Source organism: Phaeobacter sp. JH20_08 (assembly GCF_048056635.1).
In the GTDB taxonomy this organism is placed as follows: domain Bacteria; phylum Pseudomonadota; class Alphaproteobacteria; order Rhodobacterales; family Rhodobacteraceae; genus Phaeobacter; species Phaeobacter bryozoorum.
The window spans coordinates 1-57,671 of the sequence record NZ_JAYMVV010000002.1 but is presented as its reverse complement, the minus strand read 5'-3'; the positions used below and the strand labels follow the sequence as shown (position 1 = coordinate 57,671).

Below are 57,671 nucleotides of genomic sequence, written 5' to 3'. Positions count from 1 at the left end.
GTCGTGCAACGAAAGTGAAGCTTGGAGTTGACGTCATGGAGCCGTGTTGAACGACCGCATTGGCAACATGAGCCGCGTTGCAGAAAACGGCCTGCCGCAAGTGCGAGCGGACGCCGCGTCAGCAAAGGCCCGTAAGGGCAACGGCGGCAAAGTCCCGCATCTTACCAGTTCGTACACGATGCAGCGAACGGCAGGTGTACGGATATGGTGGGACTTCTGAGAATTTCATCGTACCAGCCATCTGGCACACCAATGTCGCCCATTTCACTCGGCTCAAAGGTGACGGGAGATTGTAACGAAGAACCCCCTTATGGACAGCCTTAGTGTAGGTGACCTGCCCCCCTCTGGCATTCGACCCCACTTACCGATCGGGCACCGCTTCAAGGGAAGTTTCGAACCGCTTGTCCGCCGCCGCTGCTTCTTTCAGGAGTGCGTCAAAATTGTCAGGTGGATTGCCATCTTCCAGCATCCCTTTGAAGGTCGCATAGGCATCCGTCTTGCTGCCATAGGCGCGCAGGGTCTTGTCGTCGTTCACCCAGGCCACCACGATGACCTTCGCATCGCTGTTGAACCGGTAGAACAACCGATACTGCTGGAAGAATTTCGCCCGGAACCAGTGCTTGCGGTGATCGCCGAGTGTGCCGCCTTGCCGGAAGGCGGCGGCACTCGGCTCTGCCGGTATGGCCTCGGTGACCAGCTTGAAGATGGCAGCCAGCCGTTTCGTGGAATTTTTCTTGCGCCAGGTCTTGGGATCGCGTGCCTTACGCGCCTCGACCTCCAGGGTCAGCCCTTCGAGCTGGTCCAGAAAGAGCGGATGCGCATAAATCGACCATCCGTTTACGACAAGGGGCGCTTGGGCGGGCACGCTATCGCCGCTCATTCATCCTCGAGCGATAGCGGCGCATCGAGATCGACGTCAACGTCTCCGACCAGTGCTGCAAGACGGTCATGCAAAGCCCCATCGAACGCCCGAATGCGGTCCGGATGCGCCTTGATATCGGCCTCGACAAAATCGAGAAAGGCTCCGAGCACGGGATCTTCCTCGTCGCTGCGCACGGGCTCGATATAGACCCTGCCACTCGGCTCGGTGCAGTAGCGAATCTGGTCGCCCTTGCCCAGCTTGAGCTGTTTGCGCACACCGGCCGGCACGGTCGTCTGATATCGATCCGTGAGTTTCGAGACATCTTGTGCGAGCGCGGTCATGGCAGTCTCCTGAAAGAATAGAGATCTTTGCTACCTGCGACAGGTAATGCATTTGCATTGCCTTGTCAAGATAAGCCGCAGCATCTGCTGTCACTGGGCAGGTCGATAAACCGTCCGGCGCAGCACCTATTCTCGCCCCGCGAGATACTCCGCCAACACAGGACTGGCCGCTCCCTTCGCGGAGCCGATCAGCTCCGAGCCGAAAAGCGAAGCTTTCGACAGGCGTACGAGCCCGCCGGTTTCCTCGATGCGGTAGCAGCGGCGCTTTTGCCGCCCCCGCCTGTAGTGGGTCGCGGTGACAATCTGGCAGGTACTGCCATCGGTGAGCGTCACAGGTGCTGCGAGCTTGATCTTGTCGCCTTCCTCGTAGTCCGGGATCGCAGCCCAGTCCTGGCAGCGCTGGCGCCAGGCATGAGCATAGCTGTCTGGGTCTTTCAGCTCGGACAGCAGGGCCAATAGGCTCAGTGGCGCGCGGGATTCGACCGGTCCCGCGCTTTCCTCCATGTCCTTGTAGCCCCAGCAGCCGTCATCATATCGGGTAAGGAATACGGCGGCGAAAGTGATGGAGCCATCCGCATCGGTGACATAGGTCGTGTCTTCGACAGGGGTGCCGTCGATATTTGTGACCTTTGCCGCCGCGTACCAAGTCGAACCCACCTTGCAGGCTTTGACCAGTTCCGTCTTGCGCCTTTCGCCATGAGAGGTGCAGAGCCGGGCAATCTCCGCTTTCTCATCCGCATAGGTCTGAACGCGGCGATCGGTATAGAAGAGCCAACCCATTACGCCACCCTCCGGTCATCGATTTCCATAAGCGCATCAAGCGGCACGCGGTAGGGCTGCATCGCGTCGAAATCCTCACAATTGCCGCAGTTCTGCACGATCGCGAAGGTGTCGCAGGCATCCTTTAGGATGACCCGGAAGGTGCCGCCGAGGCCCGAGGGCACTTCGTAGGTTCCGCCGATGAGATAATCCGAGGCCCGGCGCACGAAGACGCGGATGCTGTGGCCATCCGTGGCAAGCCGGATCGCCCCCTGCCCCCGGTCGATGAGCACCTGCACATCGTCGAGAATGTCCGTGTAGAACTGACCGGTCAGATCGCGGAACGACATGCGGCGCTGCGCCATCCAGTCGGTGTCCCGGAACGGGTTCATGCCGTCGGCGAAGGCAAAGGAGGGATCGGCCTGCTCGGTGGTGACGATACGGGTGGTCGTGCCATCGATGCCGTTCGAGCGCAGATGCACACCATTGCCGACGATGAGGATCAGGGCCGGCCTGTCCACGGGCCCGTTCCAGTTGGGCAGGAAGGTTTTGCAGGCGCGCGCATGCGCGATTTGCGCCGCAACAGCGGACGCAGAGAACTTGAGAATAGCCATGGGGATGTCTTTCTGTTCGGTTTGGAAGGGTCGACCCGCGCGGGCGGCATGGTCCACGCGCGGGTCGCGTGAGGACTCAGGCCGCTTGCGCGATGTCGCCGTCAGGCTCCGGGGTTTCCGCCGCGGGCTCCGCCTCATCACAGGCGACACCGGCTGTCTGCATCATGGGCGGGCACCAGGCGGCCACGGCAGCGCGCTGCGCGTCCGTGAGCGTGGCGAAGGGCTCGGCGAAGAGCTTGTCACAAAAGGCGACGATCTCCTTCTTGCTCGACGAGGCCAGCGTCACCGCCTCCTGGGCGAGACCCAGATCCTCGCCGAGGATCTTCAGGAGCCAAGCCTTCTTGAAGCGGTTGAAGAGCGCCGCATTCGGCGTCCAGTGGGAGCGGATGTCGGGCATGATCTCGATCTCGAACGCATGCATCAGGCTGTCGCGCTGGCGGTCCCGCGCGAAGCAGGACTGCGTGGTGCTGGCCGTGGCATAGGCGACTAGCTTGGCCTTCTCGCCGGCCTCCAGCGCGCGGAACGCCGCGAACTGATCGGCAGGGGACCGGGTGTCATCGAGCCAGGAGAGGTCCAGCGCATCATGCGCCGCCGCCACCTGCTCAAGCGAGGTCTCGTCGATCTCGTCCATTTTGGCATGGCTGCGGTATTCCTTGCGGGCATCGATCTTGATCGCCTGCGTGACACTCATGCCGCTGGCCAGAACATCACTCACCAGCTTGAAGAGCGTCAGATCGAGCGTGGCCTCGGGATGCATCGCCATGGCTGCCCCGAGCGCCATGGCCCGCTCGGTCTTGAGATCCTCGGCCAGCGAGGCCGGGTAGCTGATCTCGCCAGCGTCGGGGGCCTCCTCTCCGGTGGTGTTGGTCGAGGAACTGGGCGCGCCCTCTTCTTTCACGATGTCCTCCGGGCGGACGAGGCCCACATGGAACGTGATCTGCCCGTTCGACCAAGACGCAATCACGCCTGCACGGGCGAGATCCTCGGCGCTGTAGGCCTCCTGCAGGTCGCGGGCTTCCTCTTCCAAAGCGTCCACGCGGTCGTAGAGCGCATTGTAGGCACCCTCCTCGAGCCCCTCATCCTCCATCTCGAGCTGCAATTTCTCAAGCTCGGCGGTGATCTCGTCGATGCGCTTCTGGGCAGCCTCATCCGGCTCGATCAGGCCGGGATAGACGCGGCCGTAGTCGGCCATGGCAACGTAATCATAGCGGACCAACGCATCGGCCCAGGCAAAGCCCAGTTTCACGCGCGCCTCCTCGGCAGCCGCACCGAGCTTCTCGAGCAGGATGGTCTCGACCAGCGCCGCATCCTCGAGCACGGAATGCTCTTCCAGAAGATCGGCCGCGACAGCGCCGCCGCGGGCCTCGTAGTCTTCACGCACGAAGGCCCCGACATCGTCGCTGACCTGCACGCCGCGCGATTTGAGCGCCTGACGGACGGTGTAGGCCTGCAGATAGCCGCCGTCCTTCGTGAGCGCCTCGAAGACTTCGCGCTGCACCTCCTGGCTCGGATGCTCTGCAAAGGCCTTCATCGTGTCGAGCGTGATCGATTTCGCCCGGGCCGCGGCGCGGATATCGGGGTGGATCAGGCCATAGCGCAACCGGCTTTTCACGGCAGCGACCGTGGTGCCAAAGGTTTTTGCGATGGTCTCAGGCGTCTGGCCATCGATCTCCATCATCCGGGCGAAAGCCTCGAACTCGTCAATCGCGTTCATCGGCGCTTGCGTGATGTTCTCGGCGAGCGACAGGGCCGTGGTGACATCGCAATTGTCCGGCACAAGACGGCAGTCCACCTTGGCCTTTGCCGTGAAGCCTTTCGCGGCCTTGTCCGCGACCAGTTCCTTCAGCGCGGCATGGCGTCGGCCACCGGCCAGCACGCCGTATTTGCCGTCGAGCTTCTGGACCAGGAGCGGCTGGAGCAGGCCCAGCACAGCGATGCTGGCCTTCAGATGCGCGATTTTTTCGGGGTCATAGGTTTCCGGTGAGTTGCTGCGCACATTGGCGGGATGGGCAGTCAGATCGCCGATAGCGAAAGAAACGGGTTTGAAGCTTGCGGTCATGGGATGTCCTTCTCGGTGGGTAAGATGCGGCCCGCGCGCTTGCGCGCGACCAATCCCCGGCTTCGGGGATCAAAAGGACAAAAGGCCCACTCTCCCTTTGAAGGGTCAGCGGGCCTTCACTTCTTGGGGTGTCAGAATGGGGTGTCCCCTCCCCTACCAGTCGCAAGCCAGCATGATGGTCAGCACGCGCATGGTGGTAGCGGGATTGTCCGGGGTCTCAGCACCGTAGCGGAAGTCGGAATCCGCTTCGTACAAATCCAGTTTCCAGAACACGGTCTCGCCGCGGATCTCGACCGCCCCGAAATCATGCCAGCCTTCGGGATCATTCTCCGGCTCGAACGTGGCAAACTCACCGGTGGCCTTGACCGCCTCGGCCATGAAGCCATCACCGGCCTCCATGAGCGAGCGGGTGAAATGCATGCGACCCTGGATGGGCTGCGCGGGCGGCACTCCAAGGCACGCGAGCTTGCGAAACGCGTCGTTCTGCGCGGCAATCACACTCGGATCCGGGCAGTCTGGCTGGGGTTGAACGGTCATGAACATGGGAATCTCCTTTGAGAAGTTGAAACACCCCTCCCAAAGCCAGCTTTTTCTTTTCCGATTGGTGGAATGACCGAAGCAGAAGGTGCCTTACCCGAACAGCCCTCTGGCTCTGTAGTTTGGGTTGGGGATGGTTTCGATCCAGCCGCCCTGTTCTTTGATGCTCTCGAGCGCTGCCGAGAGCGGATACGCGCCCTCAGACGCGCTCCACCAATAGGCACCGCGTTTGAAGGTGATGATCTTGCGGCGGCCATCTTTGAGTTCGCGCCGGTCCGCGAAGCGGCAAACTGTCCGGGGGACAGTTTGAGGCAAGAACGGGCGGAGCCCAGCCACCCGCAGCGTCTTGGGTTCCTTGCGTGACATGGGCGTCTCCGTTCTCCCTGTGGTCAGGCGGCCTCGGCGCGGCGCCCTGCCCTGCTCGCCTCCGATCTGGCGATCAGGTAGTCGCAAGCGCGCTGTGCGTCCGCCGCGTGCCGGAAGATCGCGCCCTTGTCGGAGCGCAGGACGCGCAATTATCGCGAGGACGGCATAATGCGGAGGGGAATTTCGTAGACCGTTTGATTTCAATGTGTTGGGCTGGGGTGCTGTTGCCCTTGCTGCGCATTATTTGAGACAAGAGGTTCCCTTGGTTGACCCAAAAAACCAAGGAGAACCAAATGTCATCATCGCAATCTGAGGAACTTTCCAAGCTTCGCGACACGCTGCGCCGTCAGCGCTATAGCCCGACTGTCATTCACAATTACTGCCTCTACGCGGGTCAATTTCTCGCTTATCTGGAGGAGCGCGCGATTGACCCGCGCGACGTCACGCCGGACCTTGTCGCACAATACCTGCGCCACGCAGTCCGGCAGTTCCAACTGGATCGCGGGCGGGCACCGGGGTCCAGCTGGGCATCAATTCCGCGGTCGGGCATTCACGCTCTGCTACGCTCCGCTTTGTCGGAATGGCCGCCAGCGCCGCCCGCCATGACCGAAGCGGAACGCTTCGCCCACGAGATCTGCGATCAGTATGAGCGATGGCTGCGGACCGAACGCGGTCTGGCAACACCTTCGATCACGGCGCTGATGTGGGAGGCGCGCCACTTTTGCAAATGGTTCATCCAGCGAAACGGAAAAGCCGGTTTTGCCGATCTGAGCGTTCGCCACATCGATGCCTACATGGACATCAGGGCGCCGGGCCTGACCCGCAAATCGCTCAAGGATGTGGCCGAACGGTTGCGCGGCTTCCTGCGGCATCTGCATCGCAGCAAGCTGCATGCAGATGATCTCTCAGGTCATGTGATCGCCCCGCTTCTCTATGCCTATGAGGGCATTCCGTCGATCCTGACCGCCGAACAGATCGCGGCGGTTCTTGAACTTGCGGGGCAGGACAACTCGCCCTTGGGGCTGCGTGATCACGCGATCCTGCAGCTTCTTGCCAGTTACGGTCTTCGGTCCGGCGAAGTCGGCCGCCTGCAGATCGAGGATATCAACTGGCGGGCAGATACCCTGCGAGTTCAACGCTCCAAGTCCAATGCCACGGCCGTGCTGCCCCTGATGGAATCCGTAGGGGAAGCGATCCTGCGTTACCTGCGGGACGGCCGTCCGGACACTGATGTGCGCACCATCTTCGTGCGAAGCCGTGCGCCTTATCAGCCGATGACGGCTAGCGGTCTCTATGGCGTGGTCAAACGGCGTCTGGGAGTTGCCGGGATTGAACTCACAGGCAAGCGAGGGCCACACATCTTCCGTCACGCCCGCGCAGTCAGCATGCTGAGGGCATCCACCCCGCGCAAGATCATTGGCGATGTGCTGGGCCACCGTTCCCTGGAGGCGACGGTTCCCTATCTCAAGCTTGCCACGGAAGACCTGCGGGCGATTGCCATCGACCTTCCGGGCCGGGAGGTGAGACAATGACGCGCTGGCCTGAAGATGGCGATGTGATCATCGAGAACTACATCGCCCAGCTCCCATTGCACTACGCAATAACGCCAATCTACTATCGGCAAGCGCTGAACAGCTTCTGTCAGGTGGTGTTGCGGTTTGGCGCAACCGACCGGCAAGCATTTGAATACTGGTTGCGTGAGCGCGATGAGGTCTGGGCCCATTCAACGGTGCAGAACCGCGCCCGGATTGTCGCCCGTTTCCTTGATGCTCTGGCGGATGATGGAAGAATTGAGAGCAACCCGATCTCCGACCTTCGGCATGACTACAATGCCCGCAGTGACACGGGCATTGTCAGGGCCTTGATGTCCCCCAATCCCGATCAGGCGCTCGAGGCTTTGCGGCAACTCCGACCGTACGAGAGTTCATTGGGCGAGTTGATGCGCGCCCATGTCGAACGGATGCAGCGCAGGGGCTACCGGTATGAGACACAAGATGTCATTTGCCGCAGGTTCGACCGCTTTCTGCAGCAACAGCCCGATCTTGATGGCCAGCCGTTGGAGATCATGCTTGATCACTATCGCAGGATAAAGACGACTGCGAACCATCCTGTCGAATGCGAGAGACTGGCACGTATCCTGCACAAGGCACTGTGCCATGACGATCCGGCACGCCCTATACGGCGACCGAATAATCGGCCTGAGAAACAGGTCGTGCGCAGTTGGCGAAGTCCCTATATCTACAGTCCCGAGGACATCCAGCGCCTCCTTGCGATCGCCCGGTCCTACCCATCGCCGCGCGCGCCATCGCGTCCGATCAACCTCTATACCATGTTGGTTCTGGCCTATTGCGCCGGACTACGGATCGGCGAGATTGCAAGGCTGACGCTTGGCGACGTTGATATGCGGGCAGGGACAATCGCGATCCGGGAAACGAAGTTCTTCAAATCCCGCATCCTGCCGCTGTCGCCAAGTGCGATGGAAGCCATGGGCGAGTTCCTCAACGGCCGCCGAGAGGCAGGCGTCTCTTGCAATCCCGACGCCGGCTTGTTCTGGCACGATCAAAGGAACCGCTACTACTGCCGCGCAACTATCAGCGATCTTCTCGTCGCCATTCTGCGCACGGCAGGCCTCAAACCGGCCAAGGGCAAGGCCGGGCCGCGCATCCATGACCTGCGCCACACCTTCGTCGTTCACCGGATCCTCGAATGGTACCGGCAAGGCTTAAATCCGCAGGAAAGGCTGCCGTATCTTGCAACATATCTCGGCCACCGCGACATCAACTCCACGCTGGTCTATATCACCGTGACCCAGGAACTGTTGCACGAAGCAAGCGAGAGGTTCCGGGCCTTCGCCTCGCCTGGCAACGCTGAACCGGTGGAGGTGGCATCATGAAATCCAATCCGCTTCCCCGATTGTTGCGCATGTTCTTCACCGACTGGATGGTCCAGCAACGCAACGCTTCCGTGAACACCGTCAAATCCTATCGGGATACCTGGCGGCTCTTTCTGCGCTTTGTCGCGGCCCGGCGTGGCAAGCCGGTTGTTCGTCTCACACTGAGCGAATTGACCGCGGCGGAGGTCATCGCCTTCCTGCAACATCTTGAGATCGAACGCGGTGACACCATCGGTACCCGGAACTGCCGTCTCGCGGCCCTGCGCAGCTTCTTCGGCTTCGTGGCGACGCGCGAACCGGAGCTCATGGCGCAATGCGCGGAGGTTCTGAACGTGCCGACAAAAAAAGCACCGATCCGCGCGCCAGACTACCTCGAACCCGAAGAGGTGCAGGCGATCCTGGCTCAACCCGACCGGTCCACGTTGATCGGCCAGCGGGACCATACCTTGCTGTCGTTCCTCTACAACACCGGCGCGCGCATCCAGGAAGCGCTTGATCTTCGCCCGCAAGCGATCAGGTTCGATGCACCCGCCTGCGTGCGGCTGTACGGGAAAGGCCGGAAAGAACGGATCAGCCCGCTCTGGCCGGCGACTGTGGCCTTGCTGAAGTCGCTGCTTGAGCGAACACCAAGGCCGGTCGATGCGCCACTCTTCGTGAACCGCTATGGCAAACCGCTGAGCGCCTCGGGCGTGCGGTTCAAGCTTGCGGAATATGTCCGGGCGGCTGAAAAGATCACGCCGACGTTGGCGGAAAAACAAGTGACACCGCACAGCTTCAGGCACGCGACGGCCGTCCATCTGGTCGCCGCCGGCGTCGACGTCACGGTGATCCGCAGCTGGCTGGGTCATGTCAGTCTTGAGACCACAAACCACTATGCCCAGGCCAATCTGGAAACCAAACGCAAGGCGCTGGAACGAGTTGAAAAACCGAAGACCGATAATCCGCCATCATGGCGGCGCGATCAAAGCGTGCTCGAATGGCTAGACACGCTCTGACGCGCATCAAAGATAATGCGGAGGAAAAATGCCGGAAGCACCAAGAAACAAGGGGCTTACCGGACTTCCTCCGCATTATGCCGTCCTCGCGATAACTCAAATAATGACGAGCTCGTCATTAGCGCAGCCAGTTGTGCAGGTAGGCGGCATTCATCTCGAGCGTATGCGCCGTGAAGCCAAGTTCCTGTCCCAGGAACACCGAGGTCAGTTCCGCGACGATCTCCTCGCGCGCATAGGACGTGTTGCCAAACTTCGAGAACCCGAAATCACGGTTCAGTCGATGCGGGGCTTTCGTGGCATGGGCCAGCTCATGGGCCCAGACCCCGTAGAAATTGCGCGGGTCCTGGAACCGCGTGATGGATGGCATGTAAACCTTGTCCACGGGCGGCATATAGTACGCTTCCGTTCCTGTGAAGACGGTCGTGATGTCGATGGCATCGAAAAACGCCTGCATATGCGGGATGGGCTCGGACGGCGGGTGCTCGGGCGCGGGCTCCGGGTCGGGATAGAAGCTGTCGGGCAGGCCATCGATCTGACAGGCATTGAACACGCGGTAGGATTTCTGGAAGCGGAAGATGCGGGCTTCCTCGGAGCGATCATCGCCATCGCTGCGGTCGTCCTCGCCGCCCGCGTCTTTCCGGCTTTGACCGTAGTAAACGACGACAGAGGACTTCTCGCCCTTGCGGACCTTTGCGTCCAAGGCATTGGCTTGCGGCAACGTCATCCAGAAGGGCGAGCTGTGGCCCACCATCACGGTGCGCATGGTCAGCAGGAAGTTGTTGACCCCCTGGTAGGGCTCACCGCCCACGCGCAGGGGGCGCGAGCTGCCTCCTGCCGTCCAGGGCTTGCGCCAAGGCAGGACGCCGCGCTCGATGATGCGGATGATTTCGTTTGTGATGACCTCGGAGGCATCGAATTTGGGCGTGCGGGATCGGGCCATGGCTGGCCTCCTTTCGAATGTTGGTGTGAGGGAATGGTGATCAGGCTGACTGACGGGGGCGTGGATCGTTGGCGATCCTGGCGCCGAGCCCTTCGACCATGTCGATGTAGCCGGTTAGTGAGACGGACCTGCCAGGGCCCCAGGGTTCAGAGTGGTCCGATCCGTCCCGCGCCACCCGCGGCAAGTTCGCGAAGGTGATGACATCGGTGATGGGTCGGATATCGACGAACGGGGTCCCTCGTGCGACCGCAAGTGCGGCCAAGGGAAAGCGCTCGATCGGCGCGAAGGTCGACACGGTGGTCCAACCGAGATGGAGGAATGTCCCACCCTCCCCGCAGATCACATGCGCGTTTGGCAATGACGCCGCCTGCTTCAGATAGCCGAGATCACGCAGGACGGTCTGGCGTTCGAGCCGCTGTCCCAGCGCGGTCTGGCCAGTTCGGCGCAGCTCTCTATGCCGCCGCCACGAGGCAGCGGTCGCGCGTAACACGCGCAAGACACCTGTTTGCATGGGAATGCCCTTCTCAGGAAAGACAGACCGGAATCCGGCCCGGACCCATCTGAGGGACCCCAAAGGCCCTCATCCGTCAGTCACAAAACCCGAAGAACACTTTCACTTTCTCCGGCCCCTTTGGGCACACAACAAAACCGAAAAGCCCGGCACATCTGCCGAAGCCATTGATTTCATGCAGCAATTCTAGATCGGCAGGTAAGATCGGCAACACATATCGGCAAAACCTTGCCTACGGCTCCGAAATGTGTATGTTTTTCAATTACTTTGCAAACATAGAAGATCGGCAAAAATGCTGGAAACACCCGCCAGAATCGAACCCTGCTTCTTCGAGGAGCGTATTCCTACAGAATTGGCAGACCTTTCGGTCGACATCCAGAGGGAAGCCACCGGGCTGGGACAAGGGCTGCATCCTGACAGCGCAGCCGAGCTTGCCGATCTCGTCCGCGTGATGAACTGCTACTACTCCAACCTGATCGAAGGACACAACACGCGCCCCCGCGACATCGAAAGGGCGCTGGCTGGCGCCGAGCTTGAGGAAGAAACTCGCCCTCTCGCCCTTGAGGCCCGGGCGCACGTCATCGTTCAACGGGCCATCGATGAGATGCATCGCATAGGCACCCTGCCCTGCCCCACATCTGTCGAATTCCTGACTTGGGTCCATAAGAGTTTCTACGACGAGATGCCTGACGAGTTTCGGGTCATCGAACATCCCGACGGCACACAAGAGTCCATCGTTCCGGGACGCATGCGCCAGAACGACGATCGAGAAGTTGCGGTCGGGCGCCACCTACCTCCATCATCGTCGCGCGTCGCGGCGTTCATGGATCACTTTGACAAACGGTTTCAAATTGCGGCGCGGTCTTCGAGCGGACGGATCATCGCGATCGCGTCTGCACATCACCGGCTGAACTACATCCACCCTTTCCCGTATGGTAACGGCCGTGTCAGCAGACTGATGTCTCATGCCATGGCCCTCACAGCGGGGATTGGTGGCCAAGGGCTCTGGTCCGTATCACGTGGGCTGGCCCGCGGGCTAACCGATCGGGGCGAGTACAAACGGATGATGGATCTGGCCGACAGCCCACGCCGCGGAGACCGCGATGGACGTGGGAATCGGTCAGAAGCGGCGCTGAAGACGTTCAGCGAATGGTTCTTAAGGGTGACACTCGACCAGATCACCTTCTCAGCAAAATTGTTCGATCTCGGCGGACTGGACCAACGGTATCGTCGTCTTGTTGCAGATACCATCGATGACAAGCGAGCGCCGGAACTGATCTCGGCGGTTCTTCGGCATGGCGCACTGGAACGAGGCGACGCGCAAATCGTGCTCAAGACGTCCGAGCGCACGGCAAGGAACACGCTGAGTAAACTGACCGCCGCCGGATACCTGACTTCCGCCTCGCCGAAGACGCCCGTTCGGTTGGCGTTTCCGTTGGATTATCGAGAGCGGCTCTTTCCAAACCTCTTTGGAGATGGTGACCTGACTGTGTGATTTTCGTTAGTCAGCGCTCTACGGAGGAAAGCGCGCGCAGTAAGAAAGTGGACGTATTCCCTAAGCAATGAGTTCACAGCTGTGAACCTTTCTTCTGCGCGTCGAAACAAGACGCAGTTCACAGCTGTGAACTTTTCATGCAGCGTCCTTTCTCATAAGGGCCATGATCATGGGACCACAGGAGAATTCACCGAGCGCAGCCTTCGCAGACAGCGACCGCAAATACCCACCTGGTGAACGGATGTCGCCAAGGCGTTCCAACATTGCCAAGATGACCACCGATGCCTCTTCCGGACCCATATGCCGTTTAGCCTCATCCCACGCTGAAGGAGAGACGCCCATCATAGGTCTTATAACATCCGCAACCCTTACCAGATCATGCCAATGGCGCACGGGTCGTTCAGCATATGTTTGGTACTCAGAGCATGCGGCCAGGACGAGACCGAGGGGGATCCTAGGGAGATTGTTATCGATTGGGACAGGCTCATCAGTCCTACCCACTGCAACCAGTGATGTTGCCGGATCGGAGACGCTGCCCTCGCCCTGCGCTTTTTCTAAGCGTGGTTCAAAATCATAAGAGTCTTTATTTGAATTCTGATAGTGCTGCTCATATGTGACTTCATTGGTGCTCATATCTTCTGACTGAACTGGTTCCAACAGGTCCCTAATGGCGTTCAGCGCTTCGGACAACGCAGTTTCGATCTGCTGCAACTCTGCAAAGTCGAGTTTGCGGCGAAGGTCGCGCGCCGTCAGGACACAGAGGTCGGACACTTGGTCCCAGATGGCGCGGTCAGGGCGCAGAGAGCGTCCGTAGTCGACGAGACCCGCTAGATCACGGCGCATGAGGCTTACAGTGGATCTGAGCCGCTTGTAGCGCTCCTCCGCAGCACGGACAGCCTCTGCGGCTTCGCACACTTCGACGAAGCGTTGGGCGAGGGGGGCCAGATCGAAGCCGAAAGCGATCTTTTCGTCGCCATACCGGCGCGCGTAACGCTTGCCATTGGGACTGTCGCGACGCACGACGAAACCGGCTTGCACCAGGTTCGCCAGATGCCGCCGCATGGTCGAGCACGGCATGCCGTTCAGGCGCTCACAAATTGCCTTGTTGGACGGATGCACGACAGTTTCACTATGGTTCCCGCCAACGATCGTGGCCTGATGGAAACTGACCAATGCCTGAAGCACGCTCAAATCGCGGTCGGACAAGCCGAAGGCGATACGAGCAGCGGCGAGTTCGCGAAGTGCTTCCCATTTGTTGACGCCGGAAGGCGGGAGGCCCTGTTGCGCCGCTGCCTGATAGTGCAGAATGGCAGCATTTATGGGTCGCCTGAAAGGCGTTACGGGGGTGTAGTCCATTTTACATTCACGAAGACAAAGAAATTACGGTCCGCGAATCACTTAAGACTTGCGAAAAACGGCGTCCGAGACTAACTTGAGAGTGCTAAGAACAAGTCAGGGTCTCGTAGGGCGGTCGCTTTGCGGGACCTTTTCTTTGGCTTTTTCGTGCCTCCTGTTTTTGGTTTCTGCTCTTCCTCAGTCTTCTGAACGCTGCTTCCAGCGTTCGTGAAGTTCTTCAATCAAATCATCGGCTTCAGACTCTACCCAGTCGGCAAACTTACTATTCTGCAACTCGATCGAGATCCCTTTGGCGGTGCGTTTGAGCGTGCCGCCACGTTTGCCCCCAATCCTGAGCGGTTGGCTGGATGCAGCAGAAGGGGAGGGGGCATTGGCCGGTTTGACTAACCTTGTGACAACCTTCGACACGGCCTCGAACGCCTGCACAGAGGGGTCGTCGGTCGCAGGTGCGGCATCAATCACCATGGCCACATCGGCCTTGCCATGGGTTTCCTCAGCAAGGCGGATCAGGCTGCCCCGATCCAAGCCGTTGTCCGCGATGGCACGGCCCATGGCCTCCCACCGGGGTCGGCCGATGCCGTGTGCGGCACCGATGGCGCGGATGAGGTCTGTACCGACCATGTCGGCGATGGCGATGGCCATGGACACCGAAGATTTGGTCACGGTCAGAATTTCTGCAACCTGTGATTGATTTCCAAAGCCCGACGATACGAGCTCTTGCGCAAAAATCGCCTTTTCAATGAAGGACAAATCGCGGCGCGCCATGTTTTCGGAAATTTGCGCACGCAGGGCACTGTCATCATCCAGGTTGGCGACCAGTGCGCGCACCTTGGCGACCTTGTCGGACTGGCGGATCGCCTCGAGCCGGCGGCGACCATAGACGAGCAGATAGCGGTCCGTCTCTGACGGGTGCCGGCGCACAAGAATTGGTACGGTCTGACCATTCGCCTCAATTGCGGCGCGCAGATCATGTACATCCGCCGGATCAAGCCGGTCGACCATTCGGTCGTCGACGATACTGGCCGGGTCGAGTTCCCAGACATGATGTGAATCGACCGCATCACGGGCCGAGCGCAGGGCGCGATTGGACGTCATCATAGGGGTTACGGCGCCAGCCTGAGGGGCAGGGGCCGGGCCACCGGCTGCCGCGAGATTGTCGAGCATCGACATTCGCTTTTTCTTGCCACTCGTCATGACCGCCCCCACGTTTTCTGAATGAGTTCAGCGACTTCGTCGTTCAGCGCGTTCAGACTTTCAAGGGCGCGATCGTAGGTCGTGCGGGTAAAGGCGCTCCGCTCGACTTCGTATAGGGTTTGCTTTGTCAGACCTGCATCGGAGATCGCTGTGGATTTGAGCATTGGCGAGTTGAGCACCGCATCGCCATACATGGTGCGCAGAAAGGCGACGATCCGGTTTTGTGGTGCATCCTGAGGTTCATAGCGCGTCAGCGCATAGCGCATCCAGTCGTGGGACATGTCCGCACCGCTTTCGGCGATCACGTCCATCAGATCAGCCGTCATGCGCAGAAATTGCGACATCGACATCACGTCGAGCATTTCCGGATGAATTGTGACCAGCACGCCGGTGGCGGCAGAAAGTGCGGACATGGTGAGAAAGCCCAGTTGCGGCGGGCAGTCGATGACCACAACGTCGTAATCGCCGTCAACCTGCGCCAACGCCTCTTTCACGCGGAAAAAGAACAGGCCTGCGTTGCCTTGTGAAAGAGCACGCGGCGTTTCGTGTTCGAACTCCATCAGTTCCAGATTGCCCGGGATCAGGTCGAGGTTCGGGATATAGGTCTTGCGGATGACAGCGCGGATCGGCTCTGGATCATCATAACGGATCGCGTCATAGAGCGTGCCGCCATCTGTCAGATCGAATTCGGGCTGTACGCCATGTAACGCCGTGAATGAGGCCTGCGGATCAAGATCAATGCCCAAGACGCGATAACCGCGCAAGGCTAGCCGTTGTGCAAGGTGTGCCGAAGTCGTCGTTTTGCCCGAGCCACCCTTGAAGTTCATCACACCGATGACTTGCAGGTGATCGCCGTCACGCCGTCCGGGGATATAGTCTCCAGGCTTGCGCGCGGTCTTTTCCAGCAGGACACGCAGGGCCTGAATGTCCTGCGCGGAATACAGGCGACGATTGCCGGCCGTCAGTTCAGGCGAAGGGCCCTTGCCATCAAGGTTGATTTTGCGCAGGTATGAGTCGTTCACACCAAGAAGCGCAGCCGCTTCGCCGGAGGTGAATTTGCGCATTTCCTTTGTGGCGTCAGGGGGAAACAGGCTTTCGCGTTGCGAATGCAACTGGTTGGCCAGCCACTCGGAATGCTGGCGGATGACCGCGTTCAGGTCCTGATGCACGAAAGTCTTGTTCATCTGCCCTCTCGATCCGCGCTACGCATCTTCGGCGTGTTCACGGTTATTGACGTTTTTTGCCTCGTTTCCGTGACTATTGCCGTAAGAGTCGGATTCGCGCAAGGTTTTTCCACATCTTGTGTGAGCTCACCGTCGAAACACAAGCACGTTCGCCGTCGTCGTCGAATGCTGATCTTGGCAATTGCGGCAGGATGATATACATATAGGATCGTATATCCACTTGGAGGAACGACACTATGCAAGTTGCAAAATGGGGGAATTCGCTCGCGGTCCGGCTGCCTGCCGATCTTGTGCGCGAACTTGGCCTCAAAGAGGGTGACCAAATCGATCTGATAAAGGACGACGGTACTTTGCTTGTCCAGCGCCAACCTCGCGCCGATGAAGTCCTGCAAGGGCTAAGGCGGTTTCGCGGAAAGCTATCCAAGGACGCACGCCTGAGCCGCGACGCTGCGCATGAGCGCTGAATTCGCGGATACAAATGTCGTCCTTTACCTTCTTGATGACGGCCCAAAGGCGGATCGGGCGGAAGACATCCTGGGGCAAGGGCCGCGGATCAGTGTGCAGGTCCTGAACGAAGCGATGGTCAATTGCCGGAGGAAAGCCGGTCTCAGTTGGGAGGAGACCGGCGCTTTTCTCGCAGGGGTACAATCCTTGTGTCCAGTCGAGGACCTGACAGTGCAAACCCATCTGGTGGGCCGAGCGTTGGCAGAAAAGTACCAGCTTTCGGTCTATGACGCGATGATTGTGTCAGCCGCTCTTATTGCTGGATGCACGACGTTATGGAGCGAAGATATGCACGACGGATTGCTGGTCGAAGATCAGTTACGCGTCGTGAATCCATTCACCTGACCAGAAAATGGGCTGCAACCTTGAAATTGTTCCATGAGTTGGAAGATTTGCAAGGTTGTGTTTATTGCTCGCACTCCAGCAAGCCCAACTTCTCCGCGCGTTCCAGCAGCATTCTCACGGACGACGGCTGCCAGCTGGTACGACCTCGAGGGGTCCGTTCGCGCATCGATTCCAGCCGGTCGCAGATCGCCTGCAGCGTGATTTCGGGGTCCGCGCCTTTGATCGCTGCGACGATGGCCGGCAGGCGGTCATTGGTTTCGCGGCGTCCGGCGCGCCCAAGCACCTCGGCAGGAAGGAACCCGTCGCGCACATATGCCTTCACAGCGCGGAGCAGTCGGCTTTGTGTCCAATGGCGATCTGGGGACAGGGGGCCATTGATGATCCGCAGCAGGTCTTCCCAGGCCATATCCGGCCGCAAGCGGCGCACATGGGGCACCCAATCCTGCGCGGTCTCGTTGAGGCGCTCCATATAGCCGTCCTGTCGCGCAAGCCGCACCTTGCGCAGCGCGGCGGGATCCTTGGCGCGTAGCCCAGGATTGCCACCAACGCGCCCTTTGGCGCGCGCAGAGGCAAGCCCGGCCTTGGTGCGTTCGCGGATCAGAGCGCGCTCGAACTCGGCCGCGGCACCCAGAACCTGCAGCGTGAACTTGCCTTGCGGGGATGCGGTGTCGATGGGATCCTGCAGGGAGCGGAAGAAGGCGCCCTTGGCCTCCAGACGTTCGATCACCTCCAGCAAGTGCGACAGAGACCGCGCAAGCCGGTCGATCCGCACAACGACCAGCGTATCGCCGCTCTGGACGCGTTCGAGCACGCGTGCCAGCACCGGTCGCGCGCGATTGCCGCCCGAGGCGTGCTCTTCAAAGATCTCGACGCAACCCGCAGTTTGCAGGGCCTCAGACTGGGGCAGGGGGGTCTGATCCTTTGTGGAAACACGGGCGTAGCCTATCAGGGGCATGAAATCGGGCCGTTTGCAATTTAAGGTATCGCTAATAAACGACGGATTGATGATGACCATCTGATCCGGATCAGCCAACTTGCCACGCTTTCGGCGTCTTCTTTTCTCCGCAGCGCATGTCTGAATGTAGAGGATCGCTGTCACGCCCTTGATGCCTTGCAAGTCTTGCTGCACGCTGTTGAGTTGATCGCGTGATCTGACTTCAATCCCCGACGGTAGCCGTGGCATAGGTTCTTTTTCGTCGATGACAGCCACAACTTTCTTGACCCCGAAGGCCAGCAACTCCGCCCCAATTTGATAGGGGGTCATGGCGCCTTCGTGTTGCTGACCACCCGTCATAGCAACGGCATCATTGTAGAGGATCTTGAACGTGATGTTCGTGCCCGCGTAGACCGCAGCCCTGATCGCCTGATTGCCGGAGTGGTTGTAGGTGCCATCGCCCATGTTCTGGAAAACATGTGCACGTTTCGAGAAAAGAGCCTCCCCCACCCAGTTAGCCCCTTCACCGCCCATGTGCGTATGACCGCTGGTCTCTCGGTCCATCCATTGCGCCATGTAGTGGCAGCCAATGCCGGCATATGCACGAGCCCGCTCTGGCAGGCGGGTGGAACTGTTATGGGGACAACCCGCACAGAACCAAGGCTTGCGTTCCACTGCATCGTGGATCGTATCATCAGGTGCCAGATTGCGCAGGACTGCGGCGCGCTCCAGGAGGGGGCCCGTCTTGACGCCGATCTGTTCAAAGACCTGCACGAGAGCTATCGCAATTCTTGACGGGTCAAGGTCGAGGATGGAGCGAAACAGGGGTAGGCCGTTCTTATCTTTGCTGCCCAGCACTGTTGTCCCAACAGGCACGATTTCCCGAACCTGGGGTTCCAGGACTGGACGCTTTTCCTCTACAACGATGACGTGATCTAGGCCGGCACTCCATTCCTTCAAACATTGGGGCTCGAGTGGCCAGACCATACCAACCTTGTAGGTGGTAACCTCGATTTGCTGCAGTGCATCATCGTCCAGATCAAGCAGTTCGAGTGCGTGAATAAGGTCGAGCCAACTCTTGCCCGAGGCGACCAATCCAACTCGAGCGCCGGGCACTCCGTGCACGCGCCGGTCGATCCGGTTTTCCCGGGCATAGGCTTGAACAGCCGGAATCTTGGCTTGGTGCAGTCGGGCTTCTTGGCTCTGCGGCGTGTCACCCAAACGAATGCTGAGGTCGGACCCGTCAAGTGTCTTGGGGAGTTTGATGTCGACGCGGAAAGGGTCGCCATTGACGACGGCGGTCGCGTCAATCGTATCCTTCACCGATTTGAGGCCGACCCAGCACCCACTGAACCGGCTCAGCGCCCAACCGTGCAAACTGAAATCAAGCAACTCCTGCACACCAGCTGGCGACAGAATCGGGATCATGGCGTCAATGAGTGCGAGTTCGGATTGATGGCACGTCGTCGAGCTTTCACAGGTATGGTCGTCGCCCGCTGCGACCAGGATTCCTCCCAGCGGGGACGTGCCCGCCAGGTTCGCGTGGCGGAAAACGTCTCCTGACCTGTCGACGCCGGGGCCTTTACCGTACCAAAGCCCGAATACCCCCTTGTGCAGACCTTCTCCGCGCAATTCAGCCTGTTGGGTACCCCACAAGGCCGTTGCGGCAAGATCTTCGTTCAGCCCAGCTTGGAATCTGATGTGAGCAGGCTCCAGCAGCGGGGCCGCTTTTCTAAACGCCTCGTCAACGGCTCCAAGGGGCGACCCACGGTAGCCTGTCACATAACCCGCCGTATCAAGCCCCGCTGCCGCATCACGGGCGCGTTGCATCAGGGTCGCACGGACCAGGGCCTGCGTTCCGGACAACAGGACGGTTTTCTTGCTCAGGTCGAAACGATCGACAAGCGACACGTTCCGCAATTCCGGGGAACCCGCCATCTTTCTAGCTTTGCCGATCAGGCGCTTTGGACAGTTGCAAGGTCATGCCCTACGCCCGCCCATGGATTCGGGCCGTCCGGGATGGTCGTATTGATGCCACGGACGATTTCACCCTTCGGATCATACATCGGCAGGGTACAGAGTTCGCCGCGGTGGCGCTCCCCATCGGTGCATTCAACCTCAACAATTGTCCCCGGCCCCTGCGCATCCTGGTCGAGATGAACGATACCGATGCCGCAAACCTGATATGGGGACCAGGTGCTCGAAGTCACCCGCCCGATCTGTTGCCCACACTGATACAAGGTTCGCCCGCGCAAGGCGATGCTGCCCTCGACTCGAAGTCCCCAGGTGCGGCAGGTTCGGTCGGCCGCAAGAAGCGCATCGCGCCCGATAAATTCACCACAGTCGAAGTCGATGAACTTGCCGAGGCCGACAGAAAACGGTGTCGTGTGCCGGGTGAAATCCTGGCCCGCCGACAAGAGCCCCGCCTCGATCCGGCGGCCCCGGAACCCGGGCGTCGCGGTCAGTAGCATACCCATCTTTGTGCCTTCGGCGAGGATCAGATCACCCAGCATTTCGATGTTGTTTTCGGGGCGGAAGTAGATTTCCCATCCCAGTTCGTTGGTAAACCCCGTGCGGCTGATGATGACCTTCTGCCCGGCCATGCTCACCTCGGCCCAGTCGAAATAGCGCCAGGGGTCCGGCATCGGACCATCCAGCAGATGTGCCAGCAGCTTCATGGAATGGGGTCCCTGGATCTGGCTGACCCAGACCTCGGGGTCGCTGATCGTGACATCCAGACCGGCGGCATGTGCCATGTACCACGAGAAGAGATCGCCATCGGCCTGCGCGAACCAGAAACGGTCATCTGCCACGCGCAGAAGCAGCCCATCGGTGATCATGCCCCCATCGTGGTAACAGGCAAACTGGTAGGAGCAGCGTCCGGTCTTCACTTTGGACACATCGCGCGGAAAAATCCGTTGCAGGAGTTTCAGCGCATCGGGCCCCGCGATCTCGAACGGGTGTTCGCCGGTGTGCCGCAGAATGATACCCTGCCGAGCCGCCCAGTACATCTCGTCAGGTGTGGCATTGGTCAATTTCTCCGGGGTCAGGCGACCAGCGTAAAGAGAGTATTCCGGCTCAAAGGGCAGTTCCTGGTAGGTCAACGGATGAACGGCCATTGTTCGGGCAAGTTCGACGGGGCGGTTCCCTTCAACCGGGAAGGGTTTCACCGAGAAACGGAGTTTTTTGAGATCGGGATGCATGGATGTCGTCCTTGTTCCGAAGCCGGTCATTCGGCCACATGATTGCGCAACGTGCCAATGGTCGTGACTTCGACCTCGATCACATCGCCAGGTTTCAAGAAGGCAGGTGGTGTTCGGCTACCGCCGGTCCCGTCCGGAGAGCCGGTTGCGATCACGTCGCCGGGGTTGAGCCGGGTGATGCTCGACAAATATGCAATCAGTTTCGGCAGGGGATGAATCATGTCTGCCCCGGTCGCCTGCTGCATGACCGTCCCGTTTACGCGCGTCACGAGAGCCATCTTCTCGATCGGTCCGGCTTCGTCCGCCGTGGTCAGCCATGGCCCCCAGGAACCAGACGCAAAGAAATTCTTGCCGGCATGGACGGAATGTCTTTGCCAGCCTCGAACCGACCCCTCGTTCATGCAGGAAAAGCCGGCGACATATGAAAGCGCGTCGACCTCGGTTACATGGCGGCAGGTCTTGCCGATAACCGCGACAATCTCGCCTTCGAAGTCGAAAGTTGCCGCCGCCTCGCCCCTGGGCATCTCAAGCGGAGCTGCGTGGCTGATCAGCGTATCGTCGTGGCGGCCGAAGATTACGATGTTGTCGGCTTGAACGGTTTGCCCGGCAACCGGGTAGGGCTTGCGATAGTTCAGCCCGACGCAGAGTATTTTGGACGGAGCGGGAACAGGCGGCAGGTAGACAAGGTCTTCCGGATCGAACGCGGTTGACTGGCAATTGTCCGGGATATCAGCCAGCTTGCCCGCCGCCAGCACCGAACGAAGTTCTGGGAATTGCGCCGCAAACATGGACGACACAGGCTTGATGCCTGCGGGAGTGACAAGCCCATAGGTTGGTTGGCCTTCCACCAGGAAGCTGGCGATCCTCATCTTGACGCCCCCTCGAATGCAGCCTCACGCGCGCGCACCTCGGCGCTCAGCCTGTCGTTGACGGGGGTCGCGATCCCATATTGCCGGCCAAGTGGGGGGATCGCCCCGTTGATAAAGTCGATTTCCGAAGCGCGACCAGCAAGATGATCGAGGCGCATGGACGGGCTGGCGTGGCGGACAAGTTCGGCGAAGGCCGTGACATAGGCCTTGGGGTCGTCGAAGGAAAACGCAACGCCGCGTGCCATGCCGCAGGCATAAGCCTCTGACATGGCGGCGAGCGCCTCGGACCAGAATGCGGGGCTGTCCATCAATTCGCCCACGGTGCAGTCGTGCACGGTGCAGGGAGCCGACAGGGTCACATTGCACAGGAGCTTTTCCCAAACCAGTTGATGGATGTCGGCAAAGGCCTGCACTTGGAATCCGGCCCGCGTCCAGATGTCCACAACCCTACCCAGCCGGTCCGTCTCGCCGCCTGTAAGCTCGCCGAGCCGGATCATTTTCATCGCGGTATGGCGCACATGACCCGGCCCTGGAATCGAGGCCCCGAACCCGTCAGCGACGCCCAGAAGGATTGCGCTTTCCGGCAGATGCTCGCGAAGCCTTTCCCCGGCACCAAGCCCGTTCTGGATTGTTAGCACAGTCGCTCCGGGTGCCATTACTCCCCGGACAGCGCGTGCCGCGTCGGCAACACCTGCCGCCTTGGTTGCGATGACAAAAAGCCCGGCGCCCCGCGCATGCGCCACGTCTGTCGAAGCCGTGATGCCCGAAACAACCCGATCACCATCCGGGCCTTCCAGACGCAGCCCGGATTTGGCGATTGCTGCGATGTGATCGGCCCAGAGATCAACGGCAATGACGTCAAGGCCAGCCTCTGCGAACCGCGCAGCGTAGACCGATCCCATCGCTCCGGCGCCGAAGATAGCGATTTTCATGGCACAGCACCCAAGTTGCGCGACCCGGTCCGGACAGGGCCACGTGTTTCCAATAGGTCGAAGGTCTTGCCTTGTATTGTCTTTGACAAACGAGATTTCCGAGCGCTATGGATTGCATAATTTTCATCTATGACGGGGATTATTGTGACTCGATCGTCGAGAAGACTGCCTCTGACGGCGCTTCGAACCTTTGAGTCCGCGGCGCGGCACCTGAGTTTCAAGGCTGCGGCCGAAGAACTGTGTGTCAGCACTACAACGGTCAGCAATCAGATCCGGCAACTGGAGAAGGACTGGGGTTTCAAGCTATTTCATCGCCACACGCGCGCAGTCAGCCTTACCGAGAAGGGAAGCTCGCTCTCGAAGGTGCTTTCTCGCGCTTTCGATGATATCCGGAGTGAAGTCGAACGACACGTGGCGCAACCGCGCCGCACGGTGTCGATAGCAGTCGGCCCGATTTTCGGATCCCGCTGGCTGGGGCCACGGTTGGCCCGGTTTGGCAAGGAGCACCCGAGGATCGAGCTTCTGGTGCATCATGGATCCCGCATAACCGACGCAAAACAACTCCAGACCGATCTTGCCGTTGACTGGGGTTTCGGCGACTGGCGTGGCCTCGTGTCGACCAGACTACTCGACGCGCGCTATTCACCGATCATAAGCCCGGAACTGGCAGAGCAAGTCGGCACCCTGACACATCCTGCACAGTTGGCGGGCCTTACGATAATCCATCAGCACGATCATAGCGAATGGCACAACTGGTTCGCATTGGCCGGCTGTCCGAACGTGGAAATCGAAAGCGAATTCACGGTTGTCGATTCCAACATGGTTCAGCGTGCGGTGAAAGACGGGCAGGGCGTCGCTCTGGGTGTTTTTCCTTTCATGGACGGTGATGTCGCCAAAGGACAATTGATCAAGCCCTTTGACATCGACCTGAACCCGACACGTGCCTTTCACCTTTTGGAGCGCTCGAAGGCGCGGGAGTCCACGGCAATCCGGACGGTTTGTGAATGGTTCGAAGCCGAGATCGGCAGCGCGCGCAGTCTTTAGACGCAATCCGCCGAGAACTCTGGCAATCGGTTGTACGTAAAGAATCCCGCCTGCACGGCAAGGCTATGCGCGGCACGGTCCGATCGCGCCGAGAAATAGCTTCGCGCAATGCCGTTCAGTGTGACCAGGCAGGCGCTGTCATCCACGGCAATCGCTGTGCCGCCTCGACGTTCCAGAAGCGAATGCTCAAACTTGGCCTTGCGGTCAGGTTCCGAACTGAAGTGTGGGCATATACCTCCCTTGGCCAACGATAGCCCGGCAATCGGTTCGTAGCCGCGCCCGCCTGAATCGGACAGGATCCAGTCGAACCAGCAGACACCGCCAGCGCTGACACCAGCGAGGACACAACCCGCATTGTTGGCAGATTGCAGTATAGGAAGGGCTCCGGCGGCCTGGATTGCTGCGATCAAATCCGAGGTGTTTCCACCCCCCAGATATATCAGGTCTTTGCCCTGAACCCATGCACGGACCTGAGCAGGTGACGCCCCCAGAGGCAAGTGGGACAGTGATCCTGCCTGGTGTTCAAATCGCGCGTAGAACCGCAAGAGCCGGGTTTCATCATCTTTGTTTGCCCAACCCAGGTAGCCGATAGCGGGTCGTGAGGGCAGAAATTGCAGACAGAAATCGTCCAGATCCGGGTCAGTTCCATGAGTAAAGCCGCCTCCGCCAATGGAAAGGATGATCTGCCCCTGGCGCATATACCGACCCCTTGAATCTGATTTGGTAGTCAATCAGTAGGTAGGCAAGCGCTTTTCGCAAACCGATTTTGCGACAAGCATGGATCAACTTTGTTTCATCCATACCCTCCCTTTTTTTCGTTTGACCAAGCGGCTGGCCGGGCGGGACTGTTGGGCAGGTTTCTCCGCCTGAGCGCTTTGGACTGGAGGGCCGCCAAAGGGAGGACTACAAATGAAAATTTTTCTAGGAATGGTATCCGGGCTGGCGCTAACGGCTTCAATGGCCTGGGCCGAACCAACCGGAGTTTTCCGGCAGGCGCACGAGGTCGGATCGGGCGCGGCTTCGAGCCTTGACTCGATTTCGAAGGGTCGGGTGTTCCAGATCACCGAAAAGATCATGAGCCGCCTTGTCCGGCCCGACATGGACGGACGCCCTTCGCCGGATCTGGCTGTCAGCTGGTCGGCGAACGAGGATGCAACGGAATGGACGCTGGAACTTCGGAACGGAGTCACGTTCCACGACGGCACGACCTTCGGGTCCGAGGACGTGGTCTATTCCCTGGAACGCGTCCTTGACCCCGAGATGGACAGCCCGGCACGATCGGCCATTGCCATGATCAACAAGGTCGAGGCCGTGGACGGGGACACCGTCAAGCTGACTCTGGACAATTCCTTTGCCGACCTTCCGCTTTTGCTGATGGACTATCGTCTGCGGATGATCCCCGAAGATTCGGGTGACACGATTGCAGCGACAGGTATCGGCACCGGTCCTTTCCGACTGGTCAGCTTTGACGCCGAGGGTGTGACAAAGCTCGAAGCAAACATGGACTATTTCGAAGGCGCCCCGGGTGTCGCCGAAATGGAAATCATCGGCATTCCCGATGCGCAGGCGCGCTTGCAGGCATTGCTCGGCGGGCAGATCGACATGGAACGCGGTATCACGGCGCAGCAAAGCGTTATGCTGTCTGGGTCCGACAAGTTCGAAATCCAGACGATTCCGACCGGCAACTGGCGCGGTCTGGTGTTCCGGACGGACGTCGCACCGTTCGACGATGTCCGTGTGCGCATGGCGCTTCGCCTTGCCGCCGACCGTCAGGGCATGGTGGACTTGGTCATGGGCGGCGGAGCGGTGGTTTCCTGCGACACCCCTGTTGGTCCGCGCGACCATTACCGCGCTGATATCGATTGCGGGCAGGATATCGACCGCGCGAAGGCGCTGCTGGCAGAGGCGGGCTATCCTGATGGGCTGGACATCGATCTGCATGTCGCCACGCTCGAACCGACATGGCCCGTTCTGGCCGAGGTCTATCAGAACCAAGCGGCCGCGGCCGGCATCCGGGTCAATATCGTCCAGGTGCCGTCAGACGGGTTCTGGAGCGATGTCTGGATGCAAAAGGATGCAGTGACCACGCGCTGGAACGAGCGTCCGGCGGATCAGGCGCTGAACGAGATTTACCTCAGCACCGCCAAGTGGAACGAAAGCTACTACAAGGATGCCGATTTCGACGCGCTCCTGTCTCAGGCGCGTCAGGAACTCGACTTTGACGCGCGTCGCGCCCTGTATGTTCAGGCACAGGAGCATCTTTGGGAAACCGCTGGCACTCTGATCCCGTACCACGTGACGCGGCTGGTCGGCACGTCCTCCCGGGTGGAAAACCTTGACGCTGTCGAAAACAACTCGGTGCGCTGGCACCTTGTGACAGTGAACTGAACGATAGGGGCAGGGGCGTGAGTGACGCCCGTGTCATTCCTGCCTGAACGGATTCAGCACATGCTTTCCATGCTCCTGCGACGGCTGGGCCTCGGGGCCATCACCGTCTGGCTTGTCTCGATCATCATTTTCGCCGGCGTCGAAATGCTGCCTGGTGATGCCTGTACCGCCTTTCTCGAACGCGAGGCACAGGGCAAACTGCTTGAGAATTGCCGACAGGATCTGGGCCTCGATCGTCCGGCCATCACCCGCTATTCGGAATGGGCCGGAAATGCCCTGCGTGGTGACTTCGGCGTTTCGGCCAGCGGGCAAAAGCAGATATCCGAGCTGGTCGGTTATCGCTTGCGCAACACGCTTTTGCTGGCTTCCGGCGCAATGCTGGTCGGAATCCCTCTTGCGCTGTTTCTTGGCATCGTTGCCGCGCTGTGGCGCGACAGGCCCGCGGATATCATCGTATCCACGACCGCAATCGCCGCGATGACCATCCCCGAATTCGTTTCCGCAACCTTGATGATCCTAGTGTTCTCTGTCTGGCTTGGCTGGGTGCCAGGCATCGTTTTAACGTCGGCGAACGCGCCTCTGGCCGAGTTCTTCCCCGAAGTGCTGTTGCCCATCGGTGTACTGACACTGGTGATGACAGCTCATATTCTGCGGACTGTTCGGTCGTCGGTGATCGAAACCCTGGCGTCCGACTATTCGCAGATGGCTCTCCTGAAAGGTGTTCCCTATTGGCAGATCGTGTTTCGGCATATCCTGCCGAATGCTCTTTTGCCGACGATCAACGTGGTCGCGCTGACCATCGCCTGGCTTCTTGGCGGCGTGGTGGTGATCGAGACCGTGTTCAACTATCCTGGTCTTGGCAGGATGATGATTGACAGCATCTCGGACCGCGACCTCCCGGTCACCCAGGCCATCGCTCTGATCATCGCTTCGGTCTACGTCGGTGTGAACCTTCTGGCCGATCTTCTGACGATGATCGCCAATCCGCGCCTGCGCACTGCCCATATGCGCGGGAAATAAATCATGGCACACATTTCAACATATCGACGCCCCGGCCCAATCCAGAGGTTTCTGGCCGTCCTCAGGGACATCTCTGCCCGGCCATCGGGTGCGATCGGACTTGCCCTTGTCATCGCACATCTTGTTCTGGCGCTGATCGGCCCGTGGATCGTTCCTTTCGACTACACGGAAATGAACGCGGGCTTGATGCTATCGGGGCCTACATCCGAGCATTGGTTGGGCACAGACCATCTTGGGCGGGATACACTGACAAGAACTCTGCTTGGCGGGCGCGAAGCCATCTTGGTCACAGGCATCGCCACGCCGCTGGCGGTCCTTTGGGGCGGATTGGTCGGGGTCTTCGTTGGTTTGACGGGCGGGCGTCTGGACGAGGTCCTGATGCGCGTCGTCGATGCCTTCCTGTCGTTGCCGTGGATTCTCAAGATGCTGGTCTTGATCGTCACTTTCGGAACCGGCACCGAAGTGCTGATCCCGACGCTGGCGTTCTTCTATGGCATCCCGGTCATTCGAATTGCGCGCGCAGCGACGCATGACGTGGTGGCCCGTGATTTCGTGCAAGCCGCCCGTGCGCGCGGCCATGGTCGTTTCTCGATCATCTGGCGCGAGTTGTTGCCGAACGTGCGCGACGCGCTGCTTGTCGAAGGTGCGATGCGCTGGTCCTGGATGCTCCTGGCTTTTTCGTCGCTGTCCTTCCTGGGCTTCGGCGTATCGCCACCCGCGCCGGACTGGGGGCTCATGATCGCCGACGCACGCGGCTTTATGTCATTCTCTCCTCTCGGGGTTCTCGCGCCAATGGTCGGCCTGTCCTCATTGATCATCGGCATCAACCTGACCGCGGATGCACTGGCCAAGGCACTTGGCATCGACCGCGCACAGAAGGCTCCGGTATGATGCAGCAAGCGGAACTGTCAAAGACCGTGATCTCGGTCGAGAACCTCAGCATCGGATTTCGGGGACGCGCCGGCGGGATGCAGCCAGTGCTGCGCAATATCAGCGTATCGGTGGCTGCCGGGGAAAGCATCGGTCTTGTGGGCGAAAGCGGGTCGGGAAAAAGCACCCTTGCACTGGCCATGATGGGGTATCTCAAGACCGGCCTGAAGGTTCTGGACGGCAGTGCAAGCTTCAATGGGACGGACATGTTCGCCCAGGACCGTCGCGCGTTGGAACGCATCCGCGGGGGGCGGCTTGCGCTGATCCCGCAAAACTCTGGCCAGTCGCTGACACCGAGCCTTCGGGTTGGCGCCCAGATCCGGGAAGCTTTGCGGCTTCACAGCGCCTTGCCCGAAGCCAAACACGAGGCCCGCGTGGTCGAATTGCTGGCACAGGTTCGCCTGCCTGATCCTACCGCGATCGCCAGGCGGTATCCGCATGAGTTGTCCGGTGGACAACAACAGCGGGTCGCCATCGCCATGGCACTGGCAGGTGAACCCGAAGCACTGCTGCTGGACGAACCGACCACTGGTCTCGATGTGACGACGCAGGCACATATACTGGAACTCCTGCGCGATCTTGCCCGCGACACAGGTATGGCGATGGTCTATGTCAGCCATGACCTTGGGGCCATAGCGCGCGTCTGCGACCATGTCGTGGTCATGTACGCAGGCGAGATCGTGCTGGAAGGCACCGCCTGCCAGGTGCTGCGCGATCCGGATCACCCCTATGCGCGCGGGTTGCTGGCCTCCATTCCAAAACTCTCAGACAAGTGCCTGCCGCGGGCGCTTGACGGGCGCCCGCCAGCGCCGGGGCAGGCGGGAAGCGGATGCGCCTTTGCCACACGCTGCGCCATCGCTGCGGACCGATGCAAGGCGGAGCGTCCAGACCTGCGGGAGACCTCTGGCGGGTCGCGCACGCGCTGTCACCTTCCCGAACAGGTCCGCTCTATCCCCCTGACCGGTGAACGCGAGGCTGGCGAGCGGTCGTTGCCGGACGCGCTTTCACTCGACCTTCAAGACATGGCCATTTCTTATGCTGTGCCTGGCCTACTTGAGCGTCTGCTGAGGCGCGAAACACAAGCCGTTGCAACCGTGGACGGGATTAACATTGCGCTGCGCCGCGGAGAAACCCTAGGACTGGTCGGAGAGAGCGGTTCAGGCAAGTCGACCATCCTGAAGTCGATCGCCGGGTTGCTTCCGCCCCTGTCCGGACGGGTCATGCTGAAAGGACAAGACGATCTTCCACCCCGGGTCGAGGACCGCGCTGGCCAGCATCTTCGCCAGGTTCAGCTGATTTTTCAGAACCCCGACGAAAGCCTGAACCCGCGTCAGACGATCGCGCAAATCCTGGCTCAGCCGCTAAAGCTTTATTTTGGCCTGAGCGGGCAGGACCTGCTGGATAGGTCTGCCGCGTTGCTGGAACAGGTGCGCCTCGGCGCGCATTATCTGGATCGGTTGCCTAGCCAGCTTTCAGGCGGTGAGAAACAGCGCGTCGCCGTGGCGCGTGCATTCGCCGCACAGCCCGAACTGGTTCTTTGCGACGAGATCACATCGGCGCTCGACGTATCAGTACAGGCGGCAGTTCTGGAACTGCTTGACGATCTGAGGCGTGACAACAGCACCAGCTACATTTTCGTCAGCCACGACCTTGCGGTGGTCAAGGCCCTGTCCGACAGGGTCGCCGTTCTCTATCAGGGTCGCCTGTGCGAACTTGGCTCGACCAGCGATGTCTACGGGTCCGTCTCGCATCCCTATACCGAGGTCCTGCTGGGAGCGGTTCTGGAACCCGACCCGGACTTTGCCCCCACTCTTTCTGCAGGTGATGTGGTCGAGCTCAGCCCGCCGGCACAGGGATGCCCTTTCCAGCGGCGGTGTCCGAAGCGGCTTGGCCCCATTTGCGAAGAGGCTGCCCCGCCTCGCAGGACGTTTTCCGATGGTCACTCGATCTGGTGCCACCGCGAAGACCTTTCGGGAACTTGAGCTGCTGGCATTGTGATTGATGAGCCCCCCAGTAATTCTGGTTGGCCAAAGGGTAAACACTCGTCGGGTGAATATCGGGAGACGCCGGGCTATCACATCACGACAAACAGGAGTGATGTACGATGCAGGTTGACGGTCTTTCCGCGCTGGTTACCGGCGGGGCTTCAGGGTTGGGACTGGCTGCCGCCGAGGCTTTGACCAAGGCAGGCGCCAGGGTCGCCATTCTGGACCTGAACGAAGAGACGGTGTCACAGGTCGCCGACGAGATCGGCGGGGTGGGTGTCGCTTGTGACGTTACTGACCCAGGCGCGGTGTCCGAAGCATTGGCAAAAGCCGAAGGGCACAACGGCCCGATCCGCATCAATGTGAACTGCGCTGGTATCCCAGGTGGCATGCGGCTTGTCGGCCGCGACGGTCCGGTGGACATGGCCGCCTTTGCGCGGGTCATCGACGTCAACCTCATGGGAACGGTCAGCGTCATGACGAAATGCGCCGCCCGAATGATGGCGCTGGAGCCGCTGAACGAGGATGGCGAGCGCGGGATCATCATCAACACGGGGTCGATCACCGCTGTTGAAGGGCAAATCGGGCAGGGGGCCTATGTGGCGTCCAAGGGGGCAATCGCCAGCCTCACCCTGCAGGCCGCAAGGGAATTCATGCCGCGGGGTGTCCGGGTCATGACGATTGCTCCGGGTCTGTTCAAGACACCAATTGCCGATCACATTCCGCAAGAGGTCATCGACGGGTTGCTGGATGGCCGCATGTTTCCGAACCGGTTCGGGGACCCCTCGGAATTCGGTCGGCTCGCGGTCGATATCATCCGGAACCCGATGCTGAACGGCGAGATCATTCGACTCGATGCGGGTGTTCGGCTTCAGGCGCGGTAAGTCTCGCGGTTTCGTCTGTTTTCCGGGTCGTTTTCAGCCGTTTCGATCAACCAGTCCCGGAATTTCTGGGCATCCGGATGGTCGCGACCTGTTTCTGGCGAAATGAGATGGAAGGCCTCCTGCAAAGGCGCTTCGATACTGAATGGCTCGACGAGTCGACCTCGCTCTGTCTCGATGCCAAGCATCGAGGAGCGGGCCAATGCCACCCCGCCACCGCGTGATGCAAACTCGAATGCCAACAGTGACGTATCGAATTGCAGCCCCTGGCCCGAATTGATGCCACTTGCCTTTGCGTATCTCAGCCAATCGGCCCAGCCTTCCTCGTAGCCAAGCACATGCAGGAGACGGTGGTGGGCAAGGTCCGCCGGCTTCCTGATCGCATGTTTGCCTTCCAGAAGTGATGGTGCGCAAACGGGTTTGATCACTTCCCACGTCAGTCGATCAGCCTTGTAACCCGGCCAGCGTCCCGTTCCATACTGGATGTCGAGGTCAAATCGCTCGTTGTCGAACTGGTCGCCCCAGACACTGGAGACCAGACGGACTTCGGTATCAGGGTGGCGATCAAAGAAACCCTGAAGCCGGGGCGCGATCCAGTTGACGGAATAACCGACCGGCGCGCGCACTGTCAGCACCTCGGAGCGCCTGAGCCCGAAGACCTCTTCGGTGCCCGCAGCCAGACGTTCGAAACCGTCGCGGACCTTGGGCAGATAGGCCGCGCCGACTTTGGTCAGCACCAGGCTGCGAGGTTTGCGCTCGAACAGAGGTTCGCGCAGGTAGTGCTCCAGAAGCTTCACCTGCTTGCTGATCGCGGCCTGGGTCAGATTCAGTTCCTGCGCGGCGTTGGTGAAACTCAGATGTCGCGCCGATGCTTCGAAAGCGCGCAGCCAGGTCAGATGTGGAAGGCGTCGGGTGCTCATGGCCAACTCATGCATAAATATTGTTTGGTTATAGGGTGATTATAGGACGCTTGAAAGCCTTGATCGAACGGGCGCAGGATGGAGCCAGAATCCACCGGAGGTGCCGCCGTGCCCATCGACCAAATCTCGGGTTTTGACCCGCAACGCCTGCGGCGCATATCGCTGTGGATGGAGGCCCATGTCCGCGAGGGGCGGCTGAGCGGTCTGGCCGTCCAGATCGCAAGACGGGGGGAAATCGCGTTTTCCGAATGCGCGGGGTATGCCGACACGGCTACGCGCCGGCCCGTCGCCCCCGATGCGATCTGGCGCATCTATTCGATGACCAAACCGGTTACCTCGCTCGCCCTGATGATGCTGTATGAGGAAGGGGCGTTCCAGTTGGATCAGCCCGTTGCCGATTTCCTGCCGGCCTTCGGTGCGCCCCGAGTATGGAAGGGGCCGGGCCATGCGCTGGACGCGACCGAGCCGGCGCGGCGCCAGATTACCATCCATGACCTGCTGACCCATCAGGCCGGCATCATCTATGGCGACCCGCAGGGGAATGCATTGGAACAGGCCCTTTCGGCAGCCGGGCTCGATTTCGACCGCAGTTTTGTCACCATGGCGGAAGCCGTCGATGCGCTGGCCGGGTTTCCGCTGGCTTTTCATCCGGGCGAGCGCTGGTTCTACGGTCTGTCGACCGATGTTCTGGGCCATCTGATCGAAGTCATCAGCGGGCAAACGCTTGGCGCCTTCCTGAAGGCTCGGATATTCGATCCGCTGGGAATGGAAGATACAGGGTTTTCTGTTCCCGACCAAAAGGTCAGCCAATTGGCCACGCTCTATGACCACAGTGTCGGGGGTTTCCGTCCGTCGGCGAAACAAGATCGCTGCATCGCGCCGGTGACGCTCGAGAGCGGCGGGGGTGGGTTGGTATCGACAATGGCGGATTACCAGCGTTTCGCGACGATGCTGTTACGGCGCGGTGCTTTTGACGGGGGGTCGTTGCTCGGCCGCAAGACCTTTGATCTGATGGTAACGAACCACATGGGCGGTGATCTGGCCAGCCGTGGGCAGGCGCATTTCAGCGAAACTACGTTCGAGGGGATCGGGTTCGGCCTTGGGGTTTCGGTGATGCTGGACCCGGCGCGGGCCAAGATCGTCGGCTCACCCGGAGAGTACGCTTGGGGCGGCATGGCCTCGACGGCGTTCTGGGTGGACCCGGTCGAGGAAATGACCGTGATCCTGATGACCCAGCTCCTTCCCTCGAGCGCCTATACGCTGCGCCGCCAACTGCGTGTGCTGAGCTATCAGGCGCTTGTCGGCTGACCGCTCAAGCCCTCGGAAGTGCTTCAACCTCAAGATGGCAAGCGACTGACAACTCTCCGGGAAGGTCGCGCAGCGGCGGCGTGACGCTGTCACAGGTTCCGGCGATTGCATGGGTGCAGCGATTGGAAAAGGGACAGCCTTTGGCGCCGATGACAACGCTTCCGGCGCTGGCGGCTTTGGCTTCGCCGGTATCGGCCACCCCTTCCAGCCAGCCCTGACGCATCTCGGGGACCGAGGAGAGGAGCAGTTTGGTATAGGGGTGAAAAGGCGGGCTGAAGACAGCCTTCGACGGTCCCTTCTCGACCACCCGTCCGGCATAGAGCACCACGACCTCATCCGCGAAAGAAGCGACCGTAGAAAGGTCGTGGCTGATGAACATATAGGCCACGCCCAATTTGTCCTTGAGCGATTTCAGCAGTTCGATCACGCCCGCCGCGACCACGGTATCCAGCGCCGAGGTGACCTCGTCACACAGGATTACCTTGGGGTCGGCAGCCAATGCGCGGGCAAGGTTGATCCGTTGCTTCTGCCCGCCCGACAATTCGCCGGGGAAACGAGAAGCAAAGGTACGCGGCAAGTCGACCAGTTCTAGAAGTTCTCCCACCTTTTCCGTACGCGCGCGACCCTTGAGGCCCTGATAGAATTCGAGCGGGCGGCCCAGGATATCGCCAATCCGCTGACGCGGGTTCAGCGCGGTATCGGCCATCTGGAACACGATCTGACAATCCTTGAGCGTATCGCGGGGGCGATCCTTCACGCTGGGGGCGGCAACTTTCCCATCGAGCTTGATTTCTCCCTCGCGCAGCGGCGTCAGGCCGGCGACGACCCGCGCCAGCGTGCTTTTCCCGCAGCCGCTTTCCCCGATCACCCCGACAACCGATGCCGCAGGCACATCGACTGAAACATCCGAAAGGATAGTCAGCGCCCCATAGCCCGCGGTGATGTTTCGTGCCGAGACGACCGGCGCCTGCGCCGCGCTGGCGTCAACGTGGTCGACCAGATGCGGCGCGGGCCGGACGGCATCCATCAGCGTGCGGGTATATTCGTGCTGAGGGTCATGCAGGATCTGGGCGGTTGGCCCTTCCTCGACCATCTCGCCGTTCTTGAGCACGAGGATGCGGTCAGCGACCTGAGCCACGACCGCAAGGTCGTGGGTGACGTAGATCGCCGCCGTGCCCTGATCGCGGATGATATCCTTGAAGGCTTTCAGCACCTCGATCTGTGTGGTCACGTCCAGCGCGGTGGTGGGCTCATCAAGTATCAGCAAATCCGGCCCGCAGGACATGGCCATCGCCGCCATCAGGCGCTGCAATTGTCCGCCTGAGACCTGGTGCGGGAACTTTTCACCCACGATGTCGGGGTTCGGCAAATCCAGCTTGCGGTAGAGATCGACGGCGGTCGCGGTCAGGGTCGCGGCATCGCCCGCGCCATGCCAGAGCGGCGCCTCGATCACCTGCTTGCCGATCCGAAGCGCGGGGTTGAAGCTGGCTGCCGCCGATTGCGCAACGTAGGACACTTCGTCACCGCGCAGCGCGTGGCGATCCTGCGGCGACAGTTTCATGATGTCGCGCCCGTTCAGCCAGATTTCTCCTCCCGCGATGCGGCAGCCGGGCCGGGCAAACCCCATCGACGCCAGCGAGATCGTGGATTTACCGGACCCGCTTTCGCCGATCAGGGCCAGAACTTCACCCTTGGCCACTTTGAGCGACACGCCCTTGACGATCGGGACGTAGGCGCCCCCGGGCGGGCGGCCCTCGACGTGCAGGTTCTTGATGGTCAGGATATCGCTCATTGGTCGATCTTCTCCAGAACGGTTTCACCTTGCTGGCGCTGCTGGAACCAGTCCACGAGCAAGTTCATGGCCACGGTCAGCGAGGCGATGCAGGCGGCCGGGATAAGCGCGGCGGAGGAGCCAAGGAACAGGCCGCCCACGTTTTCCTGCACCATCAGGCCCCAGTCGGCGGCGGGTTCCTGAACGCCCAGACCCAGGAAGGACAGGCCCGACAGGAACAGGATGGAAAACGTGAAGCGCAGTCCGAACTCGGCGATCAGCGGGGCCATGGAGTTTGGCAGGATCTCGCGCGTGAGTATCCACCAGGTGCCTTCGCCGCGGGCGCGGGCAGCTTCGACAAAATCCATCACACCGATGTCATAGCCAAGCGCGCGCGATACCCGGAAGACGCTGGTCGACAGGACCAGCCCGACCGTCAAGACCAGAACCGTGATCGAGGTCCCGAATGCACCAATGACAACAAGCGCCAGCAGGGTCGACGGGAAGGCCATGAAAGCTTCGACGATGCGGCTGACAACGATGTCGAACCAGCCCTTGAGGATCGCGGCGGCAAAACCTAGCGTCACACCGAAGGCAAAGGAGATCACTGTCGTTATCAGCGCAAGCAGAAGCGTGGTGCGCACCCCGTAGATCAGGCGCGAGAAGACGTCACGCCCGAGTTTGTCCGTCCCCAACAGTCCGCCTTCGCCAATTGGTGCAAAGGTCGTGCTCGAGATGATCTCGGCCTCGCCATGTGGGGCGATCCATGGCCCGAACAGGGCAAGGATCAGCCAGAACAGCAGGACGGAACCCGCAAGAACGGCGGTCCAGGTCAGGCGCAGGCCGGCAAAGACCGAAGCGCGCGGGGCGGCGTATTCGGTTGCGTCGCTCATTTTGGATACCTCAGGCGCGGATTGGCCATGATGGACAGGACATCGGCCAGCAGGTTCAGAAGGATATAGACGGCGCCGAAGATCATGGCGCAGGCCTGGATCAGCGGGATGTCCCGCAGCGTGACGCCATCGACCAACAGACGGGTCAGGCCCGGGACGCCGAACACGGTTTCAACGATGATCACACCGGACACCATGTAGCTGAGGTTCAGGGCGATCACGGTCAGGATAGGGGACAGCGCATTGGGCAGCGCGTGACGCACCACAAGGCGGCGCTTCGGCAGGCCCTTGAGCGCGGCCATTTCCATGTAGGGAGATGTAAAGATGTTGATTACCGAGGAGCGTGTCATCCGCATCATATGTGCCAGAACCGCAAAGCTGAGCGTGGCAACGGGCAGGGCAAGTGCTCGAAAATTCTGCCAGAAATCGAAATAAGGTCGGGTATTGGCAGAGGCGGACAACCATTTCAGCTCGACTGCGAAGACCTTCATCAGGATAAGGCCGATAAAGAATTCGGGCACCGCGATCAGCGCGAGCGTGGTCATGGCCAGCGTCTTGTCGACCTTGCCTCCGGCGCGCATCGCCGACCAGAGGCCAAGCGCCAGCGACAGCGGAACCGAGATCGCCGCCGCCAGCAGCGCCAGCCGCAGCGTGTTCCACATCCGGCTTTCGATCATGTCGGCCACAGGCCGCTTGGTGGCCAGCGAGGTGCCCAGGTCGCCCTGCACCATCCCGCCGAGCCAGTCAAAGTAGCGCACGATGGCCGGGCGGTTCAGGCCCATCTCCTCGCGCAGGGCGGCCAGCGCCTCTTCCGTGCGGCTTTGTCCCAGAATCGCCTCGGCCACATCGCCGGGAAGGATCTCGGTCGCGCCGAAAATGATGATGGATGCCAGCAGCAAGGTCAGCAAACCCTGCGCCAAGCGCGTCAGTATGATGCGATACACCTCGTTCCTCCCTCAAGGCTGATCGCAGTTTCGGGGCAAGCGTCGTTTTCGACAAACAACCATAGAAGATATGATGGGTGTGTTTTCGTTATGGGTCGGGCATGGGTTGCCTTGGATCAGGGCAAAGCCCGGTTTTTTGTTGTTTGCCCGATGCCGAGTTGAGGCGGCACAAGTTTCGAAACCGGAGAAGCCCATGACCGCCTATGCCTACCCCTTGTTGATCAAACAGATCCTGTCCGCGCCGCTTTCGCATTCCCCCGGACAGGAGATCGTTCATGCCGACACGATGCGGTACGACTACCGCAGCTTCGCAGAGCGGATCGGCCGAGCCGCCGGGGCGTTGCGCGCCCTTGGTGCGGGCGAAGGCAGCACTGTTGCGGTGCTGGACTGGGACAGCCACCGCTATCTGGAATGCTTCTTTGCCGTGCCAATGATCGGGGCCACCCTGCACACGGTGAACATCCGCCTGTCGCCGGAACAAGTCCTCTACACCATCAACCATGCCGAGGACGACCTGATCCTGTGCCATGTCGATTTCCTGCCGATGCTCATGGGGATCGCCGACCGGATCGAACGTCCCTGGCGGCTGGTGGTGATGTGCGATGACGGCCAGGCACCCCCGGATGTGAAAGCCGAAGGCGAATATGAGACCCTTCTGGACGCTGCCGCGCCGGTCAGCGATTTCCCCGATTTTGACGAGAATATTCGCGCGACGTTGTTTTACACCACCGGCACGACGGGCGACCCCAAAGGGGTGAGCTATTCGCAGCGCCAGCTTGTGCTGCACACGCTCGCCGTGGCATCGGGCCTGGGTCCGATCCCCGGCGGCGGGCTGAACCGTGGCGATGTCTACATGCCGATCACGCCGTTGTTCCATGTTCACGGCTGGGGCATTCCTTACGTCGCAACGCTGATGGGGCTCAAGCAGGTTTATCCGGGGCGTTATGAGCCCGCGCGCCTGCTTGCGCTGATCGCCGAGCATGGCGTGACCTTCTCGCATTGCGTGCCGACGGTCCTGGCAATGTTGTTGAATGCACCGGAGGCGGCAAAAACGGATCTGAGCCGCTGGAAGGTCATCATCGGCGGCTCTGCACTGCCCGAGGGGCTGGCGCGGCAGGCACTCGCGCGAGGCGTCGACCTTCACGCGGCTTATGGCATGTCCGAGACCTGTCCCTTCCTGACCGTGGCCGACATGATGGCCACGCGCGACCCCAAGGCCCCGATCGAGGTGCGGACGGCGACTGGCAAACCCGCGCCGATGGTCCAGATCCGGGTCGTCGACCCTGAGATGAACGACGTGCCACGCGACGGCAAGTCCACAGGAGAGATTGTCGCTCGTGCGCCCTGGCTGACCCGAGGCTATCTTAAGAATGACGAGGGTACGCAGGCGCTTTGGCACGGCGGCTGGCTGCATACCGGCGACGTGGGACTGTTCGATCAGGGTGGAACCCTGCGGATCACCGACCGATTGAAGGATGTAATCAAGACCGGCGGGGAATGGGTTTCCTCGCTGGAGCTGGAAAACCTTGCCAGCAGGGTCGCGGGCGTGGCTGAGGCCGCCGCCATCGGCGTGCCGGATCCCAAATGGGGCGAACGCCCGCTCTTGGTGGTCACCTGCACCGATGCCCCGGAGGCAATCGTGTCAGCACTGCGCGCATCGTTTGCCAGTGCCGTCGCGGACGGGACGCTGTCGAAATGGGCCGTTCCAGACCGGATCGAGATTGCCCCCGCGCTGCCCAAGACCTCGGTCGGGAAACTGGACAAGAAAGCCCTGAGAACCCGCTATTGCTAGGAAAGAACCCTCGCCATGAAAGACGTCGTCATCGTTTCCACCGCCCGCACACCCATCGGCTCTGCCTTCCGGGGGGCTTTCAACAACATCAAGTCGCCGACGCTGGCGGGCCACGCGATCCGCGCTGCGGTCGAGAGGTCCGGCGTCGATCCGGCCGAGGTTGAAGACGTGGTGATGGGCTCGGTCCTGACCGCCGGCACCGCCGGGTTGAACGTCGCGCGGCTGGCGGCGCTGGCAGGCGGGTTGCCCGCACCGGCAGCGGCGCAGACCATCGACCGGCAATGCGCCTCTGGGCTGATGGCCATCGCGACGGCGGCAAAGCAGATCTCGGTCGATGGCATGGACGTCGTGGTGGCTGGTGGGCAGGAAAACATCTCGGCGGTTCAGGCGCGGTATTTCGACTGGGTCATGGCCGAGAAAGACCCCGCTGTGACCCGGGCGGCAGAGCACGCCTATATGCCGATGCTCATGACGGCCGAGAACGTGGCGCGGCTGCACGGCATCACGCGCGAGACACAGGACGAATTCGCGGCACTGTCGCAGGCCCGCACCGCCACCGCGCAGGCCGCCGGGGCTTTCGATGACGAGATCGTGCCCGTCACGGCCACCAAGCTGACCAAGAACCGCGAAACCGGCGCGGTGCACGAAGAAACCGTCACCCTGACGCGGGACGAGGGTAACCGTCCGGGCACCACTACGGGCACGCTGGCAAGCCTGAAGCCCGTGGTCGAAGGCGGACTTGTCACCGCGGGCAATGCCAGCCAGCTGTCGGACGGCGCCTCGGCCTGCGTCCTGATGTCGGCAGAAGCGGCCACAAAGCGCGGGCTGTCGCCCCTTGGGGTCTATCGCGGGATGGCCGTCGCCGGCTGCGCGCCCGAGGAAATGGGCATGGGCCCGGTCTATTCCGTGCCGCGCTTGCTTGAGCGGGCCGGGTTGACAGTCGAGGACATCGGGTTGTGGGAATTGAACGAGGCCTTCGCCGCGCAAGCCATTCCCTGCCGTGATCAGCTGGGGATCGACCCGGACAAGCTGAACGTGAACGGGGGCGCGATTTCGGTGGGCCACCCCTACGGGATGACCGGTGCGCGGCTGGTCGGCCACGCGCTGATTGAAGGTAAACGGCGCGGCGTCCGCTACGTCGTTGTCACGATGTGCATCGGCGGCGGCATGGGGGCTGCCGGGTTGTTCGAGGTCGCCTGATGACCAATCCTGAAAAGCTGCTTCTCATCATCCTGGACGGCGTTCCCTACCGGAATTTCCGACGTCTGTTCGGCAATCTCGAAGGTTGGGTCGCCTCGGGCGAGGCCCGCGTGCGTCGGATGCGGTCAGTCCTGCCGTCCACGTCTTCGGCTTGCTATGCCTCGATGCACACCGGCCTGCCGCCACATGTTCACGGTGTCTTTGGCAACAAGCACCGACAGCGGCTGGATGTGCCGGATGTGTTTTCCGAACTGGCCGGGGCTGAACGCAAGACCGGTGCCGTGGCGCTAAGCTGGTGGAGCGAACTGTTCCACCGGATGCCGTTCGACCCGGTGCGGGACATCGAACTCGACAGCCCAGAGGGCCCGATACACCATGGCCGCTTCCACACCATGGCCGATGCGACCGACGCCAACCAGATGAGCCCGTCCGACGCTGATCTGTTCGCGACACTGACCTATCTCTGCGAGGCCAAGGGGATCGACTACGGATTGTTGCATACTTCGACGCTTGACAGCATGGGGCATCGTTTTGGCCACGGAAAGCGGGAGATGAGCGACGCCTGCTACTATCTTGATGCAGCACTTGCGCCCTACGTGACCCGTTGGCGCAACCTTGGCTATGACGTCATTGTCACGGCAGATCATGGTCAGGATGACCTTGGCCATCACGGCGGCGCCGGAGAGGATCAACAGGACGTCGCCTTCTATTACTTCGGTGACAGTGCCCTGCCGCCAGAAGACATGCTGCTGGACCAACTGGCACTTGCGCCGTCGATCCTGGCGCGAATGGGTGTGCCTGTTCCGACGGGCATGACCGCAGAACCATTCCTGGCGCGCAAACGGTGCAAGTAGGACCCATAACCTCAGTTATGGCAAAGTCATGAAATCGGTTGTTTGTGCACATTGCCTGTCCCCCGCAATCTCCACGGAATAGCGGGGCAGCCCGTCATCGGTCATCTGGGAGGAAAGATATGTCCGACATCGACAGCCTGGTACGGCAATACAAGGCCAGCGCACTCAGCCGCCGGAGTTTTTTCAAGCGCGCGGGCGCATTCGGCCTGCTGGTGCCGGCGGCGAGCGGCATTCTTACCTTGGCCGGGCCTGCCCGCGCCGAAGAGCCCAAGCGCGGCGGCTGGCTGCGGGTCGCGCAGGGCAACACCGACAATACACTCGAACCGGTGCGCATGGTCGACACCGATGACGGCATCTATTCGAACTGCGTCTATCAGCGCCTGACCCGTTTCGCGCCGACCCTGGAGGTCGAAGGCGACGCGGCCGAGGAGTGGAGCGTCAACGCCGCCGCCACCGAATGGAGCTTCAAGCTGCGTGGCGGCCTGACCTTCCACAATGGTCAGCCGGTCACCGCTGCCGACGTGGTCGAAAGCCTGTCGCGGCACATCGCTGAAGGCTCGGAATCTCCTGCAAAGGCGCTGCTCTCGACAGTCACCGCGATCGAAGCGCCGGACGCATCGACCGTCAAGATCACCCTGTCCTCGGGCAATGCTGACCTCCCGGTCATCATGTCCGACTACCACCTTGCCATCCACCCGGCCGGTCACAGCGACTTCTCCATGGCCATCGGCTCGGGCCCGTTCAAGGTGATGGAATTCATCCCTGGCGAACGCGTGGTCCTTGAGCGGTTTGAAAACTACTACGAGGACGGCAAGCCCTATCTCGACGGCATCGACTTCATCCCGGTACCCGATGCCAACGCCACGCTCAGCACATTGCTGGCCGGTGACGTAGACGCCATCCGCGACGTGCCCGCCTTCGCGGTTGAGCAGTTGACAAGCAACGACGCCGTGACGCTCCACAACACGCCCACCGGTGCCTTCACCAACATGGTGATGATGGTGGATCGCGCTCCGACCAACGACCCGAACTTCCGCAAGGGCATCAAGCATGCGCTGGACCGCGAGTTGGTGCTTCAGCAGGTGTTCAAGGGCATCGGAACCATCTCGGCCGACACGCCGATCGGGCCGACCTACAAATACTGGTGCGAGGATGTGAAGCCTGCCGAATATGATCTCGACAAGGCGAAGTTCTACTTCGACAAGGCGGGCGTGAACGCAATCGACCTTTACTCCTCTGAAACCGCTGGCAGCTCGGCCAACGATATCGCTCTGACCTTCCAGCAATCCGCGAAGGGCGCAGCCGATATCAACGTCATCAAGACCCCGTCTGATGGCTACTGGTCGAACATCTGGATGCAGAAACCGATGACGATGTCCGGTTGGCAGGCGCGTCCGACCGTCGATGCGTTCCTGACCATCGCGCATATGAACGGCGGCAGTTGGAACGAAACCATGTGGGGCTCCGAGCAGTTCGATGCAATGATCATCAGCGCACGTGCGGAGCTCGACGAAGCCAAGCGAGCGCAGATGTACTGCGACATGCTGCACATGATGAACGACGACGGCGGCTTCGTGAACGCGGTGTTCCAGAACCAGCTTGAGGCTACGGCCAAGAACGTGATGGGATGGACACCGCATTCCGTCGGCGGTCTTGGCGGCTTCGGGCAGACGCTGCGTAACGTCTGGCTCGCCTAAGCCGGGATTCTCCCTGTCAGAGGCGCCTGCCGACTGACTCCTGGCCGCCGGTCCACCCGGATCGGCGGCCTTTCGTTTACCTTCCACTCAAAAGCCGGTGCAAACATGTTCTCGATCTCGCCTTCCACACGTCTGCGTCCTTCCCCCTTCTACGAGGCGACGCTAGCTGACGGCGTCTGCGCCATGACAACATACAATCACATGCTGATGCCGACCTCTTACGGCCACCCCGAAGAGGAGTATTGGCGCATCATCAACGGTGTCTCGATGTGGGACGTGGCGGTCGAGCGCCAGGTGCAACTCAAGGGGCCGGATGCCGGCCGACTCGCGCAGATTCTGGCGCCGCGCGACCTGACGAAATGCAAGATCGGGCAGGGCAAATATGTCCCGCTGTGCAATCACCACGGCGTGTTGATCAATGACCCCATCCTGCTGAAACTGGACGAGGACCGCTATTGGCTGTCCATCGCCGACAGCAACATCTGGTTCTGGGCCGAGGCCATCGCCCGCGAACGCGGTCTGAATGTCGAAGTGAGCGAGCCGGACGTCTCGCCACTTGCCGTGCAGGGGCCGAAAGCGGAAACCGTCGTTGCCTCGATCTTTGGCGACTGGGTCCGCGACCTGAAGTACTTCTGGTTCCGCGAAACAGAGATCGACGGCATTCCCGTGGCGGTGGCCCGATCCGGCTGGTCCAAGCAGGGCGGGTTCGAAATCTACCTGATGGATGGCACCAAAGGCACTGCACTCTGGAACATCGTCAAGGAAGCCGGGCAGCCCCATGGCATCGGGCCGGGCAACCCCAACTGGTGCGAACGTGTCGAAAGCGGGTTGGTGTCCTACGGCGGCGACTCGGATGGGCAGACCAATCCGTTCGAGGTCCGGATGGGCAAGTATGTCGATCTTCATGTGCCTGACGACACGATCGGGATCGAGGCCTTGCGCCGCATCGCGACCGAGGGGCCGAAACGGCATCAGCTGGGTGTCGTCCTGGACAATTCGGAACCGGTCAAGGCGGAATTCACCTGGAACGACATCGACATGGACGGCACGCGCATTGGCGACATGACCACCTGTGTCTGGTCCTACCGCATGAAGAAAAACATCGGGTTCGCACTTGTGGCGACGTCGGCAACACCCGGTGACCGGGTCGTCGTAAGACGCGCGGCCGGAGCCGTCGAAGGTACCCTTTGTGAATTGCCGTTCCTCTGAGGGCGAAATGACCGTCATCACCGAACCCGCCCGGCAGACGCCGGTTATCCACAATGCGGACGTGCTTGTGGTCGGATCCGGCCCCGGGGGGCTTGCCGCAGCTCTTGCGGCGGCGCGGGCCGGGGTAAGGGTCTGTCTGGTGGAACGTTTTGGCTGTTTCGGCGGCAACATCACCGTTGTCGGGGTCGAGGGTTTTGCCTGGTATCGCCACGAGGCCACTGTCGAGGCAGGCGGTATCGGACGCGAATTCGAAGACCGCGCGCGCGACATGGGCGCCGCCGTGCCCGAAAGCCAGAGCCTGAGTTACGAGATCGACAGCGAGGGCTTCAAGCTGGTGGCCGATCGGCTGGTCGAAGAAGCGGGTGTCCACCCCATGCTGCACCGCCAGTTCGTGGCCCCGGTGATGGAGGGCGACCGCATCGCCGGAATCATCGTCGAATCCAAGGCGGGGCGCGAGGCGATCCTGGCCCGTGTCGTGATCGACGCGACGGGTGACGCCGACGTGGCGCACCGGGCCGGTGCACCCACCCACAAGACACCCGCCGAACACATGCAGGCCGCCAGCGTCATGTTCCACCTGGCAGGTGTGGACAAGGCCGCCTTCATGGCCGAGGTGCGCCGCGATCCGCAGACCTACAAGGACTGGTCCACCGGCGAATGGACGGTGGAAACCGATGGGAAAGAGGACGACATGTTCTCTCCCTTCCTTAAGAAACCTTTCGCCCGCGCCATCGAGGCAGGCGTGATCCCGCCGCATCTGAACACAATCGCGGGCACCTGGGGCACCATGCATGACACGGGCGAACTGACCTACATGAACCTCGTGCATCTGGCGGGGGTAGACGGGACCGACCCCGACAGTCTGACGCGGGGCGAAATCGAGGGGCGTAAACAGGCCATGCTGGCCATCGATGCACTGCGCCGGTTCATGCCGGGCTGCGGTGGCGTGCGTCTGCGCAACTTTGGCATGACCATCGGCATCCGCGACACGCGCAAGATCGATGCGGCCTACAACATCACCGAAACCGACGTGCGCCAGCAGGGCCGGTTCGAGGATTCCATCGGCATCTACCCCGAGTTCATCGACGGCTATGGCGTGCTGATTATCCCGACCACCGGGCGCTACATGCATATCCCCTACCGTGCGATGCTGCCGGGCAAGGTCAAGGGCCTGCTGGTTGCGGGCCGCGCCATTGGCGGCGACCGGATCGCCCATGCGGCAACACGCAACATGGCCTGCTGTGCCGTCGCCGGGCAGGGCGCAGGCGTCGCCGCGGCGCGGGCGGTCAAGGCAGGCTGCGATGTGGCACAGGTGGACATGGCGGGCGTGCAGGCCGAACTGCTCCGCCAGGGCGTGAGGATCGCCTGACCATGGCAGAGCCGACGCGCGAGATCGAAACCGATGTGCTGGTGGTGGGTGGCGGAACCGCAGGGTTCGCCGCAGCGCTCGCGGCGGCGCGCTCAGGGCTTCGCGTAAGGCTGATCGAGGCCGGGCCCAAGATCGGCGGGGTCATGGCCTCCTGTCCTGGCATGCCCTGGGGCGGCGGCTATCCGCTGGGCCACTGCATCGGCGGCATCTTTGCCGAGCTGACGGGCAGGCTATCTGCCATGGCGCCGCCCGCTGCCGAGGTTCGTCCTTGCGCGCTGGAAAACTTCGGCCCTGAGGTTCAATACGACCATGAGGCCGCAACGCTGGTCATGTTCGACATGCTGGATCAGGCGGGCGTCATCCTGCATCTGAACACCTTCTCGGGCCTGCCCGAAATGGCTGGCAAGCGGATATGCGCGGTATCGGCACAAGACAGACTGGGGCCGCTGCGCTTTCTCCCGCGCATGGTGGTCGATTGTTCCGGCGATGGCGATCTGTCCGCGCGCGCTGGTGTGCCCTACACCTTGGGAGACGACCGGGGCAACATGATGGCGGTCAGCCTGACCTTTCACATGGTGGGTGCCGATACGCAGGCCGTCTTTGCCGAGGGCGACCCCTACTTCCGCCGCTTCGCCGCACGCGGCATCGCCGAAGGGCGGTTGCACCCCGATCTGCACAAGCTCTACTTGATGCGCGGCTTCCACCCCGGCACCGTGTTCTGCAACACCGTGACCATCCGGGGCGTCGACGGCACCGACCCGGCCGCTGTCGCCCGCGCCACGCAGGAGGGCCGCCGCCGCTGCCAGCAGGTGGCGCGTTTTCTGGTCGAGGATGTGCCCGGCTTCGAGGAAGCGCAGATGTGGGGGCTCGGCCCTACGGTTGGCGTGCGTGAAACCCGAAAGCTGCAAGCGCTCTATCGCATCACCGGAGAGGACATCGCCGAGGGCACCAGGTTCGCAGATGGCATCGTCGCCTGCGATAACCCGATCGACGACGTGATGCGCGTCAGCGCCGAGATGACCCATGAGGCGGCAGTCAACCAGGGTGCCTATTACACCATCCCGTTCCGCGCGCTGGTTCCCGAAACCATCGAGAATCTGCTGTTCGCCGGTCGCCTCATCTGTGCCGATCCGGTGGCCTTTGCCTCGGTCCGGGGCATGCCGCAATGCATGACAATGGGGCAGGCGACGGGTGTTGCTGCCGCGATGGCACTGGAGTGCGCTTTGCGGGTCCAGGATGTGAACGGTGAGACATTGGCCGGCGTGCTGCAGCAGCAAGGGATGGCAGGAATTGCCGGTCGGACACTTGGGGCGGTCGGATGATTTCGAAACTACAGATCAGTCTCAATCATTCGAAAGCTGGAACCGCAATTGCGTGGATTGCGTTCTTTGCAATCGTTCTGAGCGCATAGGCCGCCTTGTTCTTCATGACAATGACGTCGCCTTTGTTCGGGGCGCCGCGCGACCTTCGGCGCGCGTTGTGGGGCGGGGCCATAGACACCGGCCTTGGCGCTCTTTTCGATGTGACATGTTCATTTTCGCTCCATAGTGGCTTCGATGAACCAGAACACTCCATTGCTCAAACCCCAAAACCTGTCCGATGGGTGCTGAAGTCGGACAATGTCCGCGAAGAGATTTCGATGTTCGAACCCCGAACTTACAATCGATATGATCCAGGCGTCCTATTGGTCCATTTATGAAAGGCTCGATGGAAGTTCGACGGTGCAGAAAAGCCGGTGTCAAAGGCGATTTGTTCTATGCTGTCCGTACCTTGCTGAAGTGCGCGGATAGCGATGTCGCGGCGCAGAGCGTCCTTTATGTCCTGAAAAGATGTTCCTTCCTCTTTCAGGCGACGGTTCAGCGTCCGGGGCGTCATCTTGAGGGCGCGGGCCGCGTCCTGAAGCTGACAGCTTTGCCAGGCAGCGCCGTAAAGAAAGGCGCGGACCCGCAGACCGTTCCTGTGCGCGCGCGACCCGGTGAAGATCCAGTCAAGCGGCGCACGCTCAAGAAACACGGAGGCCTCGGCGGAACTGCGGGTGACAGGACGGTTGAACTGACGTGGATCGAACAGGATGCTGGTGTGCTGTGCGTCGAACTTGACCGGACAGGGAAAGACAACGGCATAGTCCGCCGCAAAATCCGGACGCGCAAAGGCAAAACGCACCTCTTGCACCGGCGTTTCCGACCCGCCCAGCCATGACAAAAGACCGTGCGCCAGCTTCAGGATCAGCATGTGCCCGAACCTTTGCGGGCGGTTTTCTTTTGCGTATGGGACCAGCGCCAGTTCCACTTCCCTTGGATCGTTCCGCAATTCCAGATGAAAATCATCCAGCAGCAGGTTCCAGAACGTCGAGAACCGAAACAGGGCCGAGACCAGACTGCTTGCCTCGCGCTGCACGGTCAAAAGATGCTGCAGGGCACGGGGGCGGATCGGGCGGCTCCAGAGCCCCATCATTTCATCTCCTGTCTCCGGCGCGGCCAATTGGTACAGCGTGGCGATCTCCTTGAGCGTAACGCGCTGCGTGGGCATCATCGGGCCGGGTTGCAGACCCGAACGCTCTAGTAGTGAGGCCATTGCTTGCGGTTCGCATCGCGCTGTCAGGGCGTCCAGCCAATCCTGAATGAACCCTGCCGAAACGGTCGTCAGGAAAATCGGGTCATGACGGGTCATGGCACCCCCCCACAATGGCGTGATCGGATATTATTTTGGCAAAAGTTGAGCTTATTGACAAGCTGAACAGCCGATAGATGACGGAAAACCATAGTTGTTTTGGGGAACGCCCTATGTCCTATCAGCCGCCCGTTCAGGATTTGATGTTCTGTATCGAACACCTGTCCCACTGGGAAACAGTCTCCGCTTTGGGCGCCTATTCCGACTGCGAGCTGTCCGACATCGATGCCGCGCTGGATAGCTTTGCCCGGTTTTGCGCTGAACAGATCGTGCCATTGTCGCAAGTCGGGGACACGCAGGGCGCCCGGTTCGACAAAGGTCGCGTGACCATGCCCGAAGGTGACGCGCTGGCCTATGCCCGGTTTGTCGAAATGGGCTGGCAGGCGCTGACCCATCCGGCGGACTATGGCGGCATCGGGCTGCCGCGCGCGGTTGGTGCTGCGCCGGTCGAGATGCTGAATGCCGCCGACATGAGCTTTGGTCTGTGTCCTTTGCTGACCGACGGGGCCATCGAGGCGCTGCTGCTGACAGGCTCTGACGCGCAGAAGGCCACCTACCTCGGGCCGCTGATCGATGGGCGCTGGTCCGGCACGATGAACCTGACCGAACCCCAGGCGGGCAGCGATCTGGGCCGGGTGGCGACAAGGGCGGTTCAGCGCGCGGACGGCACCTATGGCATCACGGGCACGAAGATCTTCATCACCTATGGCGCCCATGATCTGACCGAGAACTTCATTCACCTCGTGCTGGCACGCGCACCCGACGCGCCTGCCGGGCCTAAGGGGCTGAGCCTGTTCATCGTGCCGCAAAAGCTTGTGAACCCGGACGGCACCGTGGGGGCCGCGAACGCGGTCACCTGCGTGAGCATCGAGCACAAACTGGGTGTGCGGGCCAGCCCGACGGCCGTGCTGGACTACGACGATGCCACCGGGTTCCTGGTCGGGGATGAGAATTGCGGGCTGGAATACATGTTCGTCATGATGAATGCCGCGCGGTTCTCGGTGGGTGTGCAGGGGATCGCGATCGCTGAGCGGGCCTATCAGCGTGCTTTGGCCTATGCGCGCGACCGCGTGCAGAGCCGCCCGGTGAACGGTCAGAGTAAAGACGCCGTGCCGATCATCGAACACCCGGACGTGCGCCGTATGCTCTTGCGGATGCGCAGTCTCACCGAAGGCGGGCGGGCCATGGCGGCGGCGACAGCGGGGCTGTTGGACATGGCGCACCACCGGGGTGATCCGGAGAGCATCGCAGAGGCCGAATTCATGGTCCCCCTGGTCAAGGGCTTCTGTTCGGAACGCGCGGTCGAGGTCGCTTCTCTTGGGGTGCAAATCCACGGCGGCATGGGCTTCATCGAGGAAACCGGCGCCGCGCAGCACTATCGCGACGCCCGCATCCTGCCGATCTACGAAGGCACCACCGCCATTCAGGCCAATGACCTGCTGGGGCGCAAAGTGATGCGCGATGGTGGCGCAACCGCCCGCCTGTTTGCCGCCCAAATTGCGGAAACCGAAGCAAATCCGGCAAGCGGCGACGCCTCGGCCCAGGCCATCGGCGCGGGTCTGGGTCAGGCACGAGCAGCTTTCGAAACGGCTCTGGACTGGATGCTGGAAAACAGCCGCACGGATATCGACGCGGCCTTCGCGGGCTCCGTGCCCTTCCTGACGCTGACCGGAACATTGGCCGCCGGGTGGAGCCTCGCCAAAGGCGCGCTGGCGGCGCAAGCCGCACGCGACGCCGGGCAGGACAGCGCGTTCCTGACCCAGAAGATCGCCACTGCGCTGTTCTATGCCCAGCACATCCTGCCCGAATGCGCCATCGAACAAAGCCGCATCCTGCACGGCGCACCAAGCCTGCTTGACGCGGCTTTCTCCGATTGATCCCTCGAAAGGACCCGACCCATGAATGATGTCGTCAACCCCGCCACCTATGAACGCCTCGCGATTTCCGCGCGTGACAACGGCCTTTATGTGGTGACGCTGAACCGCCCCGACAAACGCAACGCGCTTGACGTGGTCACCATCGAGGAGCTGATCCGCTTCTTCAGCGGCGCGCGCATGGCGGGCGTCAGGGCGGTGTTGCTGGAAGGCGCGGGCGATCACTTCTGCGCCGGTCTTGACCTGGTGGAACACTGGAAGGCCGACCGCAGCCCCGATGACTTCATGCATGTCTGCCTGCGCTGGCACGAGGCCTTCAACAAGATGGAATATGGCGGCGTGCCGATCATTGCCGCGCTTAAGGGGGCGGTTGTGGGCGGTGGCCTGGAACTGGCCAGCGCCGCCCATGTGCGCGTGATCGACCCCGGCACCTATTTCGCCCTGCCCGAAGGCCAACGCGGCATTTTCACCGGTGGCGGTGCGACGATCCGGGTGTCTGACATGATCGGCAAGTATCGCATGATCGATATGATCCTGACGGGCCGTGTCTATCAGGGGCAAGAGGCGGTCGATCTGGGTCTGGCGCAATACATCACCGAAGAGGGTGGCAGCTTTGCCAAGGCGATGGAGCTGGCGAACAAGGTGGCGCAGAATCTGCCGCTGACGAACTTTGCGATCTGTTCGGCCGTCAGCCACATGAACAACATGTCCGGCATGGACGCCGCCTATGCCGAGGCCTTCGTGGGCGGCATCGTCAACACCCAGCCCGCTGCGCGGGAGCGTCTCGAAGCCTTTGCCAACAAGACCGCCGCCCGCGTGCGGCCCAACAGCTAAGCCAGGCGGACCCCGGATGCGTCACCATTTTGAGGCTCTTCAGAAGACACTGGCCAACCATGTGCCCCTGTCGCCACTGTCCTTCCTGCGCCGCGCCGAGAGTTTGCACGGCGCGCGCACGGCGGTGATCTATGGCGATATCCGGCATAGCTGGGCCGAAACCGCCGACCGCATTCGCGCGGTGGCCGGGGGGCTTGTGGGGCTTGGCGTGCAAAAAGGCGATACCGTCACGGTGCTGAGCCCGAATGTCCCCGAGCTGTTCGAGCTGCATTTTGCGCTGCCACTGACCGGCGCGGTGCTGAACACGCTCAACACCCGGCTGGAACCCGAGACCATCGCCTATATCCTCGACCACGCGGATACCAAGCTGGTGATCGTGGATCGGGAACTGGTGCCGTTGCTGTCAAAGGCCTTTGACCTGCTGGGCCGCACCCTGCCGGTGGTCGAGATCGCTGATCCGACTGCGCCGGGCGAATCCCTTGGCGGCCCGACCTATGACAGCCTGCTGACATGCGACCCTCTGCCGATCGCTCTGCCGGAGGATGAATGGAATGCGATTGCGCTGAACTACACGTCCGGCACCTCCGGGCGGCCCAAGGGGGTGGTCTATCACCATCGCGGCGCCTACCTGATGGCGCTTGGCACCGGGACCGCGTGGCAGGTGCCGCCCTATCCGGTCTACCTGTCGGTGGTCCCGATGTTCCACTGCAACGGGTGGGGGCACCCCTGGCTGATGGCGATGCTTGGGGGAACGATGGTGTTCACCCGCGTTCCGGCCGCAGACCGCATCCTTGCGGCGATCCGTGCCCATGGCGTGACCCATTTCGGCGCCGCGCCCATCGTCTTGCAGATGCTGGCCGAGGCCGAAAGCGATGCTGCGCCCTTCGATCCCGCGATCCGGGTTCTGACCGCGGGCGCACCGCCGCCGCCCTCGGTTCTGGAAAAGACCCGCGCCATGGGGTTCGATGTCATGCAGGTCTATGGCCTGACGGAAACCTACGGCCATATTTCGCAGTGCCTGTGGCAAGAGGACTGGGACAGTCTCACCCCCGCAGAGCAGGCCGAATTGCAGGCGCAACAGGGCATTGCCTTCCCCATGGTCGAAGAGGTCGCCGTGATCGACCGCGCCAGCGGCGGGCCTGTCCCGCGCGACGGCACCACGCAGGGTGAGATTGCCATTCGCGGCAATACGGTCATGGCGGGCTACTACAAGGACACTGATGCCACCGCAGCGGCCTTTGCCGATGGCTGGTTCTGGTCCGGCGATGGTGCTGTCGTGCACGAAAACGCCTATATCCAGATCCGCGACCGCCTGAAGGACGTGATCATCTCCGGCGGCGAAAACATTTCCTCGGTCGAGGTCGAGGCCGTGCTTTATCGTCACAGCGCTGTTCAGGCCGCTGCGGTGGTCGCCATGCCGCATGAAAAATGGGGCGAGGTCCCCTGCGCCTTTATCGAGCTGCGGGATGGGATCGACGCCACATCGGACGAGATCATTGCCTTTTGCCGCGCCCATCTGGCGGGCTTCAAAGCCCCCAAAGCCGTCATATTCGAAACCCTTCCCAAAACATCCACCGGCAAGATCCAGAAGTTTCAGCTTCGCAATCGCGCCAAAGCCCTGGAGTAACCTGAAATGGCACTGCTTTCCCCGTCGCGCAGGCTGAGGCGCACCCCCTTTTCCGACGGCGTCGAGGCCGCTGGAGTAAAGGCCTACACAGTCTACAACCACATGCTGCTGCCGACGGTGTTCCGGTCGGTCGAAGAAGACTATCATCATCTGAAACGGGCCGTGCAGGTCTGGGACGTTGCTTGCGAACGCCAGGTTGAATTGCGCGGCCCAGATGCCGGGCGCCTGATGCAACTTCTGACACCGCGCGATCTGCGCAAGATGCTGCCCGGTCAGTGCTACTACGTGCCCATCGTCGACGAAACCGGCGGTATGCTGAACGACCCGGTTGCGGTGAAACTGGCCGAAGACCGCTGGTGGATTTCCATCGCCGACAGCGATCTTCTGTTTTGGATCAAAGGGTTGGCCTATGGCTACCGCCTTGATGTGCTGGTCGACGAACCCGACGTATCGCCGCTGGCCGTGCAGGGACCCTGGGCCAACGATCTGATGGCGGCGGTCTTCGGAGATGCGGTGCGCGACATCCGCTTCTTCCGTTTTGCGCATCTGGATTTCCAAGGGCATGACATGGTTGTTGCGCGCTCGGGCTATTCCAAGCAGGGCGGGTTCGAGATCTATGTCGAGGGCGAAGAGCTGGGCATGCCGCTCTGGAAGGCCCTGATGGAAGCCGGCAAATCGATGGACGTTCACGCCGGCTGCCCGAACCTGATCGAACGGATCGAGGGCGGTTTGCTGTCCTACGGGAACGACATGACCGACGACAATACACCGCATGAATGCGGGCTTGGAAAGTTCTGCAACACGCAGACGGCAATTGGCTGTATCGGGCGCGATGCCTTGTTGCGGGTCGCAAACGAAGGCCCGGTCAAGCAGATTCGCGCGATTGAGATCGACGGCCCGGCCGTGCCCGGCTGCGACCGTTGGTGGCCGCTGAAGCATGGCGAAAAAACGGTTGGTCGTGTCTCGTCGGCAGCATGGTCCCCGGATTTCAACACGAATGTCGCCATCGGCATGGTGCGCATGACCCATTGGGACGAGGGCACAGAGCTGACCGTCGTGACCCCGGCCGGGCCGCGACAGGCCAAAGTTCGTGAAAATTTCTGGGGATAGCCGCGTTTCGCAATGCCATTGGAGACAACACAAAAGTTCATGGCGGAGGGAGGGGGCATTCGAGCATTGCATCGGGTGCAACGGGATTACCAGCTTATTTCCACCTGATTGAGAGGAGCGAGGGCTCTGCCAGTCAGGTGGTCATTTCGGCAGTATGACCTTTCCAGACGCCGAAAGCGTCGGCCCTGGTTTGGCGATCCCCCCGGGATAGAGGCTTGTGGTCGGCGCACATTCGGCGATGACCACTTCATGGCAATCGAACAATAGATGCACATATGCAACCGAGCGTCGTCCATGCATCTGACGCACCTCCGGCAACCACGTCAGCGCCTTGGCTGGGAACAGTCCCCAAATGGTCACGCAATTATTAACATAAACTACATTATGCGTTGATACACTTAATGTTGGGCACATTCTAAACTGGGTTGCGACAAATCCCCTATCTTGCTGGAAAGCAAGGAGAATGGAATTGGCCCACACAGAGCTGGACTTGCGTGAGAGACGCGCAATTGAAGACATGTTGCAAGCAAAGGTGCCTGTGAGCGAGATCGCAGCGTTGATCGGCAGGCATCGCTCGACGGTGTATCGAGAGATCAAGCGCAACGGTTTTGAAGACGACGAGCTACCGGAATTTAATGGCTACTACGGCGTAACGGCTCAACGAACAGCGGATGCCAGACGTGCGCGCCGTCGCAAGCTGATCCGCCTTGAAGATTTACGCGCCCATGTCAACGCACAGTTGAGAATTGGCTGGACGCCGGAACAGATCGCGGGCCGTCTCGGATATGACGGTCAGTCGATCCGTGTCAGCCACGAGACGATCTACGCCTATGTCTACAGCAAGGAAGGACAGTCGGAGGAACTGGCGCGCTATCTTCCCAGCCGTCGGAAGAATCGGCGACCGCGCTATTCGAGACGGCCCAGAGGCCAGGTTTTCCCGCCGGATCGGTCCATCCACGAACGCCCGGAGCATGTTAAGGCGCGTGAGACGTTCGGCGACTGGGAAGGCGATCTGATGATCTTCGAGCGTGCCAACGGCACAATGAACGTCGCTTCGCTGGTCGAACGAAAGACCCGGTTCGCCGTTCTCTTTCGTAACAACGACCGAAGCTCCACGCACTTCATGAACAAGCTCATGGGCGTGATGGAACCCCTGCCCCAGCCTGCGCGGCGCTCGATCACCTTTGATAGAGGCTTTGAGTTCCGCGCGTGGCGCAAGCTGAAGTCCGGCATCGGCACCGAAAGCTGGTTCTGCGATCCGCAGGCCCCCTGGCAGAAAGGATCGGTAGAGAACCTGAACAAGCGAGCTCGCCGATATCTACCGCGAAACACCCAGCTCGCGGCGCTCTCAAATCGCAATATGAAGGCGATTTGCGAACGCCTGAATGGAACACCCAGAAAGTGTCTCGGAGGGCGCACACCGACCGAAGCCTTCAGAGAAGAGATGATGAAACTGAGATAGCGGAAAACGTCGCAACGAGTCTTGAGCCATCATTGGGTGGATTCACAAACGAAGTGCAAATTCTGTACGAATACAGAGAGTTGTATGGAGCAATAAGAATGGGAAGCCACTACTGTCACCTGAAGCTGGACGAACGGCGCAAGCTTGCAAAGTGGAATGAAGCCAAAATGCCGATTTCCGAGATCGCGGATAGATTGGGCCGTGACCCCTCCACGATCTACAGAGACATGAAGCGGAACCGATTCACGGATGACGAACTGCCGGAGCTGAACGGTTACTACGCGTTGAATGCACAGGACATGTACGAGAAGCGCCGCGCGATCCATCGCAAGATGGTCGTGCACCCGGAGCTGAAGGCCACCATCGAAGACCGTTTGAAGGCGGGTTGGTCACCGGAACAGATCGCAGGCCGGATGCGGCTCGAACGCCATCCGATCCGCGTGAGCCATGAGACGATCTACCGTTTTGCCTATTCCAAGGATGGTCACGAAGAACAGTTCTACCGTCATCTGCCAGAACACCGAAGACGCTGCACACCGCGGGGTTATCGCAGGCACAACCGGACTCACATCTTTGATGTCCAAAGCTTGTCACACAGGCCTGACCGCATCTCTGAGCGCGCCGAGTTTGGCCACTGGGAATGCGACCTGATGATGTTCCGCAAGGAGCATGGGAAGGTGAACGTGACGTCGCTGGTCGAACGCGTCAGCCGGTACGCTGTCGTCATGCGCAACGAGGATCGCCAGTCCAAACCCATCATGCAAGCGCTGATCCAGGGGCTGGCTCCCCTGTCCCCTGCTACAGAGTGGATATCCTCGACCTCAGGGAACTGGTCTATCTGCATGAGTTTTCTGGACCGGTGAGAACAACAAATACGAAAGCCAGGAACGGTTTGCCGACAGCGATGGAGTCGGAGCCGGTGAACCTATTGTTCATTGAATGTTACATGCTGGATGCGAAAGACCAGAAACGTTCGACATCCTTGCGACTTCGCTCCATCGATCGATAAAGGTGTATGGAGATCGGGTTCTCGGTTTGAGCGTCGCTGACTTTCACGAGTCGCATCTCGTCCAGTTCTCTCTCCACGGCGGCCAAAGGCAGCCAGGCAACACCCATGCCCTCTAAGCAGGCCGCCTTCAATGCTTCTCCAACCGAGTTCTCGTACAGAAAATCGCATTGCTCTCGCAGGCCGGAGCGGTCGATGATCAGATTGGTCATCTTCCCCAGAAAACTGTCACGTGTGTAGCATAACAATGGAATGGAGCTGTTATCGCCAATCGAAAACAAGGCTTTGCCGTCTCGGTCAGTGCCGCTGACCGCTATCATCCTGTCCTCTGCAATCTTGATGGACGGGTAACGGGAATCGTCGGCAATCATGGGTACCGTATGGTGGTGATAGCAAAGCATGAAGTCGCTTGAGCCCGACAGGATGGATTCAACGCATCCCGAAAAGTTCTCGGCGACGACGCGAGATTTTACCGGCCCGATTGTTGTGGAAATCTGCCTCATCCATTTCGGAAAATAGGAGATTGCGAGGGTGTGAAGCGCGACGAACTCGAGAACCTCGTCTTCTCGCTTTGCCAGGCCTTTTGCCTCGGCCCGTGCTGTTATCAGAGTGTTGATCAGTTCATGGGCAACAGGTCGAAAAGATTCGCCTGCCTTGGTGAGGACGACGGGGTGAACGCTTCGGTCAAAGAGCGGGGTGCCGACCCAGTATTCCAGATTCTTGATTCGCCGGGTAAATGCAGACTGACTGATGTTTCGAGCGTCTGCGGCCTTGGCAAAGACGCCCGTCGAAGACAACGTCAAAAAATCTTCCAACCAATCCAGTTCCATAGTCCAACCTTTTGTTTGTTGCGTCCAGCCTAACTCAACTGGCGTCATCTGCATCTTGCAACTTTTGCAATTGGCTTGCGTTGTTTGTCATGGCGCACCTGGCGACACATAGCCCAACCTTCTTGTGGAGCGTGACACCTCAATGTCGCGACTGAATGCGAGGCGCGCAGTCTCGCGCAACAAGGAGGAAGATATGAAATCTCTCATTTGCGGCACAACGATCGTCGGGCTTTTGCTTTCCAGCACGGCGGCATTTGCCGAACAGTGCACCAATGACGCCTGGAAACGGATCATGGATCGCGGAACGCTGATCGTCGGCGTGAAGGCGGATACCCGGCCCTGGGGCTTCCGGGATTCGGATGGTAACATCGTCGGCATGGAGGCCGACATGGCCCAGCAGGTCGCCGATACGCTGGGGGTCAAGCTTGAGCTGGTTGCGGTGGAATCATCAAACCGGATGCAGTTCCTCGAGGGCGGGCGTATCGATCTGATGATCGCGACAATGTCTGATCGCGCGGACCGACGCGAAATCGTCGGCGTCGTGCAGCCGAACTATTACTCGTCGGGCACCAATGTCATGACCCCGAAGGCGCTGGAAGTCGACGAATGGTCGGATCTTGAGGGCCGACCAGTCTGCGGCAAGCAGGGTGCTTTCTACAACCAGATCGTGGAAGAGCGCTATGGCGCCGAAATCATCGCGTTCGGAAGCAATGCAGAAGCCCTCCAGGCCCTGCGTGACCAGAAGTGTATCGCCTGGGTTTACGACGACAGCTCCATCGCCGCCGATCTGGCATCTGGGCAGTACGACGCCTTCGAGATGCCCCTGACCTCGGAAGACAACAACCCCTGGGCGCTGGCGGTGCCGATTGCCGAGCGCGACTGCGTCTTCGGCCGGTTCATGTCCGGGATGCAATACAACTGGCACCAGAGCGGCGAGTTGATCGCGCTCGAAGAAAAATGGGGCATTCAGGCCACCGACTACCTGGTCGAGCAGAATGAACGGTTTGCCGACTGGCTGGCCGAGTAACTCTTTGACCAAATCCCGCGCCGTTCTTCTCCCGGCGGCGCGGGCACTTGTGAGGTGCCCCTATGCTCGATGCATTTACTGAATTCTTTCGACAAATGGCCGACGATTTTCCACGTTGGAACTTTGTTTTTTT

The 57,671-nt window shown here is 60.8% G+C and carries 49 protein-coding genes and 4 pseudogenes; 27 read left to right on the top strand and 26 right to left on the bottom strand.

Going from position 1 to position 57,671, the window contains the following annotated elements; translation table 11 throughout:
- Positions 1-361: 361 nt before the first annotated feature.
- The 8 genes and pseudogenes from VWY75_RS01315 to VWY75_RS01280 all read right to left on the bottom strand — a co-directional run.
- Entirely contained in the window at positions 362-880 is a 519-nt protein-coding gene (locus VWY75_RS01315; protein WP_416538511.1) for a type II toxin-antitoxin system YhaV family toxin, read from the bottom strand.
- Positions 877-1,203 carry a type II toxin-antitoxin system PrlF family antitoxin gene (locus tag VWY75_RS01310; protein ID WP_005668772.1) on the bottom strand — a complete coding sequence of 109 codons (327 nt, stop codon included), beginning with the start codon at positions 1,201-1,203 and terminating at the stop codon, positions 877-879. Before VWY75_RS01310 ends, VWY75_RS01315 begins: the two co-directional genes overlap by 4 nt.
- 126 nt (positions 1,204-1,329) lie before the next feature.
- On the bottom strand, positions 1,330-1,983 hold the full coding sequence (locus VWY75_RS01305) for a DUF6927 domain-containing protein (protein WP_416538510.1): 654 nt from the start codon (positions 1,981-1,983) through the stop codon (positions 1,330-1,332).
- Positions 1,983-2,576, bottom strand: a complete 594-nt coding sequence (locus tag VWY75_RS01300; RefSeq protein ID WP_058243472.1) for a hypothetical protein — start codon at positions 2,574-2,576, stop codon at positions 1,983-1,985. The genes VWY75_RS01305 and VWY75_RS01300 overlap by 1 nt, the downstream gene beginning before the upstream one ends.
- Positions 2,577-2,652: 76 nt before the next feature.
- On the bottom strand, positions 2,653-4,635 hold the full coding sequence (locus tag VWY75_RS01295) for a ParB/RepB/Spo0J family partition protein (RefSeq protein WP_416538509.1): 1,983 nt from the start codon (positions 4,633-4,635) through the stop codon (positions 2,653-2,655).
- A 153-nt stretch (positions 4,636-4,788) separates the two neighbouring features.
- Complete coding sequence (locus tag VWY75_RS01290; protein ID WP_416538508.1) at positions 4,789-5,178, bottom strand: DUF3768 domain-containing protein; 390 nt, start codon at positions 5,176-5,178, stop codon at positions 4,789-4,791.
- 87 nt (positions 5,179-5,265) lie between these two features.
- Positions 5,266-5,538, bottom strand: a complete 273-nt coding sequence (locus tag VWY75_RS01285; RefSeq protein WP_416538507.1) for a DUF6330 family protein — start codon at positions 5,536-5,538, stop codon at positions 5,266-5,268.
- Positions 5,539-5,561: 23 nt separating this feature from the next.
- Positions 5,562-5,687 (bottom strand): annotated as a pseudogene (locus VWY75_RS01280) (antirestriction protein); the annotation flags it as partial.
- A 144-nt stretch (positions 5,688-5,831) separates the two neighbouring features.
- Here VWY75_RS01280 and VWY75_RS01275 point away from each other — a divergent pair.
- From VWY75_RS01275 to VWY75_RS01265, 3 genes are read left to right on the top strand one after another with little or no spacing between them, the layout of a single operon-like run.
- A complete protein-coding gene (locus VWY75_RS01275; protein WP_416537593.1) occupies positions 5,832-7,070 on the top strand; it encodes a tyrosine-type recombinase/integrase in 1,239 nt (412 codons plus the stop codon).
- A gap of 23 nt (positions 7,071-7,093) precedes the next feature.
- Positions 7,094-8,431, top strand: coding sequence for a tyrosine-type recombinase/integrase (locus VWY75_RS01270; protein WP_416537594.1), 1,338 nt, complete (start codon positions 7,094-7,096; stop codon positions 8,429-8,431).
- Positions 8,428-9,426 (top strand): tyrosine-type recombinase/integrase, encoded by a 999-nt coding sequence (locus tag VWY75_RS01265; protein WP_416537595.1) that lies wholly within the window; start codon positions 8,428-8,430, stop codon positions 9,424-9,426. The genes VWY75_RS01270 and VWY75_RS01265 overlap by 4 nt, the downstream gene beginning before the upstream one ends.
- Positions 9,427-9,547: 121 nt before the next feature.
- Here the strand turns inward: VWY75_RS01265 and VWY75_RS01260 are convergent.
- Positions 9,548-10,366 (bottom strand): annotated as a pseudogene (locus VWY75_RS01260) (ArdC family protein); the annotation flags it as partial.
- Between the two features lie 40 nt (positions 10,367-10,406).
- On the bottom strand, positions 10,407-10,877 hold the full coding sequence (locus tag VWY75_RS01255; RefSeq protein ID WP_416538597.1) for a hypothetical protein: 471 nt from the start codon (positions 10,875-10,877) through the stop codon (positions 10,407-10,409).
- Between the two features lie 292 nt (positions 10,878-11,169).
- Here VWY75_RS01255 and VWY75_RS01250 point away from each other — a divergent pair, with 292 nt between their 5' ends.
- A complete protein-coding gene (locus VWY75_RS01250) occupies positions 11,170-12,372 on the top strand; it encodes a Fic family protein (RefSeq protein ID WP_416538596.1) in 1,203 nt (400 codons plus the stop codon).
- A 135-nt stretch (positions 12,373-12,507) separates the two neighbouring features.
- Here VWY75_RS01250 and repC read toward each other — a convergent pair whose 3' ends face one another.
- The 3 genes from repC to repA form a co-directional block, all read right to left on the bottom strand.
- Positions 12,508-13,728 (bottom strand): plasmid replication protein RepC, encoded by a 1,221-nt coding sequence (repC, locus tag VWY75_RS01245; protein ID WP_416538595.1) that lies wholly within the window; start codon positions 13,726-13,728, stop codon positions 12,508-12,510.
- 177 nt (positions 13,729-13,905) lie between these two features.
- Positions 13,906-14,922, bottom strand: coding sequence for a plasmid partitioning protein RepB (gene repB / locus VWY75_RS01240; RefSeq protein ID WP_416538594.1), 1,017 nt, complete (start codon positions 14,920-14,922; stop codon positions 13,906-13,908).
- The gene (repA, locus tag VWY75_RS01235) at positions 14,919-16,106 is read right to left on the bottom strand and encodes a plasmid partitioning protein RepA (RefSeq protein WP_416538593.1); all 1,188 of its coding nucleotides are present in this window, start codon (positions 16,104-16,106) and stop codon (positions 14,919-14,921) included. Before repA ends, repB begins: the two co-directional genes overlap by 4 nt.
- Positions 16,107-16,342: 236 nt before the next feature.
- Between repA and VWY75_RS01230 the strand changes: the two genes are divergently transcribed.
- The gene (locus tag VWY75_RS01230) at positions 16,343-16,570 is read left to right on the top strand and encodes an AbrB/MazE/SpoVT family DNA-binding domain-containing protein (RefSeq protein ID WP_055296342.1); all 228 of its coding nucleotides are present in this window, start codon (positions 16,343-16,345) and stop codon (positions 16,568-16,570) included.
- Positions 16,560-16,955 carry a PIN domain-containing protein gene (locus VWY75_RS01225; RefSeq protein ID WP_416538592.1) on the top strand — a complete coding sequence of 132 codons (396 nt, stop codon included), beginning with the start codon at positions 16,560-16,562 and terminating at the stop codon, positions 16,953-16,955. Before VWY75_RS01230 ends, VWY75_RS01225 begins: the two co-directional genes overlap by 11 nt.
- A gap of 61 nt (positions 16,956-17,016) precedes the next feature.
- On the opposite strand, the gene VWY75_RS01220 is transcribed toward VWY75_RS01225, so the two are convergent.
- The 5 genes and pseudogenes from VWY75_RS01220 to VWY75_RS01200 all read right to left on the bottom strand — a co-directional run bounded on the left by VWY75_RS01220 (position 17,017) and on the right by VWY75_RS01200 (position 22,893).
- Positions 17,017-17,910, bottom strand: coding sequence for a recombinase family protein (locus VWY75_RS01220; protein WP_416538604.1), 894 nt, complete (start codon positions 17,908-17,910; stop codon positions 17,017-17,019).
- Positions 17,911-17,961: 51 nt separating this feature from the next.
- Positions 17,962-19,827: pseudogene (locus VWY75_RS01215) on the bottom strand (thiamine pyrophosphate-dependent enzyme); the annotation flags it as partial.
- A 17-nt stretch (positions 19,828-19,844) separates the two neighbouring features.
- Positions 19,845-21,092, bottom strand: coding sequence for an aminomethyltransferase family protein (locus tag VWY75_RS01210; protein ID WP_416538591.1), 1,248 nt, complete (start codon positions 21,090-21,092; stop codon positions 19,845-19,847).
- Between the two features lie 26 nt (positions 21,093-21,118).
- A complete protein-coding gene (locus tag VWY75_RS01205) occupies positions 21,119-21,961 on the bottom strand; it encodes a fumarylacetoacetate hydrolase family protein (RefSeq protein ID WP_416538590.1) in 843 nt (280 codons plus the stop codon).
- The gene (locus tag VWY75_RS01200; protein WP_416538589.1) at positions 21,958-22,893 is read right to left on the bottom strand and encodes a ketopantoate reductase family protein; all 936 of its coding nucleotides are present in this window, start codon (positions 22,891-22,893) and stop codon (positions 21,958-21,960) included. The genes VWY75_RS01205 and VWY75_RS01200 overlap by 4 nt, the downstream gene beginning before the upstream one ends.
- A 129-nt stretch (positions 22,894-23,022) precedes the next feature.
- On the opposite strand from VWY75_RS01200, the gene VWY75_RS01195 reads away from it, so the two are divergent.
- Positions 23,023-23,937, top strand: coding sequence for a LysR substrate-binding domain-containing protein (locus tag VWY75_RS01195; protein ID WP_416538588.1), 915 nt, complete (start codon positions 23,023-23,025; stop codon positions 23,935-23,937).
- Here the strand turns inward: VWY75_RS01195 and VWY75_RS01190 are convergent.
- Positions 23,934-24,635: a Type 1 glutamine amidotransferase-like domain-containing protein gene (locus VWY75_RS01190; RefSeq protein WP_416538587.1), complete on the bottom strand. Its 702-nt coding sequence runs from the start codon at positions 24,633-24,635 to the stop codon at positions 23,934-23,936. The two genes, VWY75_RS01195 and VWY75_RS01190, sit on opposite strands and share 4 nt — an antisense overlap.
- Positions 24,636-24,846: 211 nt before the next feature.
- Here VWY75_RS01190 and VWY75_RS01185 point away from each other — a divergent pair, with 211 nt between their 5' ends.
- The 5 genes from VWY75_RS01185 to VWY75_RS01165 all read left to right on the top strand — a co-directional run bounded on the left by VWY75_RS01185 (position 24,847) and on the right by VWY75_RS01165 (position 31,144).
- On the top strand, positions 24,847-26,325 hold the full coding sequence (locus VWY75_RS01185) for an ABC transporter substrate-binding protein (protein WP_416538586.1): 1,479 nt from the start codon (positions 24,847-24,849) through the stop codon (positions 26,323-26,325).
- A 60-nt stretch (positions 26,326-26,385) separates the two neighbouring features.
- On the top strand, positions 26,386-27,345 hold the full coding sequence (locus tag VWY75_RS01180; RefSeq protein WP_416538585.1) for an ABC transporter permease: 960 nt from the start codon (positions 26,386-26,388) through the stop codon (positions 27,343-27,345).
- Between the two features lie 3 nt (positions 27,346-27,348).
- The gene (locus tag VWY75_RS01175; RefSeq protein WP_416538584.1) at positions 27,349-28,236 is read left to right on the top strand and encodes an ABC transporter permease; all 888 of its coding nucleotides are present in this window, start codon (positions 27,349-27,351) and stop codon (positions 28,234-28,236) included.
- On the top strand, positions 28,233-30,257 hold the full coding sequence (locus tag VWY75_RS01170) for a dipeptide ABC transporter ATP-binding protein (protein WP_416538583.1): 2,025 nt from the start codon (positions 28,233-28,235) through the stop codon (positions 30,255-30,257). The genes VWY75_RS01175 and VWY75_RS01170 overlap by 4 nt, the downstream gene beginning before the upstream one ends.
- A gap of 122 nt (positions 30,258-30,379) precedes the next feature.
- A complete protein-coding gene (locus VWY75_RS01165; RefSeq protein ID WP_416538582.1) occupies positions 30,380-31,144 on the top strand; it encodes an SDR family NAD(P)-dependent oxidoreductase in 765 nt (254 codons plus the stop codon).
- Here the strand turns inward: VWY75_RS01165 and gcvA are convergent.
- Positions 31,132-32,076 carry a transcriptional regulator GcvA gene (gcvA, locus tag VWY75_RS01160; protein ID WP_416541592.1) on the bottom strand — a complete coding sequence of 315 codons (945 nt, stop codon included), beginning with the start codon at positions 32,074-32,076 and terminating at the stop codon, positions 31,132-31,134. The two genes, VWY75_RS01165 and gcvA, sit on opposite strands and share 13 nt — an antisense overlap.
- Positions 32,077-32,169: 93 nt before the next feature.
- On the opposite strand from gcvA, the gene VWY75_RS01155 reads away from it, so the two are divergent.
- Entirely contained in the window at positions 32,170-33,369 is a 1,200-nt protein-coding gene (locus VWY75_RS01155) for a serine hydrolase domain-containing protein (protein ID WP_416538581.1), read from the top strand.
- 4 nt (positions 33,370-33,373) lie between these two features.
- Here the strand turns inward: VWY75_RS01155 and VWY75_RS01150 are convergent, their stop codons facing one another.
- The 3 genes from VWY75_RS01150 to VWY75_RS01140 are packed head-to-tail and all read right to left on the bottom strand — an operon-like array spanning position 33,374 to position 36,977.
- The gene (locus VWY75_RS01150; protein ID WP_416538580.1) at positions 33,374-35,161 is read right to left on the bottom strand and encodes an ABC transporter ATP-binding protein; all 1,788 of its coding nucleotides are present in this window, start codon (positions 35,159-35,161) and stop codon (positions 33,374-33,376) included.
- Positions 35,158-36,033, bottom strand: coding sequence for an ABC transporter permease (locus VWY75_RS01145; RefSeq protein WP_416538579.1), 876 nt, complete (start codon positions 36,031-36,033; stop codon positions 35,158-35,160). Before VWY75_RS01145 ends, VWY75_RS01150 begins: the two co-directional genes overlap by 4 nt.
- Positions 36,030-36,977, bottom strand: a complete 948-nt coding sequence (locus VWY75_RS01140; protein ID WP_416538578.1) for an ABC transporter permease — start codon at positions 36,975-36,977, stop codon at positions 36,030-36,032. The genes VWY75_RS01145 and VWY75_RS01140 overlap by 4 nt, the downstream gene beginning before the upstream one ends.
- A gap of 193 nt (positions 36,978-37,170) precedes the next feature.
- Between VWY75_RS01140 and VWY75_RS01135 the strand changes: the two genes are divergently transcribed.
- The 7 genes from VWY75_RS01135 (at position 37,171) to VWY75_RS01105 (ending at position 46,420) form a co-directional block, all read left to right on the top strand.
- A complete protein-coding gene (locus tag VWY75_RS01135; RefSeq protein WP_416538577.1) occupies positions 37,171-38,769 on the top strand; it encodes a fatty acid--CoA ligase in 1,599 nt (532 codons plus the stop codon).
- Between the two features lie 15 nt (positions 38,770-38,784).
- Complete coding sequence (locus VWY75_RS01130; protein ID WP_416538576.1) at positions 38,785-39,969, top strand: acetyl-CoA C-acyltransferase; 1,185 nt, start codon at positions 38,785-38,787, stop codon at positions 39,967-39,969.
- Positions 39,969-40,823: an alkaline phosphatase family protein gene (locus tag VWY75_RS01125; RefSeq protein WP_416538575.1), complete on the top strand. Its 855-nt coding sequence runs from the start codon at positions 39,969-39,971 to the stop codon at positions 40,821-40,823. Before VWY75_RS01130 ends, VWY75_RS01125 begins: the two co-directional genes overlap by 1 nt.
- 119 nt (positions 40,824-40,942) lie before the next feature.
- Positions 40,943-42,520: an ABC transporter substrate-binding protein gene (locus tag VWY75_RS01120; protein ID WP_416538574.1), complete on the top strand. Its 1,578-nt coding sequence runs from the start codon at positions 40,943-40,945 to the stop codon at positions 42,518-42,520.
- A 183-nt stretch (positions 42,521-42,703) separates the two neighbouring features.
- A complete protein-coding gene (locus VWY75_RS01115; protein WP_416538573.1) occupies positions 42,704-43,729 on the top strand; it encodes a glycine cleavage T C-terminal barrel domain-containing protein in 1,026 nt (341 codons plus the stop codon).
- A gap of 7 nt (positions 43,730-43,736) precedes the next feature.
- A complete protein-coding gene (locus tag VWY75_RS01110; protein WP_416538572.1) occupies positions 43,737-45,098 on the top strand; it encodes an FAD-dependent oxidoreductase in 1,362 nt (453 codons plus the stop codon).
- A 2-nt stretch (positions 45,099-45,100) separates the two neighbouring features.
- Positions 45,101-46,420, top strand: coding sequence for an FAD-dependent oxidoreductase (locus VWY75_RS01105; protein ID WP_416538571.1), 1,320 nt, complete (start codon positions 45,101-45,103; stop codon positions 46,418-46,420).
- Between the two features lie 334 nt (positions 46,421-46,754).
- On the opposite strand, the gene VWY75_RS01100 is transcribed toward VWY75_RS01105, so the two are convergent.
- Positions 46,755-47,768, bottom strand: a complete 1,014-nt coding sequence (locus VWY75_RS01100) for an AraC family transcriptional regulator ligand-binding domain-containing protein (protein WP_416538570.1) — start codon at positions 47,766-47,768, stop codon at positions 46,755-46,757.
- A gap of 113 nt (positions 47,769-47,881) precedes the next feature.
- Between VWY75_RS01100 and VWY75_RS01095 the strand changes: the two genes are divergently transcribed.
- The 4 genes from VWY75_RS01095 to VWY75_RS01080 are packed head-to-tail and all read left to right on the top strand — an operon-like array spanning position 47,882 to position 53,213.
- Positions 47,882-49,645, top strand: coding sequence for an acyl-CoA dehydrogenase (locus tag VWY75_RS01095; protein ID WP_416538569.1), 1,764 nt, complete (start codon positions 47,882-47,884; stop codon positions 49,643-49,645).
- A 21-nt stretch (positions 49,646-49,666) separates the two neighbouring features.
- Complete coding sequence (dmdD, locus tag VWY75_RS01090) at positions 49,667-50,476, top strand: methylthioacryloyl-CoA hydratase (protein WP_416538568.1); 810 nt, start codon at positions 49,667-49,669, stop codon at positions 50,474-50,476.
- A 16-nt stretch (positions 50,477-50,492) separates the two neighbouring features.
- A complete protein-coding gene (locus tag VWY75_RS01085; protein WP_416538567.1) occupies positions 50,493-52,103 on the top strand; it encodes an AMP-binding protein in 1,611 nt (536 codons plus the stop codon).
- Positions 52,104-52,109: 6 nt separating this feature from the next.
- The gene (locus VWY75_RS01080; RefSeq protein WP_416538566.1) at positions 52,110-53,213 is read left to right on the top strand and encodes a dimethylsulfoniopropionate demethylase; all 1,104 of its coding nucleotides are present in this window, start codon (positions 52,110-52,112) and stop codon (positions 53,211-53,213) included.
- Between the two features lie 141 nt (positions 53,214-53,354).
- Here VWY75_RS01080 and VWY75_RS01075 read toward each other — a convergent pair whose 3' ends face one another.
- Positions 53,355-53,627 carry a Hint domain-containing protein gene (locus VWY75_RS01075; protein WP_416538602.1) on the bottom strand — a complete coding sequence of 91 codons (273 nt, stop codon included), beginning with the start codon at positions 53,625-53,627 and terminating at the stop codon, positions 53,355-53,357.
- A 49-nt stretch (positions 53,628-53,676) separates the two neighbouring features.
- Between VWY75_RS01075 and VWY75_RS01070 the strand changes: the two genes are divergently transcribed.
- Positions 53,677-54,675, top strand: a complete 999-nt coding sequence (locus VWY75_RS01070; protein ID WP_416538565.1) for an IS30 family transposase — start codon at positions 53,677-53,679, stop codon at positions 54,673-54,675.
- Positions 54,676-54,773: 98 nt separating this feature from the next.
- Positions 54,774-55,466 (top strand): annotated as a pseudogene (locus VWY75_RS01065) (IS30 family transposase); the annotation flags it as partial.
- A 151-nt stretch (positions 55,467-55,617) separates the two neighbouring features.
- On the opposite strand, the gene VWY75_RS01060 reads toward VWY75_RS01065, so the two are convergent.
- Complete coding sequence (locus VWY75_RS01060) at positions 55,618-56,565, bottom strand: LysR family transcriptional regulator (RefSeq protein ID WP_416538564.1); 948 nt, start codon at positions 56,563-56,565, stop codon at positions 55,618-55,620.
- Positions 56,566-56,704: 139 nt separating this feature from the next.
- On the opposite strand from VWY75_RS01060, the gene VWY75_RS01055 reads away from it, so the two are divergent.
- On the top strand, positions 56,705-57,538 hold the full coding sequence (locus tag VWY75_RS01055; protein WP_416538563.1) for a transporter substrate-binding domain-containing protein: 834 nt from the start codon (positions 56,705-56,707) through the stop codon (positions 57,536-57,538).
- The last annotated feature ends 133 nt before the right edge of the window (positions 57,539-57,671 follow it).

Coding starts and splice junctions, on each gene's coding strand:
- VWY75_RS01080 (WP_416538566.1), top strand. CDS start 52,110: ATGGCACTGCTTTCCCCGTCGCGCAGGCTGAGGCGCACCCCCTTTTCC.
- VWY75_RS01210 (WP_416538591.1), bottom strand. CDS start 21,092: ATGCATCCCGATCTCAAAAAACTCCGTTTCTCGGTGAAACCCTTCCCG.
- VWY75_RS01125 (WP_416538575.1), top strand. CDS start 39,969: ATGACCAATCCTGAAAAGCTGCTTCTCATCATCCTGGACGGCGTTCCC.
- repB (WP_416538594.1), bottom strand. CDS start 14,922: ATGACGAGTGGCAAGAAAAAGCGAATGTCGATGCTCGACAATCTCGCG.
- VWY75_RS01135 (WP_416538577.1), top strand. CDS start 37,171: ATGACCGCCTATGCCTACCCCTTGTTGATCAAACAGATCCTGTCCGCG.
- VWY75_RS01110 (WP_416538572.1), top strand. CDS start 43,737: ATGACCGTCATCACCGAACCCGCCCGGCAGACGCCGGTTATCCACAAT.
- VWY75_RS01305 (WP_416538510.1), bottom strand. CDS start 1,983: ATGGGTTGGCTCTTCTATACCGATCGCCGCGTTCAGACCTATGCGGAT.
- VWY75_RS01220 (WP_416538604.1), bottom strand. CDS start 17,910: ATGCCCCTGATAGGCTACGCCCGTGTTTCCACAAAGGATCAGACCCCC.
- VWY75_RS01255 (WP_416538597.1), bottom strand. CDS start 10,877: ATGCAAACAGGTGTCTTGCGCGTGTTACGCGCGACCGCTGCCTCGTGG.
- VWY75_RS01275 (WP_416537593.1), top strand. CDS start 5,832: ATGTCATCATCGCAATCTGAGGAACTTTCCAAGCTTCGCGACACGCTG.
- VWY75_RS01315 (WP_416538511.1), bottom strand. CDS start 880: ATGAGCGGCGATAGCGTGCCCGCCCAAGCGCCCCTTGTCGTAAACGGA.
- VWY75_RS01300 (WP_058243472.1), bottom strand. CDS start 2,576: ATGGCTATTCTCAAGTTCTCTGCGTCCGCTGTTGCGGCGCAAATCGCG.
- repA (WP_416538593.1), bottom strand. CDS start 16,106: ATGAACAAGACTTTCGTGCATCAGGACCTGAACGCGGTCATCCGCCAG.
- VWY75_RS01185 (WP_416538586.1), top strand. CDS start 24,847: ATGAAAATTTTTCTAGGAATGGTATCCGGGCTGGCGCTAACGGCTTCA.
- VWY75_RS01195 (WP_416538588.1), top strand. CDS start 23,023: ATGACGGGGATTATTGTGACTCGATCGTCGAGAAGACTGCCTCTGACG.
- VWY75_RS01060 (WP_416538564.1), bottom strand. CDS start 56,565: ATGCAGATGACGCCAGTTGAGTTAGGCTGGACGCAACAAACAAAAGGT.
- VWY75_RS01095 (WP_416538569.1), top strand. CDS start 47,882: ATGTCCTATCAGCCGCCCGTTCAGGATTTGATGTTCTGTATCGAACAC.
- VWY75_RS01295 (WP_416538509.1), bottom strand. CDS start 4,635: ATGACCGCAAGCTTCAAACCCGTTTCTTTCGCTATCGGCGATCTGACT.
- VWY75_RS01120 (WP_416538574.1), top strand. CDS start 40,943: ATGTCCGACATCGACAGCCTGGTACGGCAATACAAGGCCAGCGCACTC.
- VWY75_RS01055 (WP_416538563.1), top strand. CDS start 56,705: ATGAAATCTCTCATTTGCGGCACAACGATCGTCGGGCTTTTGCTTTCC.
- dmdD (WP_416538568.1), top strand. CDS start 49,667: ATGAATGATGTCGTCAACCCCGCCACCTATGAACGCCTCGCGATTTCC.
- VWY75_RS01070 (WP_416538565.1), top strand. CDS start 53,677: ATGGAATTGGCCCACACAGAGCTGGACTTGCGTGAGAGACGCGCAATT.
- VWY75_RS01285 (WP_416538507.1), bottom strand. CDS start 5,538: ATGTCACGCAAGGAACCCAAGACGCTGCGGGTGGCTGGGCTCCGCCCG.
- VWY75_RS01105 (WP_416538571.1), top strand. CDS start 45,101: ATGGCAGAGCCGACGCGCGAGATCGAAACCGATGTGCTGGTGGTGGGT.
- VWY75_RS01165 (WP_416538582.1), top strand. CDS start 30,380: ATGCAGGTTGACGGTCTTTCCGCGCTGGTTACCGGCGGGGCTTCAGGG.
- VWY75_RS01175 (WP_416538584.1), top strand. CDS start 27,349: ATGGCACACATTTCAACATATCGACGCCCCGGCCCAATCCAGAGGTTT.
- VWY75_RS01205 (WP_416538590.1), bottom strand. CDS start 21,961: ATGAGGATCGCCAGCTTCCTGGTGGAAGGCCAACCAACCTATGGGCTT.
- VWY75_RS01225 (WP_416538592.1), top strand. CDS start 16,560: ATGAGCGCTGAATTCGCGGATACAAATGTCGTCCTTTACCTTCTTGAT.
- VWY75_RS01230 (WP_055296342.1), top strand. CDS start 16,343: ATGCAAGTTGCAAAATGGGGGAATTCGCTCGCGGTCCGGCTGCCTGCC.
- repC (WP_416538595.1), bottom strand. CDS start 13,728: ATGGACTACACCCCCGTAACGCCTTTCAGGCGACCCATAAATGCTGCC.
- VWY75_RS01150 (WP_416538580.1), bottom strand. CDS start 35,161: ATGAGCGATATCCTGACCATCAAGAACCTGCACGTCGAGGGCCGCCCG.
- gcvA (WP_416541592.1), bottom strand. CDS start 32,076: ATGCATGAGTTGGCCATGAGCACCCGACGCCTTCCACATCTGACCTGG.
- VWY75_RS01170 (WP_416538583.1), top strand. CDS start 28,233: ATGATGCAGCAAGCGGAACTGTCAAAGACCGTGATCTCGGTCGAGAAC.
- VWY75_RS01250 (WP_416538596.1), top strand. CDS start 11,170: ATGCTGGAAACACCCGCCAGAATCGAACCCTGCTTCTTCGAGGAGCGT.
- VWY75_RS01075 (WP_416538602.1), bottom strand. CDS start 53,627: ATGTGCCCAACATTAAGTGTATCAACGCATAATGTAGTTTATGTTAAT.
- VWY75_RS01100 (WP_416538570.1), bottom strand. CDS start 47,768: ATGACCCGTCATGACCCGATTTTCCTGACGACCGTTTCGGCAGGGTTC.
- VWY75_RS01200 (WP_416538589.1), bottom strand. CDS start 22,893: ATGAAAATCGCTATCTTCGGCGCCGGAGCGATGGGATCGGTCTACGCT.
- VWY75_RS01265 (WP_416537595.1), top strand. CDS start 8,428: ATGAAATCCAATCCGCTTCCCCGATTGTTGCGCATGTTCTTCACCGAC.
- VWY75_RS01085 (WP_416538567.1), top strand. CDS start 50,493: ATGCGTCACCATTTTGAGGCTCTTCAGAAGACACTGGCCAACCATGTG.
- VWY75_RS01190 (WP_416538587.1), bottom strand. CDS start 24,635: ATGCGCCAGGGGCAGATCATCCTTTCCATTGGCGGAGGCGGCTTTACT.
- VWY75_RS01145 (WP_416538579.1), bottom strand. CDS start 36,033: ATGAGCGACGCAACCGAATACGCCGCCCCGCGCGCTTCGGTCTTTGCC.
- VWY75_RS01290 (WP_416538508.1), bottom strand. CDS start 5,178: ATGTTCATGACCGTTCAACCCCAGCCAGACTGCCCGGATCCGAGTGTG.
- VWY75_RS01180 (WP_416538585.1), top strand. CDS start 26,386: ATGCTTTCCATGCTCCTGCGACGGCTGGGCCTCGGGGCCATCACCGTC.
- VWY75_RS01115 (WP_416538573.1), top strand. CDS start 42,704: ATGACAACATACAATCACATGCTGATGCCGACCTCTTACGGCCACCCC.
- VWY75_RS01310 (WP_005668772.1), bottom strand. CDS start 1,203: ATGACCGCGCTCGCACAAGATGTCTCGAAACTCACGGATCGATATCAG.
- VWY75_RS01130 (WP_416538576.1), top strand. CDS start 38,785: ATGAAAGACGTCGTCATCGTTTCCACCGCCCGCACACCCATCGGCTCT.